The sequence below is a fragment of the Pseudokineococcus basanitobsidens genome (assembly GCF_037482545.1).
GTDB classification, from domain to species: Bacteria; Actinomycetota; Actinomycetes; order Actinomycetales; family Quadrisphaeraceae; genus Pseudokineococcus; species Pseudokineococcus basanitobsidens.
On sequence record NZ_JBBIAA010000021.1, the window covers coordinates 1 to 49,269 of the forward strand.

The following is a 49,269-nucleotide window of genomic DNA, read 5'->3' on the forward strand; positions in this document are numbered from 1 at the left end:
GCGCGGCATGCCCCCCGTGTCCACCGAAGCGAGGACGGTCCACGACCGTTCGAAGGACGCTGGCGCTTCCGCCGACGTCGTGGGCCACTGACCGTCACAGTGGACGGGGAGGAGGTGGGTGCAGATGGACGCGAAGGGTCTGACCGCCGAGCAGTTCGAGCAGTGGGTGACGGCGCTCGAGTCCGGCGCCCACGGCGCCGGCCCCGGGTGCACCTGGGGGATGCGCGAGGGCGACGGGACGATGAGCCACGACACCCTCGGTCTTCTGGGCGCCCTCGTCCTGGGCGTCGACTGGCTCTCCCCCGGCGTCGTCGACGCCCACGGCACCCACCGTTCGACCTCCGGACCCCTCAACGAGGTCGACGGCGTCCACGCCGTCCCCCTCGCGCTGGCCCGGGCCCTCCCGGTCGACGTCCGCCGCGACGTCCAGGAGCGCGACGAGAACTTCACGCCCTGGCCCGAGACCGCCGCCTGGTTGCGAGAGCAGCGCCAACGGTGCCTTGCCCCGCTCGCACCGCCCACGGCCTGACCGCGACGACCTGCCTGTCGCCGGGTCGGCATCGGGGAAGCCCGCCCGAAGGACCGCAGAGGATCGTCATTCGCGTCGCCTCGCTGAGCGCTGCTACCCCTGCAGGACGTCCAGCACGCACAGGACAACGAAGGTGCCTAACCCGACACCAGCTCCCAGAGCCAGGCGACGCCACCACGCCCGACTCCCCACGGGGCGGAGCCCGGGCTCCTCGACGAGGCCCAGCCGCTCAGCCACCCGCCACGCGCGAGACCGCTGTCGCTCCATCAGGGCACGCTAGCCACCGGCGACCTCGCAAAGGTGTCCGCAGACGATCGTTGACTGGGATACCACGAGGCCTGCTGTCAGCCCCAGCGTTCGCTGAAGATGACGGTGCCCGTCGGCGGCATCACCGGCGTGACCGAATCCCACTCCTCAGGGTCGTCCTCCTCGAAGTCAGCGTCGACGACCTCGGAGGCCGCCTGCTCGACCTCGTAGCCTGCGGCCGGTTCCTCACCCGCGTCGGGTGTGAGGAAAACCCGGGCACCGCCGATGGGGTCCACACCCGCGATGGAGTACCAGGGCTCACCGTGCTCGTGCAGGACCGCCTGCAGGGCCGCTGCAACGTCGGCGACGGCCTCGGTCGCGTCCTGCTCGTCCTCCTCCGGATTGCTGCGTCGGTGCGACTGACGCCCCGAGGTAATCAGCAGCTCGGCGTCGGTGACCTCCAGGTCCCAGCGGCTGACCACGCTGAGGGCCGCTACCGGGCCGAGCACCTCCTCCGGGCCGTCGTCGTCCTCGTCGTCCTCGTCGTCTCCGACGTAGGTGACCAGCTCGTCGTCCAGCGGCAGGACCGACTGCCCGCTGTGCTCCTGGGCCCGCTCGTGCCACGCGACGACCGTGCGTTCAACCTCTGCCCGCAGGGCCTCAAAGGTCCGGTGCTCGGCGGTCCCGCCATGCATGAGGGACGTTTCCTCGGCGAAGCGCCGCAGCGCGGTGGTCAGCTCCTCGGTCGCTGAACGCAGCTCCCGCGCGCTGTCGTCGGAGTAGCGCTCCACATGGATGTCGATCGGCATGGTAGGAGTCTGTCCGTCGGCGCGGCCGGGCACCACGGTTCCAGCCTTACCGACCTGTGCTCACCCAGACGTGGGGCTGTACACGCAGGCGAAGGCTTGTGCGTGGCGCCGTCCCAACAGACGACCGCCTGCTGGAGCAGCCGCCGTCCCCCGACGCCGGCACCCGCCGCTCCCCCGCGGCCGTCCCAGATCGGATCCCCATCCGGACGGTGACGAACGTCCGTGCTGGTCAGGGCTGGCCCTGCTCCCTGGCGAAGCGACGGTGCTTGTCTCTCGCTGCCAGAGCGGCGACGACCACCGGGTCGTCATCGCGGGCGAGCAGGTCGACGACGTCGTCGCCGAGGTGGTCGTGCCCGGTGAGGTACCAGCGGGCGATGGCTGACCCCTCCCGGACGACGCGCAGGTCACGCGCGGGATCGGCCGGTCGGCCCTCGGACGGGGCGTCCACCCGCTCCAGCGCCAGCTGCAGACTCGCGTCGATCCAGTGCCGACCGAACTGCCGACCGGGCGAGGCGTGGAGTGAGATGACGACCCCGCCGGCCGTCCACGACGACCAGTCCGGTTCGGGCTCGCCGCGCTGGACCGGTCCTGCGCCCCCCCGAGTCCACCAGCGCGTGCAACTGCTCCGCCGTGCTGACGACGAGGTCGTCGTCGCCCATGGCGAAGACGGACAGGGCCGTGTCGTGGTCGGAGGACTGCACCGTCCACGCCGGGACCTGGGAGCACGTCCAGTAGCCGGCCTCGACCTCGCGCGCCCAGCCGACGCCGGCAAGGCACCCAGCCATCGTGTCGACGTCAACCAGCAGCAGCCCCCGAGCCGCGGTCTCGACCAGTCGCCGGACCGGCTCAGGCACGGCACTGCTCTGCAGCCGAACGCTCACCGACGCCACCCCCGCTCACCGTCGTCTCCGCAAAGTGTGCCGGCGCCAGCGGCCAGGACGAGCCCAGCCACCGTCGTACCGATGCCGATGGCAGCAGTGGCCCCGACTCAGACGGCACCGTCTCGCCGTCGATCGTCAGCCGGCTCGAACAGCCCGGCAGCTCGTCAAGCCGATGCTGCGAGCGTCAGGACGCCGGCGTCAGCGGCTCACCGCCGCCCTGGGCACACCGGCGCGGACGCGGCGGCGCGACCGGTGGACCTGGCTGACGACGAGCGCGGCGGCTGCGAGGGCCACGGCGACGGCAACCAGGCCGGTCACGAGGAAGGTCAGCAGCCCGGCGCCGATGTTGGCGCCGTCAGCCGGGTCGCCCCCCTGGGCGAAGATCCAGGTGAGCCAGACGGCCAGCGGCGCGGAGACGAGCAGGATGCCGAAGGAGGTGTTCTGGAGAACACGAGCTGTGCTCATCACGGGACTTCCTTGTCGTCGTCGCGGCCCCCCGAGGAGGCCGTCATCGATGTGCCGACCCTCGGCGACGTGCCGGTGGAGCGAGCAGCCGGAGCGTAGGCCTCCACGGTCGTCGGCGGGAGTCGATCGAGGAACAGCCGGTCCCCCGTGACGAGGCAGCGGCGTGGTGGACAGGTGAGCGTCAGCCCCGCATGCCGACCCCTTGGCGGCAACCCGACGGCCGCTCGAGCAACGCGCCGCGGCTCCCCCGTGGCCGTCCCACATCCGATCGCTGGCCGCCCAGTGTTCCGACGTGCCGCTTGCCGCGTCAGGCTGCGTCGATGACCCGGCAGGGTGCGATGGGGCCCTGGGCGATGTCGAAGCTGACGGACGCGCTGACTCCGCCGTCGGGCTGAGGCACCACTGCGGCCGACAGCACGAACGTGTCGCCGGGCCCGACGGCGTTGGGCGGGATGGTCACCTCGAAGCGCTCCGCGCTGACGCCCAGGGTCAGCCCGGGGGTGTCCACGACGTCGTACCGGCCGGGTGCGCAGGTCTCGCCCTCGGGCAGGTAGGTGACGTCCGCGGTGACGCCGTGCTCGAGCAGCGCCTCCTCCAGGCCGCGCTCACCCTCGAGCCGGTTGACCTCGACGGTGACCTCGCCGGTCATGCGCTGGGAGACCGCGTAGGCCGGCGTCGGCAGGTTGGTCGTCACGGTCACCGCGACGGCGGCGGCAGCGGCGACCGCCGCGGCGCTCGGCAGGTACCAGCGCCGCCGACGGTGGGCTACGGGACTGGTCAGCGGCACCACTTCCTGCTGCCGTGCGTCTGCGTTGCGCTCGACTTCCGACTTCAGGTCGGCCAGGAGGGCCGTCTCGAAGGCGTCGAGGTCGGTGTCGGTGGGGGGCTGGGCGTTCACAGGGTCACCTCGTGGAGGTCGGAGGGAAGGTCGTGGGTGAGTGCGCGGCGGGCGCGGTGGTAGCGGACGCGTGCGGCGCCGGGGGTGATGCCCAGGACGGCCGCGGCGTCGGTGACGGCGAGTCCGTCGACGGCGACGAGCTCGACCACGTCGCGCAGCGGCTCGGGCAGCTGCGCGATGGAGGCCAGCAGGGCTCGTGCCTGCGCTTCGGCGTCGACACGTTGGACGATCCGGTCGACCCCGTCGTCGTCCAGGAGTCGGCGCCCCTGCAGACGACGGACGGCGTCGCCCTCGCGGGCGCCTGCACGCCAGTGGTCTGCCAGGACCCTGCGGGCGACGCCGGTCAGCCAGGCGCGTGGCGGACGGGCGCCTGCACGCCAGTGGTCTGCCAGGACCCTGCGGGCGACGCCGGTCAGCCAGGCGCGTGGCGGGCCCAGCTCTCGCCGGTAGGACGCGGCGGACCGGATGACGGCCATGAAGACGTCGGCGGTCAGGTCAGCGATGTCGAAGGGGTCGCTCACTCGGCGGGCGAGGTAGGAGCGCACGAAGGGCAGGTGCTCGCGGTAGAAGGTCTCGAAGTCCTCTGGCTGTGTCGCGACCGCCTGCACCGCGGGTTCTTCGCCCTTCCGTGGCACCACCATGCCCACACTTCCCCGACACGACCGCCGGCGTTACAAGCGCCGGCTCAGACCCTCGGTCGGGCGGTACCACTACTCCGCCGAGGCCAGGCGTGGTCGTCCCACATCAGGACCGCCTGCCGGAGCACCTCGGCGCTCGAGCCGGAGCGTGGGCACCGGTCGTGATCCTGCGTCACAGGGGGTCGCTCGACACGACGCGGGACTTCTCGGCGGACTCGTCGCTCGCGCGGGTCCCGACGTCGACCGCGTACGCCACGACGGCGACGGCGACCCCGACTGCTGCCGGCACCCACGACACCGAGGCATCAGGCGCCACCCACGGTGCGAGCCGGTCGTCGGACAGCACCCACCAGCGCCCGAGGGCTGCGGCGACGACCACCGCCTGACCCGCGACACCCACGAGCAGGGCGACCGTCCGGAGCCGCGCCCGGCTCCGGCGGGAGAAGGGGTCGCCGGCGGCGAGCGCCCCGGCCAACCCGACGAGCTGCACGAGGACAGCTACGACCAGCACGGCCGTGAGGACGGGGATCGCCACCAGCAGCACCCACTGCGGCAGGTCCGGCGACCAGAGCTGCACGGAGACGCCCGTGACGAACAGCTCCACGGCCTCTCCGGGCCCGTAGGGGCCACCGGCGAGGACGGGCAGGGGCGGGTCGGTCGAGACCACGACCGACGGGGCGAGATCCGCCTCGACGAGCGGGGAGGCGCCCCAGAAGGGCCCCGAGCCCACACCCGCACCGAGCGGGCCGAGCAGAGGACGGAGCACGCCCGTCGCCACCACCACGGCCGCCAGGAGCGCGAGGACCACCTGGAGGGATCGTCCCAGGACGAAGGCCAGCGCCGGTGCCGAGGCCCTCGGGCGACGCCACTCGACGAAGCGGTCAGCCACCCGGGCGACGGCTCGACCCACCATCTGCACATCCGAGGTGCTCGCCCACCTGCCGTCAAGGCTCCGGACGACCAGGCGTGCGTCCGGCGGCCGGGTGGACGTCATCAGCCGACCGACCCTCACCCGCGCTCACCGCCCTGCCCCTCGTCCTCGCGCGTCGGCCGCCGGGCCATCTCTGTTCCGTGGGTGAACTCACTCCCCGAGCCCAGCCGTCCGGCACCCCGACCGCGCCGTCGACGGGGGCTACGGTGAGTTCCCCGTCGGAACCACCACCTCTCGTCGACCCCGGAGGTCTCGTCCTCATGCTCTCCATCGGCTTCGTCGGCGCCGGGCAGTTCGCCGGCTCCTTCACCGAGCTCTTCCACCGCCACCCGGGCGTCGGCGACGTCGTCGTCACCGACGTGCTGCCCCAGCGGGCGGACGAGCTCGTGCGGAGCCAGGGGCTCGCGGGCACCGCCGCGTCGTTCGAGGAGCTGCTCGCCTCCGACGTCGACGCCGTCGCGATCTTCACGCAGCGCTGGACGCACGGGCCCCTCGTCGTCCAGGCGCTGCGGGCCGGCAAGCACGTCTACTCCGCCGTGCCCATGGCGGTCACCGAGGAGGAGATCTCCGCGATCGTGGAGACGGTCCGCGAGACCGGCCTCACCTACATGATGGGTGAGACGAGCTACTACAACCCCGCCACCGTCTACGCGCGCCGCAAGCGCGAGAGCGGCGCCTTCGGGCGGGTCTTCTACGCCGAGGGCGACTACGTCCACGACATGGACCTCGGCTTCTACGACGCCTACCGCTACAGCGGCGGCGAGCGGTGGAGGGCCACGGCCAGCTACCCGCCGATGCTCTACCCCACGCACGCCCTGGGCGGCGTGCTCGGCGCGCTCGACACGAGCGCCGCGCACGTCGTCTCGGTGAGCTGCCTCGGGGTCGCCGACCAGCGCCGCGACGGCGTCTTCGACCGGGGCGTCAGCGCCTTCGACAACGACGTCTCGAACGCCACCGCGCTCTTCGAGCTCAGCGACGGGGCGGTCGTGCGCACCAACGAGATGCGCCGTGTCGGCTACCCGAGCCACCTGCGCGAGTCCCGCTTCCGGTACTTCGGGACCGAGGCGAGCTTCGAGCAGCTCGCGACCGTCTCGGTGTGGCAGGACAAGGAGCAGGTCTGGGATGTCTCGGCGGACCTCGCCTCCCAGGCCGCGACGAGCGTGGACGACCCGTCCCTGGCGCACGTGGCGCCCGAGCTGCGCGCGGCCTTCACCTCCGGCCACGCCCCCGTGCACGACGTCGGCCGCCTGCCGGCGGAGTTCGCCGGCGCGCCCAACGGGCACGAGGGCAGCCACCAGCTCCTCGCCGACGACTTCGTCACGGCCGTGACGACGGGGACGCTGCCGCCCGTCAACGCCTGGGAGGCAGCGCGGTACACCCTGCCCGGCGTCGTCGCCCACGCGTCGATGCGGCGCGGGGGGGAACGCCTGCCCGTCCGCGACCTGGGGAACCCGCCGACGGCCTGAGACGCGGGCCCACGCGGCCGGCCCGAGGGGCGAAGGCGTCGGGACTGGCGGGAGGACCTCGATGTGTGGCCACGTCGGGCTCCGCGACCCGCCCAGACCCCGATCTGCGGCCACGTCGGGTTCGCCCGAGCTCACGCCTGGACGACCGTCGGAACCGGGGCAGCACTCGTCGCCGACGGGCGGCTCGTCGCAGCCGTCCGCGCGGCCGGCGTCGAGGCCCGGCGACGCCGACCGGCGCCGCGGTCAGCCCCGGGTCGCCTCCACGGCCGCGCGCTCGACGGGCAGCCCGGCGACGTAGCGGCGCAGGAAGGCGTCGAAGCCCGCGACGTCGTCGGGGTCCGGCTGCACGGTGTCGATCTGCGCCCCGGCGAGGACCCGCTCGGCCAGGTAGTCGGTGAGGGACTGGTCGTCACCGCGACGCGTGGCGAAGGCGGCGAGAACCGCTGCGCCCCAGGCCCCGCCCTCGGACGCGATGTCCCCCACCGACACCGGGGTGCCGACGGCCGCAGCGAGGTGGCGCTGCGCGACGCCCCTCGTCGCGAACATGCCTCCGTGGGCGAACATCCCGTCCAGCCGGACGCCCTCGCCGGCGAGGACGTCCATGCCGATCTTCAACGTCGCGAACGCCGAGTACAGCTGCGTGCGCATGAACGTCGCGAGGTCGAGCGGCCTGCCGGGGGTGCGCAGGAAGAGCGGCCGCCCCTCCTCCAGCCCGGTGATGGGCTCCCCGGAGAGGTAGTTGTAGGCGAGCATCCCGCCCCCGTCGGCCGCGCCGTCGAGGGAGGCGCGGAAGAGCGCCTCGAACACGGCGGCGTCGTCGCAGGGGGCGCCGAGGGCGGCGGCGAACTCGCCGAACAGGCGCGCCCAGGCGTCCAGCTCGCTGGCGCCGTTGTTGCAGTGGACCATCGCGACCGGGTCACCGGCGGGGGTGGTGACCAGGTCGAGCTCGCGGTGCACCCGGGCGAGCGGGCCCTCGAGCACGACCATCGCGAAGATGCTCGTGCCCGCGCTGACGTTGCCGGTCCGGGGGGCCACCGAGCCGGTGGCGACCATGCCGGTGCCGGCGTCGCCCTCCGGCGGGCAGAGCGGCGCGCCGGGCTGCAGCGTCCCCGACGGGTCGAGCAGCCGGGCACCCTCCGCCGTCAGCCCGCCGGCGCGCTCCCCGGCCACGGCGACGCGCGGCAGCAGGTCGGCCAGCGACAGCGCGAGCCCGTCGGGCAGCGCCTCGTCGAGGAGGCGCTGGGTCGTCGCGAGCCGCTCGGCGTCGTAGCCCGGACCGCCCGTGGCGGCGGGGTCGATCGGGAAGACGCCGCTGGCATCACCGACGCCGAGCACGTGCTCGCCGGTGAGCCTGCGGTGCACGTACCCGGCCAGCGTCGTGATCGCGGCCAGGCGACCCAGGTGCTCCTCGCCGTCGAGGACGGCCTGGTACAGGTGCGCGACCGACCACCGGTGCGGGACGTTGAAGGCGAGGGCGCCGCTGAGACGCTCGACGGCCTCGCCGGTGCTCGTGTTGCGCCAGGTGCGGAAGGGGACGAGCAGCTCGTCGTCCGCGTCGAGCGCGAGGTAGCCGTGCATCATCGCCGAGACGCCCAGGCCGCCGAGCTGCTCCAGCGGCACGCCGTGGCGCTCGCGGACCTCGTCCGCCACCCCCCGGACGCTCGCCTGCACACCGGCCCAGACGTCGTCGACGGAGTAGGTCCACCGGCCGTCGACGAGCTGGTTCTCCCACGAGGAACCGCCGGAGGCCAGCACCTCGTGGTCGGGGCCGACGAGGACCGCCTTGATCCGGGTCGAGCCCAGCTCGACGCCGAGCGCCGTCCGCCCCCGCGTGATCGCCTCGCGTGCGTCGCTCGCCATGGGTAGGCCCTCCGGTCGTCTCGGTCAGCGCCCGCGTCGGTGCGGGGCCGGGAGCGTCCATCGTGGCGGGTCCCGCTCCGACGGCGCACGGCGCGTCCTCGGCGACGGGACCGGGCGACGGGACCGGGCGACAGGACCGGGCAACAGGACCGGGCAACAGGACCGGAGCGGCAGCACCGGAGCGGGTGTGGGCCGGAGCGGGTGGGCCGGGGCCACGGACCGGCCGCCGACGTCACCACTGGATCCGCTCCAGCTCGGCGCGCAGTCGCGCCCCGCGAGCCGGGCTCACGTGCTCGACCCAGGACACCCGGCCTCCCAGGTGAGCCCGGTAGGCCTCACCGCGCTCCTGGCGGTCCTGCGACGCCGGGCCGTGCACGACGCAGTTGTGCAGCTCGGCGCGCAGGGCGTCCACCTCGCGGCGGCCGACGCCGGGGGCGTCGTTGACGACGACGCCCGTGACGGCCTGCCGGCGGTGGCGCGGCAGCACCCGCGTCTTGGTCTCGTTGAGCCGGTGGCCCTCGTCGCGCACGACGCGGCGCACCCCGTCCAGCAGCGCACCCGCCCGACGCCCGACCTCCGGCCCGCCGGAGAAGGTGAGGTCGTCGGCGTAGCGCGTGTACACGGCACCGGTCTCCCGGGCGTAGGCGTCCAGCCGGAGGTCGAGGCGGTGGACCGCGAGGTTCGCCAGGTGCGGGGACGTCGGTGCGCCCTGCGGCAGGTGCGGGTCCGCGAGCGCCCGCCGCAGGGCGTGCCGGTCCCCCGGCGTCCCTCCCGCCGGCATCGCCGCGAGCACGCCGACCGGCGCCTCGTGCGTGCAGAGACCGGTGAGCGCGTGCGCGACCGCCTCGGGGTGGCCGAGGAAGCGAAGCGTCCGGTGGACGCGGCCGGCGGTCACGGAGGCGAAGAAGGCCGCGAGGTCCGCCCGGAGCACGACGTCGGCGCCGACGTGCGGCCGCGCCCCGGTGACGACGCTGCGGCCGGGCACGAAGCCGTGCGCCGCCGGGTGGGCGGGCAGGCCGGCGAGGACGGCGTCGAGCACCGTGCGCTGCACCCGCCGCAGCCGCGGCGTCGGGACCTCCAGCAGGCGTGGCGTCCGGCCCGGCCGCTCGAGCCAGCGGTGGCGGTAGAGGTGCAGCGGCCCCGGGCGCGCCCGGCGCTGGAGGTGGCGGACGTCGGCCATCCAGTCCAGGTGGGCCACGTCGAGGTCGAGCAGCCGGGCGAGGTCGGCGACGTCGTCGAGCGGTGCGGTCGGCCACGGCGAGCCGCCGGCGCGCGTGGGCACGACCGGGCGACGGCGCACGCGCAGGGGGTGCCCCTGCCGGTCGGCGCGTCGGTGGGCGCGGTCGAACGGCGGCGCCTGGTGCACGACCTGCGTGAGGTACCGCGGCGCGTCGCGCGGCGGGCGGGGACAGGTCGCGACGACCTGCTCGGCCAGCTGCTCGTGCCAGCGCCGACGTCGTCCGCCGAGCACGCGCACGGGCACATCGGCCAGGGCGGACGGCGTCCAGTCGTCCTCGGCGAGGAACGCCCCGGCGAGGGCGCGGGCGACGACCTCGGCGTCAGGCCCCCGGCGGGTGCTCATGCGCCGGCCGTCCTGCCGTCGCCGGAGGGCCGACGTGGGCGACGTGCGGCGGCCCCCGACGACCTGTCCCGTCGTGCGGGCACCCTGCCGCGCGGAGCGCGGTCAGGTGCCTGCGGCGGGGTGCCGAGCTCTTCCTGCACCGCCCGGGGTAGCCCCGGAGCTGCCGAGCCGGCGGACCGGTCGGCGTCCTCGCCGGGGGGCCACCGCACCTCGGCAGGCTAGACCGCGGGCGTCGCGGCGCAGGGGCGCTCGACGAAGACGGCGCCCGACGTCACGCGCAGGTCCTTGCGCCGTGGGGGGCGCGCCGCCACCCTGCTCCGATGACCGCGAGCAACCGCGCAGGTCCGACACCTCCGACACGTCCGGCGGGCGCGGTCGCCGCGGCCGTCCAACGGCTCCGCCCCGCCCCGCGGGCGACGTCCGTCACCGAGCAGGGAGTGCCCGCATGAGCGGCATCGAGGACTTCGTCAACGAGAACTTCAACCCGGTCAGCGAGGCGGTCGGGAACGTCATCTTCTACGCGCCCAGCGTCGGCGGGCTGTCGATCCCCCTCATCGTGATCTGGCTGATCGCCGCCGGTGTCATCTTCACCGTCGCCTTCGGCGCCCCGCAGGTCCGGCACATCCCGCTGGCGCTCAAGATCGTCCGCGGCAGGTTCACCCGGGGCGACGAGCCGGGCGAGGTCACCCACTTCCAGGCCCTGACGTCGGCGGTCTCCGGCACGGTCGGGCTCGGCAACATCGCCGGTGTCGGCGTGGCCGTCTCCGTCGGCGGACCCGGCGCGACGTTCTGGATGGTCGTGGCCGGCCTCATCTCCATGTGCACGAAGTTCGTCGAGTGCACGCTCGGCGTGAAGTACCGGGAGATCCACGCGGACGGCAGCGTCACCGGTGGGCCGTTCCGCTACCTGGCGGTGGCCTTCGGCCGGTTCGGGGACAGCGCCCCCGCGCGCCTGCTCTCGAAGTTCCTCGTCGGCTTCTTCGCCGTGGCGATCCTGCTGTTCGGCATGGGCGGCGGCAACATGTTCCAGGCGAACCAGACCTTCGCCCAGGTCCAGAACGTCACGGGCGGCGAGGACGGTCTGTTCGGCAGCGCCCTCGCCACCCTCCTCTTCGGCCTGGCGCTCGCCGCCCTCGTCGGCGTCGTCATCATCGGCGGCATCAAGTCGATCGGGGCCGTCACCAGCCGTCTCGTCCCGGCGATGGCGATCTTCTACGTCATCTCCTGCGTCGTCGTCATCGCGCTCAACATCGGCCAGGTGCCCGCCGCGGTCGGCGAGATCTTCGGTGGCGCCTTCTCCCCCGAGGGCGTCTCCGGCGGCGTGCTCGGCGCCCTCGTCGTCGGCTTCCAGCGAGCCGCCTTCTCCAACGAGGCCGGCGTCGGGTCGGCGCCGACGGCGCACTCGGCGGTGAAGACGGAGCACCCGGTGACGGAGGGGTTCGTCGCGATGCTCGAGCCCTTCGCCGACACGGTGATCATCTGCACGATGACGGCGCTGACGATCATCATCGCCAACCCGGCGTCCTACGTCGCGGCCCGGGACGAGGTCGCCGCGAGCGGGAGCACATCGGCCGACGGCGTCGTGCTGACCTCGGACGCCTTCGCCGAGGTCGCCGGCTGGTTCCCCTACCTCCTCGTCGTCGCCGTCGCGCTCTTCGCGTACTCGACGCTCGTGACGTGGAGCTACTACAGCCTCAAGGCCTGGACGACGCTGTTCGGACGCAGCCGGCTCTCCGAGGGCCTGTTCAAGGTGACGTACCTGTTCTTCACGGTCGTGGGGACGTTGCTCACGCTCAGCGCGGTGCTGGACTTCGCCGACGCGATGCTCTTCGCCTGCGCGCTCGTCAACATCTTCGGGCTCTACCTGCTCTTCCCGGTGGTGAAGAACGAGGTGCGCGACTTCCTCGACGGCGTCCGCTCCGGACGGATCCCGGAGATCGAGAACCCGCAGTCGCTCGTGCGTCCCGGCGAGAAGGCCGGCTGAGCCCTCGACGTCCCCCCTCGCACTTCGACGACTTCCTGTCGCGACACGCCGATGTCCGGCCGCACGAAGTCGTCGAAGTGCGAGAAGGGGCGGAGGTGACGAGCGGTCGACGGACGCGCGACGACGCACCGGTGGGCGGTCGGTGCCGGCGCAGCGCGCGAGGATGGCGGCATGGACGTGCGCATCGCCAGCGAGGAGCTCTCCGTCGTCGTCGCCCGCCACGGGGCCGAGCTGCAGTCGCTGCAGCGGGTCGGCGACGGGCCGGGCGACGAGGGGGCCGAGCTGCTGTGGCAGGCCGGCCCCGCGTGGCGGCGGCACGCGCCGGTGCTCTTCCCCGTCGTGGGCAAGGTCGCGGACGACGAGGTCGTCGTCGACGGCCGCCGGTACCCGATGGGCCAGCACGGCTTCGCCCGTGACCTCGAGCACGAGCTCGTCGAGTCGGCCGCGGGCCGAGCGGTCCTGCGGCTGACCGACTCCGAGGCCACGCGCGAGCACTACCCGTTCGCCTTCTCGCTCGTCACCGCCTACGAGGTCCGCGGCCCGTCCCTGTCGGTGCGCTGGACCGTCAGCACGCACGGAGAGCAGCCGCTGCCCTTCTCCCTCGGCTGGCACCCGGCGTTCCGCTGGCCGCTGGCCGACGGCGTCGCCAAGACCGACCACCTCGTCCGCTTCGCGGAGGACGAGCCGGACGACGTCCGCGGCGTCCGCGGCGGCCTGCTGACCGAGCCGCGACCGACACCGGTCCGCGGCGACGCGCTGGCGCTGTCGGAGGGGCTCTTCGCCGACGACGCCGTCGTCCTGGACGCGCTGCGCAGCCGGACGGTCACCTACGAGGCGCCCGGCACTTTCCGCATCCGCCTCGACCTCGAGGGCTTCCCCCACCTCGGCGTCTGGTCGAAGCCGTCCGGGGCGGACTTCGTCTGCCTCGAGCCGTGGGCCGGGCTCGCCTCGCCCGAGGGCTGGCAGGGAGAGCTGCGCGACAAGCCCTACGGCCAGCAGGTCGCCCCCGGAGGCGTGCGCGAGATGGCGTGCACGGTGACGGTGGCGCCGCCGGGCTGAGCACGGCGTCCCTCGGCCCCGCCGGGCCGCGGGGCACCCCTCGGTGGTCAGGGCCTGCTTCGAGCCACGGCGAACGACGTCGTGGGGTCGGGGAGCGCGCGTCAGCGCCGGCGCGGGTCCCACAGCACGAGCGCGCCCGTGCGGATACGGCTGGGCCGGCGGCCCATCTGGCCGGCGACGACGTCCCCGGTCGCCCCGGCGGTGAAGACCCGCCGATGCGCACCGACGAGTCCTCGGAGCCGCTCGACCTCGTCACCGAGCGACCGCACCTGCCGCTCGAGCTCGAGGATCCGCGCGATGCCGGCGAGGTTGACGCCGTCCTCCTGGGACAGCCGCTGCACCTCCCGCAGCGTCGCGACGTCGCGCAGGCTGTAGCGGCGGCCGCGCCCGGCGGTGCGGCGCGGCTCCACGAGCCCCAGCCGGTCGTACTGGCGGAGCGTCTGCGGGTGCATCCCCGCGAGCTCGGCGGCCACCGAGATCGGCAGCACGGCGGCGTCGACGTCGACCTGCGGGCGGTCGTCACCACCCTCACCCCCGAGGGGCGGGTCGGCCGACGCCGGGCTCACCGGCCGGCCCCCTCGCGGGAGCGACGGGCGGCGGCGAGCAGCTCGCCGCGGACGTCCCCGTCGCCCGTCGCCTCGGCGAAGGCCTCGACGGCGGCGCGCGCCTCGTCGGACAGCCGCTGCGGGACGACGACCTGCAGCGTGACGAGCAGGTCGCCCGCCCGCTTCGCCGTCGTGACGCCACGGCCGCGGGCGCGCAGGACGCGCCCCGACGGCGAGCCCGCCGGCACGCGGAGGCGGACGGTCCCGCCGTCGAGCAGCGGGGCCTCGACGTCCGCGCCCAGGGCCGCCTCGGCGAAGGTGACGGGCAGCGTGACGCGCAGGTCGTCCCCGTCCCGGCTGAAGACCGGGTGCGGGGTGACCGCCACCGAGATGACGAGGTCGCCCGCCGGGACGCCGGGACCGCCCGAGGCGCCCTTGCCGCGCAGCCGGATCTTCTGGCCGTCCTTGACGCCGGCCGGGATGCGGGCGGTCACCGTGGTGCCGTCGCCGGCGCGCAGCGTGGTGGTCGAGCCCTGGACGGCCGTCGTGAAGTCGAGGGTCGTGCTCGCCTGGACGTCGGCGCCCTGGCGGGGAGGGGCGCCGAAACCGCCGCGCCCGGCGCCGGGGCCGGCTCCCCCGTGGCCGAAGAGCCCGCCGAGGAGGTCCTCGAAGCCGGGGGGCACGCCGCCCGCGCCGGCGCCGCCCGAGGCACCGCCGGGGCGCTGCCCGTAACGGACCCGCTGGCCGCCGCCCTGGCCGAAGACGCCGCCGAAGAGGTCCTCGAACCCGCCGGCGCCGGGACCGCCGGCGCCGCCGCTGCCGGCGCTGAAGCGCGCACCGCCGGCCATGGCGCGGACGGCGTCGTACTCCTGGCGCTTGTCGGGGTCGGACAGCACCGAGTACGCCTCGCCGACCTCCTTGAACCGCTGCTCGGCCGTCGCGTCCCCCGGGTTCGCGTCCGGGTGCAGCGTGCGGGCGAGCTTGCGGTAGCTCTTCTTGATGTCGGCCGCAGCGGCGTCCTTGGGCACGCCGAGCTCGGCGTAGAAGTCCTTCTCGATCCAGTCCTGGCCGGCCAACGCCGCTCCTCACCTGCGGTGGTGCTGTGGTGGTGTGCTCGGAGTGCTGCTCGACGGACCGCGGCGCCCCGCGCGACCCCGTGGGGCCGTGCGGGGCGCCGGCGTCCGTCCTCGAGCCTCCCGCGCGGGGCTACTGCGGGTCGGCGACGGCGACCCGCGCCGCGCGGACGACCCGCTCGCCGACCCGGTACCCGGGCTGGAGCACCTGCGTCACCGTGGTGACCTCGATGCCCTCGGCGTGCCCGTGCATGAGCGCCTCGTGCACGGCAGGGTCGAAGGCCTCGCCCGCCTCGCCGTAGCGCTCGAGGCCGAGGCGCTCGAGCGCGTGCTCGAGCTTGTCGGCGATGGCGGCCGCGGGGCCCTCGGCGAGGTCGCCGTGGGTCCGGGCGAGGACGACGTCGTCGAGCACCGGCAGGAGCGCCTCGAAGACCGAGGTGCGCCCCGCCGTGGCGGCGACGTCGCGGTCCCGGTCCACGCGCCGCCGGTAGTTGACGTACTCGGCCTGCAGGCGCTGCAGGTCGCCGAGACGGTCCTCGGCGAGCCTCTGCGCCGCGACGAGCGCCTCGTCGGCGCCGGTGCCGCTGCCCAGCACGTCCTCCGCCGTGAGGTCGGAGGCGGTCGTGTCCGCCGGGTCCCCGCCGGTCGTGACGTCGGGCCGCTCCCCCTGGGGAGCACCCTCCTCCTCACCGGCGGCCGGGCCGGCCGGCTGCTCGCGCAGCCGGCCGGTCTCGGGGTCGATCCGGCGACGGTCGCGGACGACGGGCTCCGGCTCGCGGGCCTCGCCCCGCCCGGTGCCCGGCCCCTCGGGCTGCTGGGGGCCCGCCGTCACCGGTCTCCGTCCTTGCGCTCCTCGTCGTCGACGATCTCGGCGTCGACGACGTCGTCGTCAGCGCCGCCCGAGGTGCTCGAGCCCTCGCCCGTCGGGTCCGCGGCGGACTCGCCGGCCGGGGCGCCCTCCTGCTGCTGCGCGTACATCGCCGCGCCGAGGGTCTGGCTCGCGGTGGCCAGCTCCTCCTGCGCGCTCTTGACGGCCTCGACGTCCTCGCCCGCGAGCGCGGTGCGCAGGGCGTCGACCTTGCCCTTGACCTCGGACTTGCCGTCCTCGGGGAGCTTGTCGTCGTTGTCGGCGAGGAACTTCTCGGTCGAGTAGAGGAGCTGCTCGGCCTGGTTGCGGACCTCGGCCTCCTCGCGGCGCTTCTTGTCCTCCTCGGCGTGCGCCTCGGCGTCGCGGACCATGCGCTCGATCTCGTCCTTGGACAGCGCGCTGCCGCCCGTGATCTGCATGGACTGCTCCTTGCCCGTGCCCCGGTCCTTGGCCGAGACGTGGACGATGCCGTTGGCGTCGATGTCGAAGGTGACCTCGATCTGCGGCACGCCGCGGGGCGCCGGCGCGATGCCGGTGAGCTCGAAGTTTCCGAGCGGCTTGTTGTGCTGCGCCAGCTCGCGCTCGCCCTGGAACACCTGGATCTGCACGGACGGCTGGTTGTCGTCGGCCGTGGTGAAGACCTCGGAGCGCTTGGTCGGGATGGCCGTGTTGCGCTCGATGAGCTTCGTCATGATCCCGCCCTTGGTCTCGATGCCGAGGGACAGCGGGGTGACGTCGATGAGCAGGACGTCCTTGCGCTCACCGCCGATGACGCCGGCCTGCAGCGCCGCGCCGACGGCGACGACCTCGTCCGGGTTGACGCCCTTGTTGGGCTCGCGGCCGCCGGTGAGGCTGCGGACGACGTCCGCGACGGCCGGCATGCGGGTGGAGCCGCCGACGAGCACGACGTGGTCGATGTCGCCGACCTTGACGTCGGCGTCGGAGATGACCCGGTTGAAGGGCTCCTTCGTGCGGTCGAGCAGGTCCTTCGTCATCTGCTCGAACTGCGCGCGGGTGAGCTTCTCGTCCAGGTGGACGGGGCCGTTCTCCGTCATCGACAGGTACTGCAGCGAGATGTTGGTGCTCGTCGCGGACGAGAGCTCCTTCTTGGCCTGCTCGGAGGCCTCGCGCAGCCGCTGCATGGCGATCTTGTCCTTGGACAGGTCCACGCCGCTGGAGTTCTTCACCGTGGTGACGAGGTGCTGCACCACGCGCGCGTCCCAGTCGTCGCCGCCGAGACGGTTGTCACCGCTCGTGGCGCGCACCTGGATGGTCGAGAAGCCGTCCTCGGCGTCCTTGCCCACCTCGAGGAGGGAGACGTCGAACGTCCCGCCACCGAGGTCGAAGACGAGGATGAGCTCGTCCTCCTTGCCGCGGTCCAGACCGTAGGCGAGCGCGGCGGCGGTGGGCTCGTTGATGATGCGGGCGACCTTCAGGCCCGCGATCTCGCCGGCCTCCTTGGTCGCCTGGCGCTCGGCGTCGTTGAAGTACGCCGGGACGGTGATGACGGCGTCGCTGACGCTCTCGCCGAGGTAGGACTCCGCGTCGCGCTTGAGCTTCTGCAGCACCCGGGCGGAGATCTCCTGCGCCGTGTACTTCTTGCCGTCGACCTCCGTCGACCAGTCGGTGCCCATGTGGCGCTTGACCGACGTGATGGTGCGGTCGACGTTCGTCACCGCCTGGCGCTTGGCGATCTCGCCGACCAGGGGCTCGCCGGACTTGGCGAAGGCGACGACCGAGGGGGTCGTGCGCCCGCCCTCGGCGTTCGCGATGACGGTGGGCTCGCCGCCCTCCAGGACGGAGACGACGGAGTTGGTGGTGCCGAGGTCGATGCCGACCGCTCGTGCCATGGGTGGTCCTCCTGGGACTCGCTGCAGGTGCGGCTCCGTGCTTGAGCCGAGTGCGCTCAACTCTGCGGCGTCGTCGGTCCGGTGTCAAACCGGCGCCCTCGTAGTTGAGCCTGACTGACTCAACCGGCCCATCGGGTGTGATGTTCCATGGCGCGGAACGCCGACCTCAGGTGTCCTCGAGGGCGATACCACGGCGCGGACGACGCGAGGACGACGTCGTCGTCGCTTGCGTCCCGCGCGTGCGGCGGCGCGTCCAGCCGGGCGTGCTGCTCATCGCAGGTCGTCGAGGTCCTCGGCGCGGTGGTAGCCGGCGCGCTCGAGCGCTGCGGGCCAGGTCGCCGAGTCGGTGGGACTGGCCTTGGACACGAGCATGACCCGCTCCCCGTCCGGGACGAAGACGCGCCGTACGACCGCTGACGTCATCAGCCCCGGGGCCCAGTGCGACGAGCTCTCCCGGAGCGGGCAGCGAGAGTACCCAGTCGATGATCTGCCGCTCGTAGGCTCGTGGGCCCTCGTGGTGGTCGAGCAGCACGCGCAACGTGACGAGCATCAGCGGCAGCCTGGCAGGCACTCCTCCCGTGGCGGCGCACCTCGACCTTCCACAGGCGTCCCGCTCACGATCGCCACCCGGAATGACGAGTCCCCGAGGCAGTGCGGCGAGACGATGGGGCGGTGACGTCTACAGCGACGAGTAGGTCGGACGGGCCCCTGGTAGTGCTCATGTGTGGAGTCGCGGGCTCGGGCAAGACGGCCTACGCCCAGTCGCTGGAGAGACAGGGCCACGTGCGCCTGTCCATCGACGAGGAAGTCTGGCGCCGCTTCGGACGCTACGACGTCGATTACGACGAGAGCGACTACGCCTCGTTCTCGCAGATCGCCGAGGAGGCCCTGTGCGCCCGGCTGCTCGAGCTCATCGCCGACGGACGTGATGTCGTGCTGGACTTAAGCTTCTGGCGGCGCGCCAGCCGTGAGCAGTACAAGCGGCTGATCGAGTCGGCTGGCGGGCGTTGGCGGCTGGTCTACCTGCAGGCGGAGCCCTACGTGCTGCGCCAGCGCCTGGCCGAGCGCGCGCAGCGCTTCGACGCGAACGCTGCCTTCCCCATCACCGAGGAGGTGCTGGCCGGCTTCCTGTCCGGCTTCGAGGAACCCTGCGGCGAAGGCGAAGAGATCGTCCTCGCCAGACCTTGAGTCTGTGCCGCAGGGGATCGTCTGCTGGGAACGCTCCCGGGAACTACCGACGCGGTCCGGCGTCAGTCCTCCGCGCTCCGCTGGAGCTCATGCAGCATTGGTCGGCTGCCGTGCTCGTCCGGGAGGACCGCGAGCACGCACGTCGCCAGCACGCTGGTCAGGGTCCGGCGCTGCCGGTCCTCGTCCCAGCTGCGGAACTCCACCTGGGCCAGCTCGACCCGTGCTCGGCTGACCGTGCCGACGTAGGTCTCCTCGTCCTCGACCCGAGCGGCGATCTCAGGTGAGAGCTGCCACCGGTCGCCGAAGCAGACTTCAAGCTGGATCTGAACCACACCCAGCGAATCGGGTAGTCCGCCCTGCTCGAGGACGGCGCCCTCGACGGCCTCACCGGCGGGCGCCAGGACGTCCGTCGACAGCCACCATGCGTAGGTCGGCATGGTGGTCAGCACGTCCGACTCACCCAGGTAGCCCTCGGTGGTCTCCAGCAGGTCCCAGACGTTGACCGCGACCACCGGCATCGCGACGTCCTCGTCGTCGACGAAGGACCAGTGATCTTCGTTGGATCCGGTCTCGTAGCTCAGCCGGGTCTCGATCTCCTGACCGGTGACCGTCTCCGCGGCGTACAGCAGCGCTTCGCCGTCCTCCCACTCGCGCTCTAGCAGCGACGCGGGGTCGGCGATCGCGCGCGCGACGACAGCCCGTCCGCTGGCAACGACGTGCGCCCGCAGGTACAGGAAGGCGTCAGCCGACAAGGGAACGGTGACTCCCGGCGGGTCGTCGACCCACCGGACCGGCTGACGACACAGCACCTCACGGTCGAGGTCGTGCAACACGGCAGCGAGGCGCTCTTGAAACGCCGCCGGCCCTCTGCGCCCTGTTGTCCTCAGCGCCGCGGTGAGCCGTTCCACAGCGGGCTCGTCGACAGATCCCTCCAAGACGCCCACGAGGTCCCAGAACTGGTTCTCGCCCATCGCCCGCCGCGCCGCCGCCACGTGCCCATGTCTCTCACGCCACCCGCCGCCGCCGCACAGCTCCCCACCGACGTCACTCGTCGGCCCTCACTGCTACGCCGGCGGACGCCGCTCCGGCAGACGATCGTCATCCGGAGCAGCCGGCGTCCGGTCCTACCTATCGGACCCGCCGTCTGCCGGTCGGAACCGCTATGGCGCTGCCAGACGTCCTAGCGCCATGAGCGGTCATGGCCCCTCCTCCGGAGCGGCGTCCACGGCGCACCTGTCCGGCTCCTTCGTCCTGCTGGTCATCGCGGCAGCTGTGAGCAGCTGCGGTGTCTCGACGCCAGAGCCACGAGAGGACGGCCTCGCCGTGGCTTACTACGAACCCACGGGCAACGGCGGCGACGACGCCCTGCTCACCGATGTCGTCGAAAATGTCGACGGCTGCCTTGTCGTCGAAGGCGACGACATCGCCGGAGAAGAGCCGTACGTACCGGTCTTCGCCACCAACGACAGCACCGCGCACGACATCACGCAGGGCACCACCGTCGACCTCGGCGGAGGTGCCCCAGGAGTCCTCGACGGCGACTGGGCCTACCCCGACGCCTGTCCAGCAGCCGGCCCCTACTGGGTGGTCGCCCAACCAGAGTGAGTCGGAGAGCGCTCGCCAGCCGCTGGCCGGACCGCGTCCCGCTGTCGATCGTCATCCGACGCGCCGCCCAGCGACCGGGGGTACTGCGGCTGCCGCGCGCAACGAGAGTCCCAGGCTGATGGATGAGTGCGCCCGCGCGCGGTCAGGCCCGTGGCGCCTGCTGCAAGCGGCGGCCCACCGCGTCCCGGTCCTCCCGAGGCAGCTGCGGCACCTCGCGCAGCAACGGCAGCAGCTCCGGGCGCGTCGTGAAGGCAGCGAAGACCGTCCTCACGTCGACCCCGTGACCGGGCACATCCAGCACCCGGACCGCGTCCCCGGCGCGCACCTCACCGCTGCGGAGCACCCGCAGGTAGGCACCGGGCACGCGAGCGGCGGTGAACCGCGGCACCCAGCGCTCCTGCCCCAACCACACGGCGAACGTCACGCACGGGATGCGCGGGCTGCTGACCTGCAGCAGCGCAGTCCCGACCTCCCACGTCTCCCCGATCACCGCGCCGCTGACGTCGACGGCGGCCGTGGTCAGGTTCTCGCCGAACGAGCCGCTCGGCAGGGCCCGCCCGAGCTCGGCCTCCCAGATGTCGAGGTCCTCGCGGGCGTAGGCGTAGACGGCCTGGTCGTCACCCCCGTGGTGGGCGGTGTCGCTGATGTGGTCACCGGCGAGGCCGCTGCCGCCGACGCCCTTCGGGCCGGGGGCCTGGATCGCCACCGGGCCCTGCACCGGGCGCTTGTCGATGCCGCTGGTACCGCCCTTGGCGGCGATCGGACGTTCGCGGCCCACGTTGACGGAGATCAGCTCGCCCCAGTCGCTCTGCACGCCCGCGACCTTGAGGTGCGCCCACGGCCTGGTCAAGGACGTTGACCGCGTGGGAGCAGCCGCGCCGGGGCGCGCGTCCCGTGACGCCGCTGCCCCCGCCGGGCGCCGGCAACCGGCTCGCGGTCGGCTGACGCACGCACAGGCTGGCCTTCTCGCCGACCCCGATGCGACTGCCTGACCGTCCCCAGGGGAGGTCGACGACCCCTGAGACCGTCATCGGCAGCTGGGACGGTGCGTGCGTGCTCAGCGCATGAGGCGCTGGTGAAGCTGGTCGACGTGGGCGGCGATGTCGTCGCGGACCAGGCGCATGCGCTCGAGCCCCTCGATGCCGCGGGCCGAGGGCTCGTCGGTGCGCCAGACCTCGACGGGGGTGCCGTCGACGGAGTCGACGTGGGCCTCGTCGCCGAGGACGACGACGAGGTCGGCGGCGGCGACGAGGTCGTCGGTGAGCTGGCGGGGGCGCTGGTCGGTGATGTCGACGCCGACCTCAGCGAGAGCCTGCGCGGACTGGGCGTTGAGCGCGCTGCCAGCGTTGGTGCCGGCGGAGGAGACGGTCACGGGGACGTCGGGGTGGGCCGCGACGACCTGGCGCAGGAGGCCGGCGGCCATCTGGGACTTACCACCGTTCTTGACGCAGACGAACAGCACGTGCGGAGCGGTCACCGGGTCCTCCGGGTCGGTCGAGGGTCGGGTCAACGTGTGCCGGGCCGGACCGCGCGGATGATCGCGGCCTGGGCGTGGGTGTGGACGCGGTGGGTGGGTCGGATCTGCAGGTCGCTGAAGCCGGCACGGGGCAGGGCGTCGGTGAGCTCGCGGGTGGTCAGGGCGTCGGCGGTGCAGCCGGTCCAGGCAGCCACGTCGGCCTTGGTGGCCTCGTCCATGCCTCCGTCGGCGACGACCTCGGAGAACGCCAGCCGCCCGCCGGGGCGCAGGACACGGGCGGCCTCGGCGAGGACGAGCCCGGCGCCGAAGGCGACCGTGCCGTCGGCGTCGCGGTCGAGGTCGGCCGGGACCGAGCCGCAGCACGAGGCGGTGGTGGCGGCCTGGGCGTAGCGGGACCGCACGGCCTCGCGCAGTCGCGCGGCCTCGTCGTCGGGCGTGCTCGGACCGGTGGTGGTGCTGTCGCTGCTGGCGGGGGTGCTCATCGTCGGGCTCTCGCCTGCCGGGTGTGCTGGTGGGTGGGGGCGAAGCGGCGTCGCAGCGCGAGGCTGAGGTAGACCAGGCCGACAAGGACGGGGACCTCGACGAGGGGACCGACGACACCGGCGAGGGCCTGGCCGGACGCCGCGCCGAAGGTGGCGATCGCCACGGCGATCGCGAGCTCGAAGTTGTTGCCCGCGGCGGTGAACGCGAGCGTCGTGGTCCGCGCGTAGCCCAGCCCGAGAGCGGCGCCGGTGACGTACCCGCCACCCCACATCAGCGCGAAGTAGACGAGCAGCGGCAGGGCGATCCGGACGACGTCCAGCGGCGCCGACAGCACCTGGTCACCCTGGAGGGCGAACAGCACCACGATGGTGAACAGCAGTCCGTACAGGGCGAAGGGGCCGACGCGGGGCAGGAAGCGGATCTCGTACCACTCGCGATCTTTCGTCCTCTCGCCGAGCACTCTGGATGCGAGGCCGGCGAGCAGGGGGACGCCGAGGAAGATCAGCACCGAGCGGACGATGTCCCACGGGGAGGCGTCGATGCCGGTCTGCGGCAGGTTCAGCCAGCCGGGGAGGATCTGGAGGTAGAACCAGCCGAGGGCGGCGAAGGCGACGACCTGGAAGACGGAGTTGATCGCCACGAGCACCGCGGCGGCCTCGCGGTCCCCGCAGGCCAGGTCGTTCCAGATGATGACCATGGCGATGCAGCGGGCCAGGCCCACGATGATCAGGCCGGTGCGGTACTCGGGCGCGTCGGGCAGGAACGCCCACGCGAGGGCGAACATCAGCGCCGGGCCCAGGACCCAGTTCAGCACCAGGGAAGCGACCAGGAGCCTCGTGTCGCCGGTGACGGCGGCGACCCGGTCGTAGCGGACCTTCGCCAGGACCGGGTACATCATCACCAGCAGACCGACCGCGATGGGCAGGCTGACCCCGTCGACCTGCACGGCCTCGAGCGCGCCGCCGAGGCCCGGCGCGAGCCGCCCCAGCGCCAGTCCGGCGACCATCGCCACGCCGATCCACACCGGCAGCCACCGGTCCAGCGTCGACAGCTTCCCGACGACGGCGCCCGCGGGCGCGGCCGGGTCGGTCACCGGGACCGTCACGCGCGCACCGCCCCGACCAGCTCGGCACCAACAGGCTCGGCACCGCCGGCCGCAGCGTCGTCGACCGGGGTCAGGGCCGCGGTCAGCTGCGCCAGCGCCGCGGGCACGACCCGGTACCAGACCCACGACCCGCGACGCTCGCACGTCAGCAGCCCAGCCTCGCGCAGCACCTTCAGGTGGTGGGACACCGTCGGCTGCGACAGGTCGAAGGCCGGCAGCAGATCGCACACGCACGCCTCCCCACGCGGAGAGGACGCCACGATGCTCACCAGCCGCAGCCGCACCGGATCACCCAGCGCCTTGAGCTGCGCCGCAAGCCCTGCCGCGAGGTCGGCGTCCATGGGGGCGCCACCCAACGGCGGACAGCACGCGCTGTGCGTCACCGGCGCAACGGTCGGCTTGTCAGTGATACCCACGTGCTCTTGCATCGACACCCGTCGATATTGACACCAGCCGATGAGGCAGACAAGCGGCGACCGTGCCGTCGTCTCAGTAGCCGACCGCCTGCCGGAGCAGCTGCAGCCCCCGACGGTGGGGCCCGCCACTCCCCCAGGGCCGTACTCCCGTAGGGCCGTCCCACATCCGATCGTCTGCTGGAGCAACTCGAAACGGTTCTTGCGCCTTTCCTGCAGAGGAGCGGGATGCTGGGGAGGTGCCTACTGACTCTGACCGCGACCTCGGTCGATCGGGCCACTCACCGAGCGACGAGCGCAAGCCCTTCCGCATCGTCATGGACGTTCTGGCGACCCAGGACCAGGTCGATCGACTGCACGACATCTTGGGCGAGCTGCTCTGCGGCGCCCCGCCAGAGCACGACGGTCCATGCCGCATCGCCTGGGACATCGGCAGCACCGGGGAGCCAGACACCTCCGACCCCGACGACGTCATCTACGGCTACGACGCCGACTCAGCCACCTTCACCCGCAAGCACCTCTCCCCATCGAGGTCTGGGACAAGGACGCCGTCGACCGCAGCCTCGGGCTGTAGTCAGACGCCCGCTGACCATCGGCTATCGGTGATGGCCAGCGGTGTCGTCGATGCCCATGACCGCGCCGTAGGGGTCGCGCACCTGGGCGATGCGCCGGCCGGGCTCGACCTCGAGAGGTCCACGGAGGAGCCGGGCTCCAGCCGACGTCAAGGTCGTCAGGGCCACGTCGAGGTCATGCACCGACCAGTAGGGCACCGTGCTGGCGCCCGACGGGTTCTTGTCCGCGTCAGCGAGGTGGAAGCCGAGCTCGACACCGCCGGGCAGGTCGACCCACGCGAAGGCGCCTTCGCGTCGCGGGGTGAGGTGGACGAGCCCGGCCCACCAGGCACACGAGGCGACCGGGTCATCGCAGAACACCATCACGGCGCGGACCCCGGACAGCCGCAGGGGCTCGGCCGCGCGCTCGTCTCCGTCGCCCACAGCTCCTTCCTACGCTGCCGCAGATGGTCACCACCAGGGCGGCGCGACGCGAGGACGCCGACGCCCTCGGCGAGGTCCACGTGCAGACCTGGCGCAGCGCCTACGCCGGCTTGCTGCCCCAGGCCCTGCTCGATGCGCTGTCCGCCGAGAGCTCGGCGACCCGGTGGACGGACCTGCTGCCCTGCTCGTCACCGTTCTTCTGCACGGTGGCCGTTGACCCGAGCGACCGCCCCCTCGGCTTCGCCTACGCCGGGCCCTGGCGGGGAGACGCGGACGACAGCACGGCCGAGCTGTACTCGCTGTACGTCCGTCCCGACCACCAGGGCGCCGGCGCCGGCGCGGTGCTGCTCGAGCGGACCCGCGACCACCTGCGGGCGGCGGGGTACACCCACGCCCATGCGTGGGTGCTGACGACCAACGCCCGCGCCCGCACCTTCTACGAGCACCGTGGGTGGGCCACCGACGGCCACACCCGGGTGGAGACCCGTGACGACGTCGATCTCCACGAGACCCGGCTCACGTGCCACCTCGCGCCGCCACAGGCGTGAGGCGTCACCACCCGCTGATGCCTGCTGACGATCGTCGCCCGGTCAGCGTCCCACTGTCGATCGCTGACCGGTCACGCCGGGCGGTTCCGCCACCTCGCCCCTTGGGGTGCGTCGCTCAACCGCGCCAGGAATCCAGGTCTTCGCGCTGCCGCACTAGCTCCGGTTCAGAGCCGTACAGGCTGATCAGTACGTCGAGGGCCTTGAGGGTGTCGCGGCGACCACGCTCGTCGATCCGGCCGGTCAGACGCAGCAGGGTGAAGCCGGCCCCCTGCACTCTCATCGCCGCGTCGACCAACCCATCGGGGACGGCACCCGAGGCCGGGACTGGCACGTTCAGTTCGTCAGCCGTCCCGTCAGGGCCCTCCTCCTCGAGGACTTCGGCGACTGTCGAGTCCGCCCCCAGCTCCTCGCGTCGCTCCGCCCACTCCGCGAGCAGGTCGGCCCCCTCGTCGTTGCCGAAGGGCGCGAAGTCCGATGCCGGGTCGTCGTAGAGCGGGTCGGTGAAGTGTGCGGCGAAGTCGGGCGCGGGGTCGGGGAGACTCTCGTCGTCGGTCATGAACAGACCTCCTCGGCTGGGGTGCCGGGCTCTCAGGCAGCGACCGGCGTCGGCAAGTGTCCTGGTACGACGCCATCGCTGGCGTCGATTCACTCCTCTGCCACGCCCTCGGCCCAACGCAGGCAGATAGCGGCGTGAACAGGCGCCGCCCCTGCGGTCGCCCCAGGAGCCGTCTCACTAGCCGACCCCCAACCGGCGACGGTGCAGGTCGCAGGGGCCGCGAGGCGCGGCCTCGCGGTGACTTCGCCAGCAGACCCGTCCAGATGGGGATTCCGCGCAGGTGCCTCATACGGCACGCCCCAACGCCGCCGTCAGCCGGTGCTGGCCTCTCCCCCGCCCCGACGGACGCCTCGCCTCGAGATCGGGGCGGGGCCCTGCTGAGGATCGCGGCAAGATCCTGAGAGGGTCCGCGGCGGAGCGGGATCAAGACGCCGTGCTCTACGCGGAGACCTACCTCGCGAGGGTGGCCGGCCTCGGTGTCCCCGTCACCGGGGTGCCCGGGATGCAGGGAGTCCGCATGGCGCGCGACTTTGCGTCGGTGCGGCTGCTGGTCGTCGACGACCGGGCCCTCGAGGGGTTGGTCGGCCTGCTCAGGTCGGTGCGGACCGGCCGGATCGCGGTCTTCGGGCAGGCGGAGAGGTGCGCCGAGGCGGTCGAGGACCGGATGGGGTGGACGTCGACCACGACGACGTCCATGAGCCTCGGGCACCTGGCCGCAGATCCCGTCACCGCCCTGCCCGATGGGCTGAGGCTGCGAGCGGTCGACGAGCATGCCGAGGGTCGTCGTGACGCCGTGACGATGGAGCAGGCGGTCGCGGTCGCATCGCTGGCGGACCCGGCTGGCGCCGGCGACCCGGGCGTCTTGACCCGGGACTTGACGGCGTCGATGCCCGCCTTCCGCTTCTTCGCGGCCCTCGACGCCGATGGCGTCGCGCGGGCGACGTCGGGCGTGGGCGTCTTCGGGTCACGGGCGGTAGTCATCTTCGTCAACACCGACCCGGGATGGCGTCGGCGTGGTCTCGGGCGGGCGATGACGGCCGCGGCGGTCACGGACGCCCGAGCCCGCGGCGCGAGCACCGCCTGCCTCGACGCCAGCGCCTCTGGCTTGTCGATCTACCAGCAGCTCGGCTACAGGGTCATCGCGGACACCAGGCGCTACTCGAGAAGTGGGGAAGGACTGGGCGACGGGGGGCCCGGGCGCGCAGCTCCGTGAGGAGGGCGACGTCGGCGTGAGGGCACCCCACGCGCCCCTGCCAGGCTGACGACGTGACCACGCGCAGAGCAGTGACCGTCGTGACGGGGGCAGGACGCGGGATCGGCGCGGCGACCGCCCTGCACCTCGCGCGTGCCGGCCACGACCTCGCCCTGGGCTACCTCAGCGACGACGACAGCGCTGCCGAGGTGCTGGCAGCCGTCCGCGCCGAGGGGGCCGCCGCGGTCGCCCTCCGGGGTGACGTCACCGACGAGCACGACGTCGCCACGCTGTTCGCCGCAGCAGCCGCGGAGCTCGGGCCCGTCACCGGGCTGGTCGCAGGCGCCGGCCTCACCGCCCACCTCGGCGACCTCGCCGACACCCCTGTTGAGACCGTGCGCCGGGTCCTGGACGTCAACCTCCTCGGCGTCGTCCTGTGCGCCCGCCGCGCCGCCCAGGTCATGTCCACTGCTCGCGGCGGCCCTGGAGGTGCGATCGTCACCGTCTCCTCCGCCGCAGCGACCCTCGGGGCACCGCACGACTACGTCCACTACGCCGCCGCCAAGGCCGGCGTCGACGCCCTGACCGTCGGCCTGGCCAAGGAGCTCGCCGACCAGGGCGTGCGCGTCAACGCCGTCGCCCCCGGCATGGTCCGCACCGGCATCCACGCCGCTGCCGGCGACCCCGACCGCCTCGAGCGGGTCGTCGGTCGCATCCCGCTGGGCCGCGTCGGCGAGCCCACCGAGATCGCCCCTGCCGTCGCGTGGCTCCTCGGCGACGAGGCCTCCTACGTCACCGGCACCGTCCTGCGCGCCGCCGGCGGCATGTAGGCGTCGGCCGGACGGCCGTGCCGCTCGAGGCACCCGGAGGACGCCCTCACCGCGCAGGCCGGGTCGGCCCGACGAGGTACACCTCGTCGGGGCCGTCCTCCCCGCAGGTGTCCAGCCGGGGCGTGCGCTCGAGCCCGGCGGCGAGGGCGACGCGGGCGCTGGCGTGGTTGGCCGGGCGGACGCGGGCCGTCACCGGCAGCCCCAGGGGGTGGTGCCGGGCCCGGTCGACGACCGTCGCGGCGGCCTCGGTGGCCACCCCGCGGCCCCAGACCGATGGCTCCAGCCGGTAGAGCAGGTTCCACACCGGCCGGTCGGCCGACGTCATCCGCTTGACACCGCAGACACCGATGACGTGCCCGTCGCCGTGGCGCCAGGTCAGCACCCAGTAGCCGATCTGGTGGTCCTGCCAGTGCTGGACCCACCGCCGCAGGAGCTGCTCGGCCGCGCCGAGGTCGGCCAACCGGTCGCCAGGGTTGTGCGCGACGGTCCGCGGGTCGCGGTGCAGGGCCAGGACGGCGGCGCCGTCCGCCGGGACGGGCGGCCGCGCGGCCAGACGCTCCGTCGTCCACGTGCGCGACTCGGCGTCAGCGGCCTCTCCAGCGCTCACCCACGCCCACCGGGGCTGGGCGCCACGCCGTCCGCGGGACCTGGTGCAGGGCTCGGCGCGTCGCGGCGCAGCCAGACCAACACCGCGCCGCACTCCGCCGGCTCCCGCCGCACCTCGCGGAAGCCGTGCCGGGCGTAGAAGGCGGCGGCACGCTCGTCGCCCGCGACGTGCTCGAGCTCGACGGGCCGTCCCGGCACGAGGTCGAGCAGCGCCCGCAGCAGCGCGCCGCCGACGCCACGGCCCTGGTGCCCGGGCGAGAAGTACAGCGTCCACACGACCGGCACCTCACCGTGCAGGTCGAGGTCGCCCATGCCCACGACCACGGTGCCCACCTCGGCCACGAGCGTCGTCGTGGTCGCCGACCCCCGGCGCACGGCCTCCGGGGACCACCACTGCTCCAGGCCCCGGCGCACGTAGCCCTCGCCGGCGAAGTCGTACGTCTCGGGCCACGCCGCCGACCCGACTCCACGGATCAGACCGGCGTCCTCCGGCGTCGCCGACCTGACCACGACCTCACCGCGCACGCCGTCGAGGCTGCCACGCCGGTCCTCTCCGTCCCCACACCACGTCGCCGTCCGGTCGGCGTCCTGATCGACGCTCAGCCGGTGCCCGCGGTGGCCAGCGGGCCGCGCCGCCAGGCCTCGGCCTCGGCGTGCGAGCGCAGCCGCACCACCGGCAGCGCCGGGACCGTCGTCGCCAACGCCTCGACCCGCTCCCCCAGCCGCGCGTAGGAGGACCAGGCCCACCGCACGATGTGCTCCTCGTCGGTGAAGAAGGTCCGCAGCGGCGGCTCGACGTTGCCGTTCCACAGCACCTCCCGGCGCAGGCGGCGACGCACCGTCCGGCGGACCACCTGGCGCATGACCACCGCCCGCGGCAGGTCCAGCCACACCAGCAGGTCGGCCCGGGCCGCGAGCACGTCCCGCACCGGGCCGTACTGCCACTCCGTCACCCACGCCGGCCCCGCGGTGACGGCGTCGACGTCCGCGGCGAAGGACGGCCGCGGCACCCACCCCGGGCCGTGGTGCAGCGCGTCGAGCTCGACGTGCGGCACCCCAAGGTCGACGGCCAGCCGCGCCGCGAGCGTCGTCTTGCCCGCTCCCGACGCACCCGCCACGACGACCCGTCGCGGCTTCACGCCCACGTCGTCCCCCGGCCCCAGCACGAGCACCGACGTTAGCCGTCGCACCAGCAGCGCCCGGGTGAGCTCGTCGGCGTGCTGGGACAGCCGGGTGCCCGGCGGGCGCCGCCGACGCCGACGCCGACGCCGACGCCGACGCCGACGGCAGGAAGTCACGCGACGTGGACGCGCGCCGCTGCTACGAAGCAGCCGTGGACCGCGCCGCCCTCTCCGACATCGCCCACCGCCGCCACCCCGTGGCTGCTCCCGTGGACCCGGGTCGGGTGCGCGAGCTGCTCGGCTGGCTCGCTCCCCCGGCGGGCGGGCGCGTGCTCGACCTGGGCAGCGGCTACGGCGCCTGGCTGCTCGAGCTCCTCGCCGTCCGCGAGCACCTCACCGGTGTCGGGATCGACCTGTCCCTGCCCGAGAGCCTCGCTCGAGCCATCCCGGACAACGGCGTCGTTGACCGGGTGCGCTGGGAGGAGGCCGACGCCACCGGGTGGGACGGCGGGCTCTTCGACATCGTGGTGTGCGTGGGCGCCAGCCACGCCTTCGGGGGTCTCGCCGGGACCCTCGAGGCGGTGCGCCGGCACCTGCGCCCCGGCGGCCAGGTCGTCCTCGGTGACGTGTTCTGGGAGATCGCGCCCACCCCGGCGGCGATGGCGGCCCTGGAGGCCGCCGCGGAGGACGTCCCCGACCTGCCCGGCCTGCTCGCCGAGGCCCGGTCAGCCTCCTTCGAGCCCGGCTTCGGGCACGTCAGCACCCTGACGGAGTGGGACGAGTACGAGTGGTCCTGGACCGGCTCCCTCGTCGACTGGGCCCTGCGCGAGGCGCCCACCGACGCCGACCGCGAGCAGGCCCTGGCCGCGGCTCGCGAGCACCGCCAGCAGTGGCTGGACGGGTACCGCGGCGTCCTGGGCTTCGCCACGCTCGTCCTGCACGACATCGCCCCGCCGCAGGACACACGGTCGTGAGGTCCGACGTCGGCCCCTCGCTGAGCGACGCCACCACCGACGACGCCGAGGCCCTGACCACCCTGCTGCTGCGCTCCCGCACCCGGGCCATGCCGTGGCTCGCCAGCCCGCACGACGAGGCCTCCACCCGCTGGTGGGTGGAGCACGTCCTGGTCGCCGACCAGCACGTCCGCGTCGCCCTTAACGACGACCGGCTGCTGGGCTTCGCCGCCGTCGAGGGCGACTGGCTCACCCAGCTCTACGTCGACCCCGACCACCAGACCGACGGCGTCGGACGGGCCCTGCTCGACGACGCGAAACGGCGACGACCCGACGGTCTGCGCCTGCACGTCTTCGCCCGCAACACCCGGGCCCGGCGCTTCTACGAGGCGGCCGGCTTCGTGCTCGTCGGCCGCAGCGACGGCCACGACAACGAGGAGCACGAGCCCGACTGCACCTACGCCTGGACCGGCTCGGCTCCGACGTCGCCGGCACCCCCGGGCTGACCCCGCCCCGGGAGGCTGACGGCCATGGCCTTCCGCACCCCGCTTCCCCCCCGGACCCGAAGGAACTAAGTACCGAACGTCCTCTTCCGCCTGCCCCCCTAACCAGCAAAGTCGTACGGCAGGCGACCGGTAGCGAGACCCTCCACGACAAAGATCGAGCCCGCGTGCGGCTCGGTCTTCAGCTGGGCGGGCGAGATCCCGCCGCGAGCCGAGGTGACGAACAGCTGGTCTAGACGAGGCCCGCCGAATGCCACGCTAGTCGGACGCGAGACAGGCACCTCAATCGTCCTGAGCAGATCGCCCTGATCGCTGTACTGGCGAATACATCCACCGTCCCACATGGCCGTCCAGAGGGTGCCGTCCGCATCCACCGCCAGCCCGTCCGGAGTCGCCACGGGGTCGCGCATCTCGACGAGGGTGCGCCGGTTGCTCAGATCGCCCGTGCTTACGTCGAAGTCGTAGGCATCGATGCTCCGGGTCGTCGAGTCCGTGTAGTAGAAGGTCCGCCCGTCAGGGCTCCAGTCGAGCCCATTAGAGACCGAGACCCCGGCGCGCTGGACCGTCACCCCAAGGTTGGTCTCGACGCGGTACAGGCTTCCCTGCCGGGGTGTGAGGTCCACCGCCATCGTGCCTACCCACAACCGACCAGCGGGGTCGCAGGCACCGTCATTCATTCGCAGGTGGTGCAGCGCACCCTCGACGTCCACCGCCAGCCGGGCCCGCGAACCGTCCCGCTCGACGAACATGACGCCTCGAGCGACGGCGCACACCAGGCCACCCGAACGGCGACGGGCCACCATCCCCACCGACTCTCGGACCTCGAAGCTGGTGTCCGTGCCCGTCGACGGCGTGAAAGCGTGGATCCGACCGACCCGCAGGTCGACCCACAGGAGCTCGTTCGCTCGGGCGTCCCACCACGGACCTTCCCCGAGGTCCGCCCGCGCTTCGAGGGCGACGTCGACCCGCTGCTTCACTCTCGACCCCTCCCCCGCACACCCGTGTCGGTCTAGCCCCAGGAACACGCCGACGGTCGACCACGCTCCCGTGACCGAGCCCCGGCATCGATCACAACCCGCGGACCTGGCTCGCGGTGAGGCCGTCAGAGCGGCAGTCCCATTAGACTTCAGATCAGCAGACCACTAGAGAGGCGCAGACTACCATGACCAAACCGAACACCGAAAGCGAGGTTCCCCGGCAGATCGAGCGGGTGAACCGCTTGCGGGTATCTGATTCCGTGGCTGCTCAGCTGACCCAGTTGATCATCAAGGGCGCGTACGAGGTGGGCGAGAAGCTGCCCTCGGAGCGTGTCCTCTCCGAGCAGTTCGGCGTGAGCCGCAGCTCCATGCGCGAAGCCATCCGCGGCATCGAATCCAACGGCTTGGTCAACAGCAGTCACGGCGTCGGCGTCTTCGTCGTGAAGAACACCCTGGACACGCCCGAGACACCCGAGATCCTGATCTTCGATGACTTCACCGTCCCAGAGCTGTTCGAGGTGCGTCGGACCCTGGAGGGTGAGGCTGCAGCGCTGGCCGCCGGACGGCGTGCGCCTGCGGACACCGACGAGATGGAACGCCTGCTGCGTGCGTGCGTCGATACCGACCTGACCGACGCAGAGTTCGTCCAGCTCGACATCGAGCTCCACCAGGCAGTCGCCGCGGCGTCCAAGAACGGTCTCCTCGCCAAGCTGTATGGCACCCTCGAGCCGTTGCTAGGCGAGTATTCCCGCCGCGTCATCGCAATTCCCGGCCGGCGGGAGCACGCCCACGATGGGCACGTCGCCATTGTCGAAGCCATAGTCGCTGGACGGGCCCGAGATGCTCGTGCGGCCGCGGTGGCCCACATTCGCGACGTGGAGGAAGACATCCTGCGATTCATGAAGGATTCGGGGCGAACGACCTGAGGCGGCGGCGACCGGACGAGCCGCGCCCGTGGCGGGCCCGGTCGCCGACCCTCGGCCCCTGGGCTGTCCGACCCGACCCGTCGTGACGCTACGGGCTCGACCGCGAACCCCGTCCGTGCGCAGTCACCGTCCTTGGTCGCAGTCACGGCCCCGACGATCGGGAGACCGAGACGCTTCTAACCCAGACTCTGTGTTGACACGCCCCACTCCCTCTCCCTACTGTTCAGACCACCCGATCACCTGCTCTCTGCGGATCGGGCGTCAGATCTCTCACACCCGCTCTCCGGTCCCGGCCCGGGTGCACGTTCCACCGCTCGGAGCAAGGCAACGTTGCCGAACCCACCAGGAGGATTGATGTCGTCGCTCGACTACACCTACGAGAACCTCGACAAGCTCGTGCCCCGGTCGAACTTCTTGGTCCCCACGATCGACCCGAAGAAGACCATGCTGCTCGTCCTCGACATGCAGAAGGCCTGCGCCGAGGTCGGCGGCGCGATGTACATCGAGAGCGTCGGTGGCGCTCCCGAGGGCAAGGATGTCGTCGAGCCCGTCAAGAACGTGCTGGCCGCCTGCCGCGCCAAGGGCATCCCGGTGGTCTGGTCCCTGTGGGGCCTGCGTCCCGATGGCGCAGACGCGGGATTCGCCGACGTCAAGTGGGGCCTGACGGGTCAGCTGAAGGAATGGCCGGGGTCGTGGGGCAACGGTGGCGACGAGCTCGTCGACGGCCTCGAGCCGGCTGAGGGCGAACCGGTCATCCGCAAGCACCGGTTCTCGTCCTTCTACCACACGGCTCTCAACGAGTACATGCGTCGTGCGGGCGCCGACACCCTGATCGTGGCGGGCCTGTCGACCGGCAACTGCCAACTGGCCACCGCGATCGACGGCGCCAACCAGGACTACAAGATCGTCGTCCTCGCCGACACGACGGCCGCCATCCCCTCGGGCTTGGACGACCCGCTGGGCTACGGCCAGCACTGGGAAGCGCTGCGCCAGATCCAGGCGAACCACGGAGACGTCCGCACCAGCAAAGAGTTCCTGAAGCTCATCGACGCCTAATTCAGGGCCAGCCGTGGCTGGCCCCACGCTCCGACCGCTCTTGGTGGGACCTGGGGGCCAGCCGCGGCAGCACGACGCACACCCATTGAGAGACATCGACGACGAGGTGGTCGGGCACGTGCTTGACGAGCATGCGGCAGATTCGAGTGGTGGCGCGGATCCGATTCTCTCCGTGCGCGGGATCGGCAAGGTCTATCCCGGAGTCGTAGCGCTGTCCGGGGTTGACATCGATCTGCGACCGGGTGAGATTCACGCCCTTCTCGGTGAGAACGGCGCCGGCAAGTCGACGTTGATCAACATCCTCTCGGGGACGGTCCAGCCGACCGCCGGAACCATCTCGTCTGCCGGTACACCGGTGACCATCGCAACCCCCAGGCACGCTCAGGATCTCGGGATCTCGACGGTCCACCAGGAGCAGTCCCTCGTCCCCAACCTGACGGCGGTCGAGAACATCTTCCTGGGTCGCGAGCTGAAGACCGGCACGAGCAGGCTGATCGGGGTGCTCGACGAGAAGGCGATGCGGGCGCGTGTTCTCGGGCTCGCTCACGAGTTCGGCCTGAGCGAGAGGGACGTCGCGTCGCCGGTCGAGGCGCTAGGGGCCCTGAAGCAGCACGTCGTGCAGATCATCAAAGCGCTGGCCTTCAAAACGCGCGTCCTGGTCCTCGACGAGCCCACCTCAGGCCTGGCCGATCACGAACGTCTGACCCTGTTCAACTACATGCGGCAGCTTCGCGAACGGGGCATCTCGCTGCTGTGGGTCACCCACCGCCTCGACGAGCTCTTCGGGCTGGCCGACACGATCACCGTGCTCCGCGATGGCAAATTCGTGGCCAGCGTCAAACCCACTGACCAGACCGCCGACTCCTTGGTACGCCTGATGGTCGGCCGGTCCAACCTGGAGGCCCGGGAGCAGCTCGCCCAGGACCTGCCCCGTGCCGGCTACACCGGCAAGCGTGAGGAGGTCCTGCGCCTGGAGTCGATCTCCCGGCTGCCTCTGCTGCACGACATCAACCTGACCGTCAGCCGGGGCGAGATCCTTGGTATCGCCGGCATCGCCGGCGCTGGTCGTACCGAGACCGCCATGGTCGTCCTCGGTGCCGACCAGGCCGACTCCGGGCAGATCCTGCTGAAGTCGCAGCGCACGAGGATCCGGTCGCCGCGCGACGCGGCCCGAAAAGGCATCGCGTACGTGCCCGAGGAGCGCAAGACGCACGCCATCCTCGGCGGCTTCTCCATCAAGCGGAACATCACCATCTCCGACCTCCGGAGGGCGGCCACCGCCGGACTCATCCTGCGAGGCGGCCTCGAGACCGCGAGCGCGAAGAGCTACGTCACCGACCTGGGGATCAAGACGAGCTCGGTGCAGGAGAAGATCCGCAACCTGAGCGGCGGCAACCAGCAGAAGGTCGTCATCGCCCGGTGCCTATTCACCCGCCCAGACCTCATCATCTTCGACGAGCCGACACAGGGCATCGATGTGGGCGCGAAGGCCGACGTCTACCGGCTGATCTACGAGTTCGTCGATCAAGGCGGTGCGGCGATCGTGATCAGCTCGGAGCTGCCGGAGCTGATCCGCGTGTCCGACCGCATCGCCGTGATGCGCGAGGGGACCATCGTCGGGCAGCTGCAGAGCACCGCTCGCGACGAGGTGGCCACGGAGACCAGCGAGCTCGGGGAGCACATCATCTCGTTGGCCACACGTGCCGGAGCAGGAGCAGCAGCATGAGCACCCTTCGGCATCCGTCCCGTCTGCTCGCCATCGACGGGGTCGCGGTGTCCATCGTCTTCCTCGTCATGCTCGGCTACTTCTCGGTGGCCTCGCCGGCGTTCCTCACCGGGGACAACATCTACAACACGTTCGTGGAGTCCATCTCGACCGTCCTCCTGGCAGCCGGACTGACCTTTGTTCTGATCAGCGGCGGGATCGACCTGTCGATCGGGTCCACCATCGGGCTGAGCGCCGCGGCCACCCTGTTCGTGGCCATGACGGGCGCTTCGACGTTGATGGCTGTTCTCGCTGGTCTGGTCACCGGACTAGTCATCGGGACCATCAACGGAGCCTTCGTCGCCGGCGCGGGAGTCAGCGACTTCATCGTCACCCTGGCCACGTTGAGCATCGGCGCCGGTCTCCTCAAGGTCTTCACCGGACGCACCCAGCTGACCGGCACCGACAACGCGTCGTTCCTGGCCCTAGCCGAGGGCAGGATTCTCGGGATCCCCACCGGTGTCTTCATCGCCGCGGTCGTGCTCGTCGTCCTCGAGGTCATCTTGGTCAAGACCCCTTTCGGCCGAGCCGTATACGCCACGGGGGTCAACGCGAACGCGGCGTTCCTGGCCGGAGTGAGCGTCCGCAGGATCCGCTTCAGCGTGTTCGTCATCTCCGGTGTGGTCGCCGGGATCGGAGGCGTCCTGCTCGCCTCGCACCTCAACTCCGTGCAGCCGGGACTGGGGGGCGGATACGAGCTCACCGCCATCGCGGGGTGCGTCGTCGGCGGGGTCTCCCTGGCCGGCGGACGAGGCAGCATCTGGCGGGCTGCTCTGGGTGCGTTCTTCCTCTCCGTCCTCAGCCGTGGCCTCCAGCTGATCGGCGTCGACCCGCTGTGGTTCTCCATCGTGACCGGCGCCGCGATCGTGGCCGCGGTCGCGTTCGACCGCGGGGCCCAGCGATGGCTGCAGTCCTCCCCTCGTCCAGCCCGCGCGCTCAAGACCGCCGCGGACGCTTCCACCGCCCAGAACGCTCATTGAGGAGCGACATGCCGACGTCGTCGACACACTCGTCCGCGGGTCTCCGGATCCAGTCGATCCTAAGCAAGCCTGGGTCCGGCATCGTCGTCATGCTCGTGCTCTTCGTCATCGTGATGGCCGTGGTCTCTCCGGCCTTCGTGACCTTCGGGAACTGGCAGAACATCGCCAACCAAGGGGTGTTCGTCCTCCTCCTGGCCCTCGGCATGACTGTCGTCCTGATCGCCCGAGGCATCGACCTGTCCGTCGGCTCGGTGATGGGGCTGTCGGCCGGAGTGTCCGCATACCTCATCACCCAGGGCCTCATCTTCCCGCTAGCCCTCTTGGCGGGGATCGCCTGCGGCATCTTCTGCGGACTCCTGAACGCCCTGATGATCACCAAGCTCGGTTTGCCCGACTTCGTAGCTACCCTCGCCATGCTGGGTGTCGCTCGGGGGGTGCTCTTCCTGTGGACCGCAGGGACGCCCTTCACCCGCTACATGACTCCGGCCTACAGCCTGGTCGGCGGACAGACCCAGATTGCGGGCTTCGTGAGCATCCCGATCATCATCTCGATAGCGGCCTGCATCGCCCTGTCGCTGCTGCTACGCAGGTCCGTCCTCGGCCGCTACCTCTACGCGGTGGGAGGCAACCCGGACGCGGCTCGCCTCTCGGGCATCCCGGTGAACCGCATCAAGACGTACGCCTACCTGATCAGCGGTGGGTGCGCCGGCTTGGCTGGGGTCATCCTCGCCGGCCGCGCGACGAATGTGGCACCAACGATGGGCACCGGCTACGAGATCCTCGCCATCACCGCCGCGATCATCGGTGGCGCCGCGCTGACCGGTGGTCAGGGACGGATGATCGGGGCCGTCCTCGGCGCGCTGACCATCACCCTGATCACCAACGCGATGAACATCGCCGGCATCAGCTCGGAATGGCAGCAGCTGGTGACTGGCGTCATCCTGCTGATCGCCGTCCTGCTTGACCGGCTCACCACCTACTTCAAGCACCGCCAGCGCAGCACAGAGATCGCGGCCGCCGTCAGTGTTGACCCCACGGCCAAACCCGTGCAGCACGTCATGAGCTGATCGCACCCACGTCATCAGGCAGCGCCACTGGCGCCGTCGCCTACAACAGACCATTTCAAAGGAGAAATACTGTGGAGACAGATCCTGCCGAGAAGGCCTCGCTCGTCTCGAGCCGCCGTCGATTCCTGGGTACAGGCGCGCTGGTCGGGACCGTCGGGCTGCTGAGTGCCTGCACAACCCCGCCCGGCGGCGCGACGAGCAACGGTGGCGGTGGCGCCAGCGGGGGTGGCGCCGAGGGCAGCGACGACTACACCGCGGCGATCAAGAAGCTGGTAGCGGGGCGAGAGCTTCAGGTCGGCTTCACTCCCCCGGTGCTGTCGGAGTACTACACCCAGATGGAGAACGCCGCGTTCACGCGGATGGCTCAGCTGGAGGACCTGTACGGCGTGAAGTGGAAGTGGGAGAAGTCTTCGCCGACCGGCAACTTCAACGCGGTCGAGCAGCAGATCAGCACCGTTCAGTCCTGGACGAGCCGCGAGTTCGACATCGTGTTCATCTGCACCGGCGCCAACTTCGCCACCATGCAGGGCGTCTACAAGAAGGCCATGGACTCGGGCACCAAGATCTTCCAGTTCAATCAGCCGGTCGAGCTGTACCCGATCGACGACGTCAACACAGTGTCCAACATCGGTTACGACAACCGGTGGCAGTCCGGTTACGTGGCCGGAAAGTTCATCGCCGACACCCTCAAGGGCCAGGGCAAGATCATCCAGATCATGGGCCCGGCCGGTTCCGACTGGACGAAGGCGCGGCTGGTCGGCTTCAACCAGGCCATGTCCGAGAACCCCGGGCTCGAGGTCGTGGGATCCGCCGACGGCGGCTACCTGCGCGACAAGGGCCTGTCCGCCGCGCAGGACCTACTGACCCGCAACGCGGACGTGAACGCCATCTACGGGGAGAACGAGGACATGGCCCTCGGCGCCTCGCAGGCCGTGGACGCGGCCGGCCTCAAGCAGTGGGACGGGAACCAGGGCGTAGTGATCATCGGCGCCGACGGCCTGCTGTCCGGCATGGACGCCATCCGCAACGGAAAGCTGACCGCTTCGGTCGACGTGAACTCGGTCGACAACGCGATCAAGATGATCGACACCGCTTTCCAGTCGATCGTCTTGAAAAACTACGTCCCCAAGGTCTCCAACATCACGACCCACCTAGTCACCAAGGACAACGTGGACGCGTACGCGTCCTACATCAACGGCGTCATGTCGCCGGCCAAGAAGTACTGACCCGACCCCCTCAAACACAGTCAAGATAATCTCGAGAAGGAGAAACTGTGAACGCGAAGAAGCCTGATCCCGTAGACGTAGTGGTCGTCGGTCTCGGCGCGAACGGCGGCACTGCTGCCAAGGTGCTCAGCGAAGCTGGCCTGAAGGTCATCGGCTTCGACCGCGGCCCGTGGCTGCGGGCCCACGACCACTACTCGGGTGACGAACTGAAGTTCGTCAACCGTAACTACATGTGGCCTGATCCCTCGACCTATCCGCGAACGGTCCGCTACTCCGAGGACGAGGAGGCCCAGCAGTTCGCCTTCTCGCCGCTGCCTCAGATGGTCGGCGGAGGCACCAACCACTGGGCCGGCTGGGTGCCTCGGCCACGCGAGTCGGACTTCATGCTGCGTTCGCTGCACGGGGACGTCGAGGGCATGAGCCTGGCCGACTGGCCGATCCGCTACAAGGACCTTGAGCCGTACCTGACCAAGGTGGAATGGGCCTTCGGCGTGTCGGGGATCGCCGGGGCGGACAAGTACGAGCCGTACCGCTCCAAGGGTTACCCGAGCCCGCCGCTGCGCCCTACCCGGTACGGCAAGCGCTTCTACGACGCCTGCAACACAATGGGGATCAACGCATTCCCCATCCCGCACGCCATGGTGACCAACAACCACAACGGCCGAGACCCGTTCAACAAGACGAGCTTCTGGAACCAGTACGGCGATCCGTCGGGTGCCCGGTCAAACACCCTCACTACCTTCATCCCCGACGCGCTGGCCACCGGCAACTTCGAGGTGCGAGCCGAGAGCTTCGTCCGCCAGGTGATGATGGGCCGGGACGGCAAGGCGACCGGCGTCCTCTACGTCGACCCCGACGGCAACGAGATCGTCCAGGACGCCAAGGTCGTCGTCCTGGCCCTCGGCGCGATCGAGTCTGCGCGTCTGATGCTGCTCTCCCGCTCGGCCCAGTTCCCCGACGGCCTGGCGAACACCAGCGGGCTCGTCGGCAAGAACGCGACCTTCCACGAGTACCTGTTCGCCGTCGGCCTGTTCGACAACGAGATCGACGAGCCGCTGAACGGGTTCACCGGCAACTACATCTCGGGAGGCTCGCTGGAGTTCTACGAGACCGACGAGAACCGCGGTCACATCGGCGGCTGCATCATCTCGGCGTCGCAGACCTGCCACCCGATCAACTGGGTCTTCCCGGGCCGCCCGACCTGGGGCGAGGCGCTCAAGGATGCCGACCGGAACTACTTCAACTACGCCATGAAGATCGGGCTGATCCTGCACGACATGCCCGTCGAGTCCAACCGTGTCGATCTGGACCCGACTGTGAAGGACGCCTGGGGTCTGCCCGTCGCCCGAATCACCCACAGCCCGCACAAGAACGACGTCGCCATGGGCAAGTGGCAGGTGGACAAGAACGCCGAGATCCTCGAGGCGGCCGGCGCGCGAAAGACAGTCCCGGTCTACCTCGACAAGATGACTGGCAACACCTGTCACCAGCACGGCACCGCGCGGATGGGCTTTGACCCCACCAAGAGCGTGCTCAACGAATGGGGCCAGGCCCACGACGTGGAGAACCTCTTCGTCGTCGATGGATCGGGTTTCCCGACCGCCACCGGCGTCAACCCCACGCTGACGATGATGGCCAACGCCTGGCGCTGTTGCGACTACATCGCCAACACCTACTCCAAGGGCCGGGTCGAGCGGCTCGTCCAGCCCGCTTCCTAGAGAGAGGATCGCTCGAACATGACGCTCAAATCAGATTGGGAGACCGTCGGTGAACCGGTTGACCATGACTCAACCGAACGGCTCTTCTTCACGCAGCACGAGTGGGACACGGTCGAGGCGGCCACGGCGCGCATCATGCCCACCGATCACGACCCGGGGGCGAAGGAGGCGCGGGTCGTCGTCTTCATCGACCGCTACGTGTCCGGCATCGACTACGTCTTCGCCGCCGCCGACGGCAGCGGTTTCCTGAAGCTGACCGGCCGAGCGGCGGACGCCTGGCGAGCCCGGCAGTTCAAGATGCAAGCGCTCTACCGACAGGGCGTGCGCGATCTCGACACCCTCGCTCGCGGCGAACAGCTGGTCTCCGGGGACGGAGGTCCTACGCCTCCGGTCGCGTCCTGGAACGCCGACCACGCTGCCGGCGGTCGGGCCAACGGTCAGCACGAGGCTCGGACCAAGGGTTTCGTCGACCTGACCGAGGAGGAGCAGGACCAGGTCCTGGTCGCCTTGTCCGGCGCCCCAAAGCCCTCGAAGGTCACTCTGGGCACGAAAGAACCCGTCACCACCTTCCTGCAGGGCTCGTTCGACGAGGACCTGCCCTTCTTCGAGACGCTCTGCCTGCACACCCGGCAAGGCTTCTACGCCGACCCGGTGTACGGCGGTAACAAGGACCAGATGGGCTGGAAGGTGATCGGGTTTCCCGGACCTCGATCGCTCAAGGACACCATGGACGGCACCTACGACACGACCGAGTACTTCTACGAGGGCGACTACGACTGGTACGACCTGATCCCGTACCTCAGGGAGTCGACCCCGCGCCAGTCGTAGCCGTGCACCCCCACACGTCGGGCCGGCTGCCGTACGGCGCCGGCCCGACGTGTCCCCCACCCCCCACTCGGCTGGCCGGATCGGCCGCACGAAGGACAACACGTGAAGATCACTGAGGTAAGAGCCTTTCCCGTCGGAGTGGCTCTAGACGAACCCCTGCAGTGGGGTGCCATGANGCTGGCCGGATCGGCCGCACGAAGGACAACACGTGAAGATCACTGAGGTAAGAGCCTTTCCCGTCGGAGTGGCTCTAGACGAACCCCTGCAGTGGGGTGCCATGAAGGTCGAGGTCAAGGGCGGCATCCTCGTCCGGGTCAGCACGGATGAGGGCGTGGAGGGCATCGGTGAAGCCGGCTTCTCGGCCGAGTACTTCGCCACCGTCGGTCCGATCATCAACGACCAGCTCGGGCCGATGCTGGTAGGACGCGATCCGCTCGACATCGCCGCGATCTGGCAGGACATGCTGGACGCCACCCACATGTGGGGACGGCGGGGAATCGAGACCTACGCCGTCAGCGGGATCGACATTGCTCTGTGGGACATCCTTGGCAAGGTGGCCGAGCAGCCCGTCTACCGGCTGCTCGGAGCGGCGAAGTCGAAGGTGAAGGCCTACTACGCCCCGTCACTCAAGCCCACCGCGGAGATCGTCGACGAGAGCGTGGCGGCAGTCAGCCAGGGCTTCCGCGCCATGAAGCTGCGCAACGGGCCAAGCATCGCCGGCGGGGTCGACATGGTGGCCCGGGTGCGGGAGGCTGTGGGGCCGGACATCGACATCATGGTGGACGGGAACATGGCGTTCGACCGGCGCCAAGCGCTGACGCTGGCCCGCGAGTTCGAGCAGCTGGACGTGTTGTGGCTCGAGGAGCCCATCCTGTCTCGCAGTCTGACCCAGTACGTCGACGACAACCGGTGGCTCGCCGACCGGGTCTCCCTCAAGCTGGCCGGCGGTGAATCCCTTCTCACCCGGTTCGAGTACCTGGATCTGCTGAGGCTGAAGGTCTTCGACGTGCTGCAGCCGGACTGCACCAGCGTGGGCGGGATCTCAGAGGCGAAGCGCGTGGCCGATATGGCGAGCGCCTGGAATCTCTGGTGCGTGCCGCACATCGCGTGCAGCTCGGGCACCGGGGTCGCGCTGGCCGCTGGGCTGCACCTGATCCTGAGCTGTGAGAACGCACCGATGATCGAGTTCGATGCTTACGGCGGTCCCGGTTGGGACGGTCTGCTGGCCGAACCGCTGACCTCCACCGAAGGCTATGTGCACGCGAGCGACGCACCTGGACTTGGCATCGAGTTCAACGACGGCGCCTTCGACAAGTACACCCTCACTGGGGCCAGATTCGCTGGCTGACCTACGGCCGCCGTCACGGGCTGGGAGCGACATCCGTCCTCCCAGCCCGTTCGCGCGCTCCCGAGTGCCCAGGGCGGATGAGTGCCCTCCCTGACTGAGCCGGGCGCCGCGGGTCCGGAGCACGCGAAAGCGGCCCGGAGCCAAGCTCCGGGCCGCTCGCGTGGTGTCGTCGCCGGGCGACGAACCCTTCGGTCAGACGCTGGCACCGACCTCGTACCGGGCGCCGGCCGGGTCGTCCTGAAGGGTGGTGGCGGCGGCGGGCACCCGCGCGCCGTTGCCGGTGGCAGCCGTGTTCTTCGACTCCAGGTAGCCGATGATCGCCCGGGTGAAGTCGGGCAGATCGACCGGGGTGCGTGAGGTGATGATGTTGCCGTCCTCGACGACCGGCTCGTCCACCCAGGTACCACCTGCGTTCTGGACGTCATCCTTGATCGGCAGGTAGCCGGTAGCGTTCTTCCCACCCAGCACGCCGGCCGACACGAGCACCCATCCGCCGTGACAGATCGCGGTGACCAGCTTGCCCGCCTCGTTCATCTCGCGGACGAAGCCGATCATCTCCGGGTGCAGACGCATGTTGTCTGGCGCGAAACCACCCGGGACGACCACGGCGTCGAAGTCGGAGGCGCTGACGTCGCCGGCGGCGGCGTCGACCTCCATCGGGTAGCCCTCCTTGCTGGTGTAGCTCTCCTTCGTCCCGCTGCCCAGCACGCTGACTTGGGCGCCGGCCTCCTGGAGTCGGAGCAAGGGATACCAGCCCTCGAGGATCTGGTACTCGTCCTCGATCAATAAGGCGACTCGGGTTCCGTCCAGGCTCATGGCATGCCTACCTCTTTGTCTGTGGTGCCTCGGGTCCGTGCCGGCAGCACAGAGGCAACGCCGCTGCGTCACTCCGACGGGGCACCGATCGGATCGCTCACCTGGTGATCAGGTGGTCTGAACTCTTGCAAACTGGGGTCTTGCTGTCAAGTCCCCGCATCAGGCGTTGGCGCGAATCCCTCGACCAGTAATCAGAGAGTTGCCGCAGCCGCGCGAACCAGCATGGCTGCCGACGCAGAACCGGGATCGACCACTCCACGGGACCGATCCCGGGCGTAGCTCGACTTCCCGCGCCGTGCCACCATGTCCGCGGTGGCCTCCCGCCCGGCGTCGGCTGCGGCTGCGGCTGTTCGCAGGGCTGAGGAGCGTGAGGCGCCGTTGGCCAGCCCTTGCCGCAGCGCCTCGACCGCCGGTCCCAGGGCGTCGAGCATGGTCTTGTCGCCCGGCCTGACCTTGCCCCGGTCGATGACCCCGTGAGCGGCGCCCTCGAAGGCAGCGACGAGCAGATCGTCGGTGACCACGGTCGCGTCCCCCACGGCGCGAGCCATCCTCAAGAACATGGTGCCGTAGAGAGCACCGCTCGACCCACCGACCGATCCGACGATGTGCAGGCCCACGTCCCTCAGGAAGTCGCCTGGCCGTCCGGCCGGGTCCCATTCCGCCATAACCGTCAGAAGGGACGACAAGCCGCGTTCCATGTTCGATCCGTGGTCAGCGTCGCCGCTGAACGCGTCCAGATCGCTCAGTGCCTCGTGCTGGTCGACGATCCGCCGACCGAAGTCGGTGACCCATCGCTCGAGATCCGCTCGGTTTAGCCCGGGCTCGATCGTGGTCTTCACGGTGTCCACATCCGTCCTCTGGCTCTTCTCGGCGTGTTCGGGCAGCATCAGCGACCCCAGCGCAGGGCAGCGGTCTCCACCGGCGCGTCCCAGAGCCGCGTCAGTTCGTCGGTGAGCTCGAGGAAGGTGACGGCGACCCCGGCCTGGTCCAGCGAGGTGACGAAGCTCCCCACCAGCTGTCGCTCGACGGCGACCCCTTGGGCGCGGGCGGCAGCCTCGAGCTCGCCGGCCATGAGATAGAGCTCCTGGTGCGGCGTGGCGCCCATGCCGTTGACGAGCATCAGAACCTTCGCGCCGGTCGCCGGCGACAGGTCGGAGAGCACCTCGTCCACCATCAGGGCGGCGATCCCTCGCGCCGGGAGCAACGGGACCGCGCCGCGGCCCGGCTCGCCGCTGATCCCGATCCCCAGATCCATCTCGGACTCCGCCAGGTCGTAGACCGGCTTGCCCCGGGCGGGGGACGTGCACGAGGACAGCCCGACCCCGAAGGTGCCCGACCTGGCAACCACGCTCTCCGCAAGACTGGTCAGGGCGTGAAGCTCCATCCCTTCCTCCGCCGCAGCACCTGCGACCTTCTCCACCAGCACCGTCGCCCCCAATCCTCGACGACCGGCGGTCTCACCGTCGTCGGCGATGGACACGTCGTCGTTGACGATCACCTGAGCCAGGTCGAGGTGCTCGAAGTAGAGGATCTCTTCGGCCATCCCGAAGTTCATCACCTCACCCGTGAAGTTCTTGATGACATGCAGCACGCCCTTGCCGTTCTCCGCACGTCGGGTGGCGGCCACGATCTGGCTGGGTACGGGTGAGGTGAAGATCTGCCCCGGTACGGCAGCGTCCAGCATCCCGTGGCCGACGAAGCCGGTATGGGTGGGCTCGCACCCCGACCCACCGCCGCCCACGAGGCCGACCTTGGGCGTGGAAGGGGGGTCCCGGCGCTGCAGCACCCGGTTTTCGGGATCCCATTCGAGGATCGCCCCGTGCGCGGAGCTGAGACCATGCAGATAGTCGTCGACGACGGTGGCCGGCGAGTTGATGAACTTCTTCATGTGCTGCCCTCCAGGCATCCGTGACTCGAGTGGCGTACGGCCGGAGACCCCTACCGGGTAACGGGCTCGATCGCATCCAGCAACGCCAGTTCCTGGCGCCGCGGCATGCCCTCCCAGTCCCCCGGTACGAGGCAGGCGAAGGCTCCGGCACGCACAGCCGTGCGCAGGCGAGCGGATGTGTTGGCACCTGCGACGAGCTCGGACACGTACCCGGCGACGAATGCGTCCCCAGCGCCGACGGAGTCCACGGCGTTGATCCGGACGGCCGGTCGGCGGTACTCGTGGCCGTCGACGACAGCGACGCAGCCGTCCGCCCCAAGCTTGATGACGGACTGTGTCGGTCCGAGCTCAGCGATCCGATGAGCCAGCGTCAGCGGATCCTCTGCCGCTCCGACGACCATGGCGGCCTCAGACTCACCAGCGAAGACGAGGTCCGACTTGGCGATGATGCTGGCGAACTCGCTGGCGGCGTCGACTGGCGGCCACAGTGCGGAGCGGTAATTGAGGTCGAAGGACACGAGGACACCCGAACGGCGCGCGCAGTCGACGGCCTGATGCACGGCCTCGCGCGCCGAGTCCGAGATCCCGAGGGTGATGCCGGTGACGTGCAGCAACTCAGCCCCGGCGATCAGCTCGGGAGGGACGTCCGCCCAGCTCAGCCGCGAACCCGCGCTTCCCGTGCGGTAGTACCAGACCCGAAGCGTGTCCGGTGTCCGGCGCTCTTTGATCATCAGCCCCGTGGGGGCGTCCGCATCCCGGATCGCCAGCGTGACGATGCCCTCGGCGGCGAGCTCTCTCTGCACCAGATCTCCGAGGCTGTCGGCACCCAGCCGACCCACCCAGGTGACCGAGGTGTCCAACCGACGAAGCGCGACGGCGAAGTTGCTCTCCGCCCCGCCCACCCCCAGGCTCAGCGACGAGACATGCGCCAACGGCCCGGGTGTCTCGGCCTTCATCAATGCCATCGTCTCGCCCAGGGTCACAACTTGGGTGACGTCGCCGCTGCTGGTCAAGGGGCTCATCTCGGCCCACTGCTCGAGCGCGCCGCGTACGCCTCCGTGACCACGGCGGTCACCCGTCGGCAACGCTCGGTGAGCTGAGTGAGGCTGCCGCCATCGAAAGCATCTCTGAGCAGCGGAGAGCCGATGCTCACCGCGGTGGCCCCGGCGGCCACCCACGCCGGGGCATCGTCGAGACCGATGCCGCCGCTCGGGAGGAACTCCATCTGCGGAAACGGTCCGCGAAGCTGAGGGATGTATCCCGGGCCAACGCTCGACGCGGGGAACACCTTCACTGCAGCAGCTCCGGCACTCCAGCCGGCAAGAAGCTCCGTGGGTGTCAAGCCACCGGAAACCACGGGAACTCCCCGCTCCACGCCCGTTGCTACAACGTCTAAGTTCACAGTGGGCGTGACCAAAAACTGCGCCCCAGAGTCAAGGACGGCGCTCGCACTGCCGGGATCGACCACGGTTCCGACGCCGATTTCCGCGTCCTGACCGAACGCGCGCCGCAACTTCGGCAGATGCTCGACCACACCCGCAGTGGTCAACGTCAACTCGATCAGCTTGACTCCACCCACGACCAAACTTTCGATTACCGGGGAGTACGCGCTCGCGTCCCGCGCGCGCAGCACAGCAACCACTCGTGAATTGTCAGTCACCCGAAGGGCCGAACGCCTCGTTACGGTCGGGTACATCGCGGCCTCCTGGCTCGCATTGCCTTGGATCGCTTGATTGGGGTCAAGTCAGGTCATCTGGTGGTCTGATGACTCAGGCTAGCAGGAGATGACAGGGTGCGCGCCGCACTACGCAGCGACGACCCACCGACCTACAACCAGACCCGGCGCACCTCCAGCGTGGATGCCTACGAGCCCGCGATCCGGACGCTGCTGGCGGGCACGCCGTCGATGCCGGCCACCGTCATCGCCGGGAAAAGTCCCTTGGCGTGGTGTAGGTCCGCCCCGTAGCCGGGGTGGTGTCGGTCCCGGAGGTTGAGGGGCCATCGCGTGAGGCTCTGCGAGTACCCGCCAAGGAACCCGTAGATGAGGACTCACGCGATGACCCTGAACCAGTCTGCCCTGCTCGAGCTGACCGAGGCGCTCAAGGCCGCCGACGCCGGCGACATGGTCCGCTCGATGCTCGCGGCGATGTTGCAGGCCCTGATCGAGGCCGAGGCGACCTCGGTGATCGGCGCGGCCCGCCACGAGCGCACGCCAGAGCGCACGACCCAGCGCAACGGCTCGCGACCCAAGACGGTCTCGACGACGGCCGGGGACGTGGACGTGCGGATCCCCAAGACCCGCAGCGGGTCGTTCTTCCCCTCGCTGCTGGCCCCGCGGCGACGGATCGACGTGGCGCTGCACGCGGTGGTGATGGAGGCCTACGTCCACGGGGTCTCCACCCGCAAGGTCGACGACCTCGTGGGCGCCCTGGGGGTGGAGGCGGGGATCTCCAAGTCCGAGGTCTCCCGGATCTGCGCCGACCTGGACGTCGAGGTCGCCGCCTGGACCACCCGCCCGCTGGACGAGACGGCGTTCCCCTACGTCTTCCTGGACGCCACGTACTGCAAGGCCCGGGTGGACGGGCGGGTGGTCTCCCAGGCCGTGGTGATCGCCACGGGCGTGTCTGCTGACGGGCGCCGGGAGGTCCTCGGGTGCGCCGTCGGGGACTCCGAGACCAGAGACTTCTGGGCCGGCTTCCTGCGCGGGCTGCGCGACCGCGGCCTGGGCGGGGTCCAGCTGGTGATCTCCGACCACCACCGCGGCCTGACCGGCGCGGTCGGTGAGGTGCTGCTCGGCGCGACGTGGCAGCGCTGCCGGGTCCACTTCATGCGCAACGTCCTGGCGCGGGTCCCCAAGGGCCAGGCCGAGATGGTCGCCGCGGCCGTCCGCACGATCTTCGCCCAGCCCACCGGGCCGCTGGTGCGCGAGCAGGTCGAGACCGTCGCGGCGATGCTCGCCCCCAAGCTGCCGGTCGTGGCGGACATGCTCCGCGGAGCCCGGGAGGACATCACCGCCTTCGCCGACTTCCCCGAGGCGCACTGGCGCAAGATCTGGTCGACCAACCCCCTGGAGCGGCTGAACAAGGAGGTCAAGCGCCGCACCGACGTCGTCGGGATCTTCCCCAACCCCGCAGCGCTGCACCGGTTGTCGGCGTGCGTGCTGATCGAGGCCCACGACGAGTGGGCCGTCGCTACCTGTCCGAGGAGTCCATGGCCCAGCTCACCCCACCAGCCCCGACCGCCCTGCCCACCGCCGGCGTCGCCCCGGCCGACGGACACGCCGACCTCGACCAGCTCCTGACCCCCGCGAAGACGGCATAGTTCAACCCGCAGAGCAGCACGCGCACCTACACCACCCAGCGGGACTCAATCTCGCGCGACCACCAGAACCGAACAGCCCCTGCCCTGCGTTTCC

The 49,269-nt window shown here is 71.1% G+C and carries 49 protein-coding genes and 1 pseudogene; 21 read left to right on the plus strand and 29 right to left on the minus strand.

The window, feature by feature from the left end:
* Positions 1-124 precede the first annotated feature (124 nt).
* Complete coding sequence (locus WDZ17_RS13700) at positions 125-529, plus strand: hypothetical protein (protein WP_339575729.1); 405 nt, start codon at positions 125-127, stop codon at positions 527-529.
* A gap of 344 nt (positions 530-873) precedes the next feature.
* Here the strand turns inward: WDZ17_RS13700 and WDZ17_RS13705 are convergent, their stop codons facing one another.
* The 6 genes from WDZ17_RS13705 to WDZ17_RS13730 all read right to left on the minus strand — a co-directional run bounded on the left by WDZ17_RS13705 (position 874) and on the right by WDZ17_RS13730 (position 5,379).
* Positions 874-1,584 (minus strand): hypothetical protein, encoded by a 711-nt coding sequence (locus WDZ17_RS13705; protein ID WP_339575730.1) that lies wholly within the window; start codon positions 1,582-1,584, stop codon positions 874-876.
* A 229-nt stretch (positions 1,585-1,813) separates the two neighbouring features.
* Positions 1,814-2,032 carry a hypothetical protein gene (locus tag WDZ17_RS13710; protein WP_339575731.1) on the minus strand — a complete coding sequence of 73 codons (219 nt, stop codon included), beginning with the start codon at positions 2,030-2,032 and terminating at the stop codon, positions 1,814-1,816.
* 631 nt (positions 2,033-2,663) lie between these two features.
* Positions 2,664-2,930, minus strand: coding sequence for a hypothetical protein (locus tag WDZ17_RS13715; RefSeq protein WP_339575732.1), 267 nt, complete (start codon positions 2,928-2,930; stop codon positions 2,664-2,666).
* A gap of 307 nt (positions 2,931-3,237) precedes the next feature.
* Positions 3,238-3,828 carry a hypothetical protein gene (locus tag WDZ17_RS13720; protein WP_339575733.1) on the minus strand — a complete coding sequence of 197 codons (591 nt, stop codon included), beginning with the start codon at positions 3,826-3,828 and terminating at the stop codon, positions 3,238-3,240.
* The gene (locus WDZ17_RS13725; RefSeq protein ID WP_339575734.1) at positions 3,825-4,469 is read right to left on the minus strand and encodes an RNA polymerase sigma factor; all 645 of its coding nucleotides are present in this window, start codon (positions 4,467-4,469) and stop codon (positions 3,825-3,827) included. The genes WDZ17_RS13720 and WDZ17_RS13725 overlap by 4 nt, the downstream gene beginning before the upstream one ends.
* A gap of 169 nt (positions 4,470-4,638) precedes the next feature.
* Positions 4,639-5,379 (minus strand): DUF2975 domain-containing protein, encoded by a 741-nt coding sequence (locus WDZ17_RS13730; RefSeq protein ID WP_339575735.1) that lies wholly within the window; start codon positions 5,377-5,379, stop codon positions 4,639-4,641.
* 278 nt (positions 5,380-5,657) lie between these two features.
* Here WDZ17_RS13730 and WDZ17_RS13735 point away from each other — a divergent pair, with 278 nt between their 5' ends.
* Entirely contained in the window at positions 5,658-6,863 is a 1,206-nt protein-coding gene (locus WDZ17_RS13735; RefSeq protein ID WP_339575736.1) for a Gfo/Idh/MocA family protein, read from the plus strand.
* 243 nt (positions 6,864-7,106) lie between these two features.
* On the opposite strand, the gene WDZ17_RS13740 is transcribed toward WDZ17_RS13735, so the two are convergent.
* Both WDZ17_RS13740 and WDZ17_RS13745 read right to left on the minus strand, forming a co-directional pair.
* A complete protein-coding gene (locus WDZ17_RS13740) occupies positions 7,107-8,723 on the minus strand; it encodes a xylulokinase (protein ID WP_339575737.1) in 1,617 nt (538 codons plus the stop codon).
* Positions 8,724-8,955: 232 nt separating this feature from the next.
* Positions 8,956-10,305 (minus strand): reverse transcriptase family protein, encoded by a 1,350-nt coding sequence (locus WDZ17_RS13745; protein ID WP_339575738.1) that lies wholly within the window; start codon positions 10,303-10,305, stop codon positions 8,956-8,958.
* A gap of 445 nt (positions 10,306-10,750) precedes the next feature.
* Between WDZ17_RS13745 and WDZ17_RS13750 the strand changes: the two genes are divergently transcribed.
* Both WDZ17_RS13750 and WDZ17_RS13755 read left to right on the plus strand, forming a co-directional pair.
* Positions 10,751-12,289 (plus strand): alanine/glycine:cation symporter family protein, encoded by a 1,539-nt coding sequence (locus WDZ17_RS13750; protein ID WP_339575739.1) that lies wholly within the window; start codon positions 10,751-10,753, stop codon positions 12,287-12,289.
* A gap of 171 nt (positions 12,290-12,460) precedes the next feature.
* Positions 12,461-13,348: an aldose 1-epimerase family protein gene (locus WDZ17_RS13755; RefSeq protein ID WP_339575740.1), complete on the plus strand. Its 888-nt coding sequence runs from the start codon at positions 12,461-12,463 to the stop codon at positions 13,346-13,348.
* A gap of 101 nt (positions 13,349-13,449) precedes the next feature.
* On the opposite strand, the gene WDZ17_RS13760 is transcribed toward WDZ17_RS13755, so the two are convergent.
* The 4 genes from WDZ17_RS13760 to dnaK all read right to left on the minus strand — a co-directional run bounded on the left by WDZ17_RS13760 (position 13,450) and on the right by dnaK (position 17,684).
* Positions 13,450-13,914 (minus strand): heat shock protein transcriptional repressor HspR, encoded by a 465-nt coding sequence (locus tag WDZ17_RS13760; protein ID WP_339575741.1) that lies wholly within the window; start codon positions 13,912-13,914, stop codon positions 13,450-13,452.
* The gene (locus WDZ17_RS13765) at positions 13,911-14,969 is read right to left on the minus strand and encodes a DnaJ C-terminal domain-containing protein (RefSeq protein WP_339575742.1); all 1,059 of its coding nucleotides are present in this window, start codon (positions 14,967-14,969) and stop codon (positions 13,911-13,913) included. The genes WDZ17_RS13760 and WDZ17_RS13765 overlap by 4 nt, the downstream gene beginning before the upstream one ends.
* A gap of 130 nt (positions 14,970-15,099) precedes the next feature.
* A complete protein-coding gene (gene grpE / locus WDZ17_RS13770; protein ID WP_339575743.1) occupies positions 15,100-15,798 on the minus strand; it encodes a nucleotide exchange factor GrpE in 699 nt (232 codons plus the stop codon).
* Complete coding sequence (gene dnaK, locus WDZ17_RS13775) at positions 15,795-17,684, minus strand: molecular chaperone DnaK (protein WP_339575744.1); 1,890 nt, start codon at positions 17,682-17,684, stop codon at positions 15,795-15,797. The genes grpE and dnaK overlap by 4 nt, the downstream gene beginning before the upstream one ends.
* A gap of 672 nt (positions 17,685-18,356) precedes the next feature.
* Between dnaK and WDZ17_RS13780 the strand changes: the two genes are divergently transcribed.
* Positions 18,357-18,872 carry a P-loop nucleotide/nucleoside kinase family protein gene (locus WDZ17_RS13780; protein ID WP_339575745.1) on the plus strand — a complete coding sequence of 172 codons (516 nt, stop codon included), beginning with the start codon at positions 18,357-18,359 and terminating at the stop codon, positions 18,870-18,872.
* Positions 18,873-18,934: 62 nt separating this feature from the next.
* Here WDZ17_RS13780 and WDZ17_RS13785 read toward each other — a convergent pair whose 3' ends face one another.
* Positions 18,935-19,864 carry a DUF4240 domain-containing protein gene (locus WDZ17_RS13785; RefSeq protein ID WP_339575746.1) on the minus strand — a complete coding sequence of 310 codons (930 nt, stop codon included), beginning with the start codon at positions 19,862-19,864 and terminating at the stop codon, positions 18,935-18,937.
* Between the two features lie 196 nt (positions 19,865-20,060).
* On the opposite strand from WDZ17_RS13785, the gene WDZ17_RS13790 reads away from it, so the two are divergent.
* The gene (locus WDZ17_RS13790) at positions 20,061-20,477 is read left to right on the plus strand and encodes a hypothetical protein (RefSeq protein WP_339575747.1); all 417 of its coding nucleotides are present in this window, start codon (positions 20,061-20,063) and stop codon (positions 20,475-20,477) included.
* 142 nt (positions 20,478-20,619) lie between these two features.
* Here the strand turns inward: WDZ17_RS13790 and WDZ17_RS13795 are convergent, their stop codons facing one another.
* From WDZ17_RS13795 to WDZ17_RS13820, 6 genes are all read right to left on the minus strand, one after another.
* Positions 20,620-21,291: an MOSC domain-containing protein gene (locus tag WDZ17_RS13795; protein ID WP_339575748.1), complete on the minus strand. Its 672-nt coding sequence runs from the start codon at positions 21,289-21,291 to the stop codon at positions 20,620-20,622.
* Between the two features lie 243 nt (positions 21,292-21,534).
* Positions 21,535-21,954 carry an arsenate-mycothiol transferase ArsC gene (locus tag WDZ17_RS13800; RefSeq protein ID WP_339575749.1) on the minus strand — a complete coding sequence of 140 codons (420 nt, stop codon included), beginning with the start codon at positions 21,952-21,954 and terminating at the stop codon, positions 21,535-21,537.
* Between the two features lie 29 nt (positions 21,955-21,983).
* The gene (locus WDZ17_RS13805) at positions 21,984-22,436 is read right to left on the minus strand and encodes a class I SAM-dependent methyltransferase (RefSeq protein ID WP_339575750.1); all 453 of its coding nucleotides are present in this window, start codon (positions 22,434-22,436) and stop codon (positions 21,984-21,986) included.
* Positions 22,433-23,530, minus strand: coding sequence for an ACR3 family arsenite efflux transporter (gene arsB, locus WDZ17_RS13810; RefSeq protein ID WP_422631993.1), 1,098 nt, complete (start codon positions 23,528-23,530; stop codon positions 22,433-22,435). Before arsB ends, WDZ17_RS13805 begins: the two co-directional genes overlap by 4 nt.
* Positions 23,531-23,538: 8 nt before the next feature.
* Positions 23,539-23,883 (minus strand): ArsR/SmtB family transcription factor, encoded by a 345-nt coding sequence (locus tag WDZ17_RS13815; RefSeq protein WP_339575752.1) that lies wholly within the window; start codon positions 23,881-23,883, stop codon positions 23,539-23,541.
* A gap of 668 nt (positions 23,884-24,551) precedes the next feature.
* Positions 24,552-24,950 (minus strand): VOC family protein, encoded by a 399-nt coding sequence (locus WDZ17_RS13820; protein ID WP_339575753.1) that lies wholly within the window; start codon positions 24,948-24,950, stop codon positions 24,552-24,554.
* Positions 24,951-24,973: 23 nt separating this feature from the next.
* On the opposite strand from WDZ17_RS13820, the gene WDZ17_RS13825 reads away from it, so the two are divergent.
* Positions 24,974-25,498 (plus strand): GNAT family N-acetyltransferase, encoded by a 525-nt coding sequence (locus tag WDZ17_RS13825; protein WP_339575754.1) that lies wholly within the window; start codon positions 24,974-24,976, stop codon positions 25,496-25,498.
* 115 nt (positions 25,499-25,613) lie between these two features.
* Here the strand turns inward: WDZ17_RS13825 and WDZ17_RS13830 are convergent, their stop codons facing one another.
* The gene (locus tag WDZ17_RS13830; protein ID WP_339575755.1) at positions 25,614-26,054 is read right to left on the minus strand and encodes a hypothetical protein; all 441 of its coding nucleotides are present in this window, start codon (positions 26,052-26,054) and stop codon (positions 25,614-25,616) included.
* Positions 26,055-26,487: 433 nt separating this feature from the next.
* Between WDZ17_RS13830 and WDZ17_RS13835 the strand changes: the two genes are divergently transcribed.
* A complete protein-coding gene (locus tag WDZ17_RS13835) occupies positions 26,488-27,267 on the plus strand; it encodes a GNAT family N-acetyltransferase (protein ID WP_339575756.1) in 780 nt (259 codons plus the stop codon).
* A gap of 53 nt (positions 27,268-27,320) precedes the next feature.
* Entirely contained in the window at positions 27,321-28,076 is a 756-nt protein-coding gene (locus tag WDZ17_RS13840; RefSeq protein ID WP_339575757.1) for an SDR family oxidoreductase, read from the plus strand.
* A gap of 46 nt (positions 28,077-28,122) precedes the next feature.
* Here the strand turns inward: WDZ17_RS13840 and WDZ17_RS13845 are convergent, their stop codons facing one another.
* The 3 genes from WDZ17_RS13845 to WDZ17_RS13855 form a co-directional block, all read right to left on the minus strand.
* Positions 28,123-28,683, minus strand: a complete 561-nt coding sequence (locus WDZ17_RS13845) for a GNAT family N-acetyltransferase (RefSeq protein WP_339575758.1) — start codon at positions 28,681-28,683, stop codon at positions 28,123-28,125.
* Positions 28,680-29,207, minus strand: coding sequence for a GNAT family N-acetyltransferase (locus WDZ17_RS13850; protein WP_339575759.1), 528 nt, complete (start codon positions 29,205-29,207; stop codon positions 28,680-28,682). The genes WDZ17_RS13845 and WDZ17_RS13850 overlap by 4 nt, the downstream gene beginning before the upstream one ends.
* A gap of 74 nt (positions 29,208-29,281) precedes the next feature.
* Positions 29,282-29,821: a P-loop NTPase family protein gene (locus tag WDZ17_RS13855; protein WP_339575760.1), complete on the minus strand. Its 540-nt coding sequence runs from the start codon at positions 29,819-29,821 to the stop codon at positions 29,282-29,284.
* Positions 29,822-30,015: 194 nt separating this feature from the next.
* Here WDZ17_RS13855 and WDZ17_RS13860 point away from each other — a divergent pair, with 194 nt between their 5' ends.
* The gene (locus WDZ17_RS13860) at positions 30,016-30,777 is read left to right on the plus strand and encodes an SAM-dependent methyltransferase (protein ID WP_339575761.1); all 762 of its coding nucleotides are present in this window, start codon (positions 30,016-30,018) and stop codon (positions 30,775-30,777) included.
* Positions 30,774-31,262 carry a GNAT family N-acetyltransferase gene (locus WDZ17_RS13865; RefSeq protein WP_339575762.1) on the plus strand — a complete coding sequence of 163 codons (489 nt, stop codon included), beginning with the start codon at positions 30,774-30,776 and terminating at the stop codon, positions 31,260-31,262. The genes WDZ17_RS13860 and WDZ17_RS13865 overlap by 4 nt, the downstream gene beginning before the upstream one ends.
* Before the next feature lie 98 nt (positions 31,263-31,360).
* On the opposite strand, the gene WDZ17_RS13870 is transcribed toward WDZ17_RS13865, so the two are convergent.
* Positions 31,361-32,236 carry an SMP-30/gluconolactonase/LRE family protein gene (locus WDZ17_RS13870; RefSeq protein WP_339575763.1) on the minus strand — a complete coding sequence of 292 codons (876 nt, stop codon included), beginning with the start codon at positions 32,234-32,236 and terminating at the stop codon, positions 31,361-31,363.
* A 185-nt stretch (positions 32,237-32,421) separates the two neighbouring features.
* Between WDZ17_RS13870 and WDZ17_RS13875 the strand changes: the two genes are divergently transcribed.
* From WDZ17_RS13875 to WDZ17_RS13915, 9 genes are all read left to right on the plus strand, one after another.
* Positions 32,422-33,162: a FadR/GntR family transcriptional regulator gene (locus WDZ17_RS13875; RefSeq protein ID WP_339575764.1), complete on the plus strand. Its 741-nt coding sequence runs from the start codon at positions 32,422-32,424 to the stop codon at positions 33,160-33,162.
* Between the two features lie 354 nt (positions 33,163-33,516).
* Complete coding sequence (locus WDZ17_RS13880) at positions 33,517-34,218, plus strand: cysteine hydrolase family protein (RefSeq protein WP_339575765.1); 702 nt, start codon at positions 33,517-33,519, stop codon at positions 34,216-34,218.
* 118 nt (positions 34,219-34,336) lie between these two features.
* A complete protein-coding gene (locus WDZ17_RS13885) occupies positions 34,337-35,944 on the plus strand; it encodes a sugar ABC transporter ATP-binding protein (protein WP_339575766.1) in 1,608 nt (535 codons plus the stop codon).
* Positions 35,941-36,963, plus strand: coding sequence for an ABC transporter permease (locus WDZ17_RS13890; RefSeq protein WP_339575767.1), 1,023 nt, complete (start codon positions 35,941-35,943; stop codon positions 36,961-36,963). The genes WDZ17_RS13885 and WDZ17_RS13890 overlap by 4 nt, the downstream gene beginning before the upstream one ends.
* Before the next feature lie 89 nt (positions 36,964-37,052).
* Positions 37,053-38,030, plus strand: coding sequence for an ABC transporter permease (locus WDZ17_RS13895; RefSeq protein WP_339575768.1), 978 nt, complete (start codon positions 37,053-37,055; stop codon positions 38,028-38,030).
* A 71-nt stretch (positions 38,031-38,101) separates the two neighbouring features.
* Entirely contained in the window at positions 38,102-39,256 is a 1,155-nt protein-coding gene (locus WDZ17_RS13900; RefSeq protein ID WP_339575769.1) for a sugar ABC transporter substrate-binding protein, read from the plus strand.
* Positions 39,257-39,303: 47 nt separating this feature from the next.
* Positions 39,304-40,974, plus strand: a complete 1,671-nt coding sequence (locus WDZ17_RS13905; protein ID WP_339575770.1) for a GMC family oxidoreductase — start codon at positions 39,304-39,306, stop codon at positions 40,972-40,974.
* A gap of 18 nt (positions 40,975-40,992) precedes the next feature.
* Positions 40,993-41,802 (plus strand): gluconate 2-dehydrogenase subunit 3 family protein, encoded by an 810-nt coding sequence (locus WDZ17_RS13910; protein ID WP_339575771.1) that lies wholly within the window; start codon positions 40,993-40,995, stop codon positions 41,800-41,802.
* Positions 41,803-42,010: 208 nt separating this feature from the next.
* Positions 42,011-43,150, plus strand: coding sequence for a mandelate racemase/muconate lactonizing enzyme family protein (locus WDZ17_RS13915; RefSeq protein WP_339575772.1), 1,140 nt, complete (start codon positions 42,011-42,013; stop codon positions 43,148-43,150).
* A 192-nt stretch (positions 43,151-43,342) separates the two neighbouring features.
* On the opposite strand, the gene WDZ17_RS13920 is transcribed toward WDZ17_RS13915, so the two are convergent.
* The 5 genes from WDZ17_RS13920 to WDZ17_RS13940 all read right to left on the minus strand — a co-directional run bounded on the left by WDZ17_RS13920 (position 43,343) and on the right by WDZ17_RS13940 (position 47,550).
* The gene (locus WDZ17_RS13920) at positions 43,343-43,966 is read right to left on the minus strand and encodes a type 1 glutamine amidotransferase domain-containing protein (protein ID WP_339575773.1); all 624 of its coding nucleotides are present in this window, start codon (positions 43,964-43,966) and stop codon (positions 43,343-43,345) included.
* A 191-nt stretch (positions 43,967-44,157) separates the two neighbouring features.
* The gene (gene dhaL / locus WDZ17_RS13925) at positions 44,158-44,805 is read right to left on the minus strand and encodes a dihydroxyacetone kinase subunit DhaL (RefSeq protein WP_339575774.1); all 648 of its coding nucleotides are present in this window, start codon (positions 44,803-44,805) and stop codon (positions 44,158-44,160) included.
* A 47-nt stretch (positions 44,806-44,852) separates the two neighbouring features.
* Complete coding sequence (locus tag WDZ17_RS13930) at positions 44,853-45,854, minus strand: dihydroxyacetone kinase subunit DhaK (RefSeq protein ID WP_339575775.1); 1,002 nt, start codon at positions 45,852-45,854, stop codon at positions 44,853-44,855.
* Between the two features lie 50 nt (positions 45,855-45,904).
* A complete protein-coding gene (locus tag WDZ17_RS13935; RefSeq protein WP_339575776.1) occupies positions 45,905-46,876 on the minus strand; it encodes a sugar kinase in 972 nt (323 codons plus the stop codon).
* Positions 46,873-47,550 (minus strand): bifunctional 4-hydroxy-2-oxoglutarate aldolase/2-dehydro-3-deoxy-phosphogluconate aldolase, encoded by a 678-nt coding sequence (locus WDZ17_RS13940; protein ID WP_422631992.1) that lies wholly within the window; start codon positions 47,548-47,550, stop codon positions 46,873-46,875. The genes WDZ17_RS13935 and WDZ17_RS13940 overlap by 4 nt, the downstream gene beginning before the upstream one ends.
* A gap of 360 nt (positions 47,551-47,910) precedes the next feature.
* On the opposite strand from WDZ17_RS13940, the pseudogene WDZ17_RS13945 reads away from it, so the two are divergent.
* Positions 47,911-49,175: pseudogene (locus WDZ17_RS13945) on the plus strand (IS256 family transposase).
* Positions 49,176-49,269: the final 94 nt, after the last annotated feature.

Excerpts from the sequence above, each read along its gene's own strand:
- WDZ17_RS13700 (WP_339575729.1), top strand. The coding sequence starts at position 125 with ATGGACGCGAAGGGTCTGACCGCCGAGCAGTTCGAGCAGTGGGTGACG.
- WDZ17_RS13705 (WP_339575730.1), bottom strand. The coding sequence starts at position 1,584 with ATGCCGATCGACATCCATGTGGAGCGCTACTCCGACGACAGCGCGCGG.
- WDZ17_RS13715 (WP_339575732.1), bottom strand. The coding sequence starts at position 2,930 with ATGAGCACAGCTCGTGTTCTCCAGAACACCTCCTTCGGCATCCTGCTC.
- WDZ17_RS13725 (WP_339575734.1), bottom strand. The coding sequence starts at position 4,469 with ATGGTGGTGCCACGGAAGGGCGAAGAACCCGCGGTGCAGGCGGTCGCG.
- WDZ17_RS13730 (WP_339575735.1), bottom strand. The coding sequence starts at position 5,379 with ATGGTGGGTCGAGCCGTCGCCCGGGTGGCTGACCGCTTCGTCGAGTGG.
- WDZ17_RS13735 (WP_339575736.1), top strand. The coding sequence starts at position 5,658 with ATGCTCTCCATCGGCTTCGTCGGCGCCGGGCAGTTCGCCGGCTCCTTC.
- WDZ17_RS13740 (WP_339575737.1), bottom strand. The coding sequence starts at position 8,723 with ATGGCGAGCGACGCACGCGAGGCGATCACGCGGGGGCGGACGGCGCTC.
- WDZ17_RS13745 (WP_339575738.1), bottom strand. The coding sequence starts at position 10,305 with ATGAGCACCCGCCGGGGGCCTGACGCCGAGGTCGTCGCCCGCGCCCTC.
- WDZ17_RS13750 (WP_339575739.1), top strand. The coding sequence starts at position 10,751 with ATGAGCGGCATCGAGGACTTCGTCAACGAGAACTTCAACCCGGTCAGC.
- WDZ17_RS13755 (WP_339575740.1), top strand. The coding sequence starts at position 12,461 with ATGGACGTGCGCATCGCCAGCGAGGAGCTCTCCGTCGTCGTCGCCCGC.
- dnaK (WP_339575744.1), bottom strand. The coding sequence starts at position 17,684 with ATGGCACGAGCGGTCGGCATCGACCTCGGCACCACCAACTCCGTCGTC.
- WDZ17_RS13790 (WP_339575747.1), top strand. The coding sequence starts at position 20,061 with ATGAGCGGTCATGGCCCCTCCTCCGGAGCGGCGTCCACGGCGCACCTG.
- WDZ17_RS13805 (WP_339575750.1), bottom strand. The coding sequence starts at position 22,436 with ATGAGCACCCCCGCCAGCAGCGACAGCACCACCACCGGTCCGAGCACG.
- WDZ17_RS13815 (WP_339575752.1), bottom strand. The coding sequence starts at position 23,883 with ATGGACGCCGACCTCGCGGCAGGGCTTGCGGCGCAGCTCAAGGCGCTG.
- WDZ17_RS13825 (WP_339575754.1), top strand. The coding sequence starts at position 24,974 with ATGGTCACCACCAGGGCGGCGCGACGCGAGGACGCCGACGCCCTCGGC.
- WDZ17_RS13830 (WP_339575755.1), bottom strand. The coding sequence starts at position 26,054 with ATGACCGACGACGAGAGTCTCCCCGACCCCGCGCCCGACTTCGCCGCA.
- WDZ17_RS13875 (WP_339575764.1), top strand. The coding sequence starts at position 32,422 with ATGACCAAACCGAACACCGAAAGCGAGGTTCCCCGGCAGATCGAGCGG.
- WDZ17_RS13880 (WP_339575765.1), top strand. The coding sequence starts at position 33,517 with ATGTCGTCGCTCGACTACACCTACGAGAACCTCGACAAGCTCGTGCCC.
- WDZ17_RS13890 (WP_339575767.1), top strand. The coding sequence starts at position 35,941 with ATGAGCACCCTTCGGCATCCGTCCCGTCTGCTCGCCATCGACGGGGTC.
- WDZ17_RS13895 (WP_339575768.1), top strand. The coding sequence starts at position 37,053 with ATGCTCGTGCTCTTCGTCATCGTGATGGCCGTGGTCTCTCCGGCCTTC.
- WDZ17_RS13910 (WP_339575771.1), top strand. The coding sequence starts at position 40,993 with ATGACGCTCAAATCAGATTGGGAGACCGTCGGTGAACCGGTTGACCAT.
- WDZ17_RS13920 (WP_339575773.1), bottom strand. The coding sequence starts at position 43,966 with ATGAGCCTGGACGGAACCCGAGTCGCCTTATTGATCGAGGACGAGTAC.
- WDZ17_RS13930 (WP_339575775.1), bottom strand. The coding sequence starts at position 45,854 with ATGAAGAAGTTCATCAACTCGCCGGCCACCGTCGTCGACGACTATCTG.
- WDZ17_RS13935 (WP_339575776.1), bottom strand. The coding sequence starts at position 46,876 with ATGAGCCCCTTGACCAGCAGCGGCGACGTCACCCAAGTTGTGACCCTG.
- WDZ17_RS13940 (WP_422631992.1), bottom strand. The coding sequence starts at position 47,550 with ATGTACCCGACCGTAACGAGGCGTTCGGCCCTTCGGGTGACTGACAAT.